Source organism: Caldicellulosiruptor naganoensis, assembly GCF_026914285.1.
GTDB classification, from domain to species: Bacteria; Bacillota; Thermoanaerobacteria; order Caldicellulosiruptorales; family Caldicellulosiruptoraceae; genus Caldicellulosiruptor; species Caldicellulosiruptor naganoensis.
Genome location: NZ_CP113864.1, coordinates 2,290,172 through 2,347,842, shown reverse-complemented (window position 1 = coordinate 2,347,842; position 57,671 = coordinate 2,290,172). Strand labels below are relative to the sequence as shown.

Annotated in this window: 48 protein-coding genes and 7 pseudogenes (2 of these 55 running past the window's edge); 48 read left to right on the top strand and 7 right to left on the bottom strand. The window is 36.9% G+C overall.

The genetic code is table 11. The features are described from left to right. From OTJ99_RS11725 to OTJ99_RS11690, 8 genes are all read left to right on the top strand, one after another. A protein-coding gene (locus OTJ99_RS11725; RefSeq protein WP_045166108.1) for a 2-phosphosulfolactate phosphatase family protein crosses the window boundary here: on the top strand, positions 1 to 487 show its 3' portion. It extends 242 nt beyond the left edge of the window; only the last 487 of its 729 coding nucleotides appear in the window; its start codon lies off the left edge, out of view; it ends in the stop codon at positions 485 to 487. Positions 488 to 489: 2 nt separating this feature from the next. Then, entirely contained in the window at positions 490 to 1,050 is a 561-nt protein-coding gene (locus tag OTJ99_RS11720; RefSeq protein WP_045166109.1) for a DUF6512 family protein, read from the top strand. Positions 1,051 to 1,108: 58 nt separating this feature from the next. After that, a complete protein-coding gene (metG, locus tag OTJ99_RS11715; RefSeq protein ID WP_045166110.1) occupies positions 1,109 to 3,079 on the top strand; it encodes a methionine--tRNA ligase in 1,971 nt (656 codons plus the stop codon). Beyond that, positions 3,079 to 3,843, top strand: coding sequence for a TatD family hydrolase (locus OTJ99_RS11710; RefSeq protein WP_045166111.1), 765 nt, complete (start codon positions 3,079 to 3,081; stop codon positions 3,841 to 3,843). The genes metG and OTJ99_RS11710 overlap by 1 nt, the downstream gene beginning before the upstream one ends. A 40-nt stretch (positions 3,844 to 3,883) precedes the next feature. Continuing rightward, the gene (locus OTJ99_RS11705) at positions 3,884 to 4,480 is read left to right on the top strand and encodes a TatD family nuclease-associated radical SAM protein (RefSeq protein WP_045166112.1); all 597 of its coding nucleotides are present in this window, start codon (positions 3,884 to 3,886) and stop codon (positions 4,478 to 4,480) included. A 53-nt stretch (positions 4,481 to 4,533) separates the two neighbouring features. Further along, the gene (locus tag OTJ99_RS11700; RefSeq protein WP_045166113.1) at positions 4,534 to 5,772 is read left to right on the top strand and encodes an AAA family ATPase; all 1,239 of its coding nucleotides are present in this window, start codon (positions 4,534 to 4,536) and stop codon (positions 5,770 to 5,772) included. A 4-nt stretch (positions 5,773 to 5,776) separates the two neighbouring features. Beyond that, a complete protein-coding gene (locus OTJ99_RS11695) occupies positions 5,777 to 6,325 on the top strand; it encodes a hypothetical protein (RefSeq protein ID WP_045166114.1) in 549 nt (182 codons plus the stop codon). A 456-nt stretch (positions 6,326 to 6,781) separates the two neighbouring features. Next, positions 6,782 to 8,248 carry a PIG-L deacetylase family protein gene (locus OTJ99_RS11690; protein ID WP_045166115.1) on the top strand — a complete coding sequence of 489 codons (1,467 nt, stop codon included), beginning with the start codon at positions 6,782 to 6,784 and terminating at the stop codon, positions 8,246 to 8,248. A gap of 5 nt (positions 8,249 to 8,253) precedes the next feature. Here the strand turns inward: OTJ99_RS11690 and OTJ99_RS11685 are convergent, their stop codons facing one another. The 3 genes from OTJ99_RS11685 to OTJ99_RS11675 form a co-directional block, all read right to left on the bottom strand. Further along, the gene (locus OTJ99_RS11685) at positions 8,254 to 8,670 is read right to left on the bottom strand and encodes a bifunctional nuclease family protein (protein ID WP_045166116.1); all 417 of its coding nucleotides are present in this window, start codon (positions 8,668 to 8,670) and stop codon (positions 8,254 to 8,256) included. Positions 8,671 to 8,778: 108 nt separating this feature from the next. Further along, positions 8,779 to 10,875, bottom strand: coding sequence for a heavy metal translocating P-type ATPase (locus tag OTJ99_RS11680; protein ID WP_045166117.1), 2,097 nt, complete (start codon positions 10,873 to 10,875; stop codon positions 8,779 to 8,781). A gap of 36 nt (positions 10,876 to 10,911) precedes the next feature. Then, complete coding sequence (locus OTJ99_RS11675; RefSeq protein WP_045166118.1) at positions 10,912 to 11,274, bottom strand: ArsR/SmtB family transcription factor; 363 nt, start codon at positions 11,272 to 11,274, stop codon at positions 10,912 to 10,914. Positions 11,275 to 11,469: 195 nt separating this feature from the next. Between OTJ99_RS11675 and OTJ99_RS11670 the strand changes: the two genes are divergently transcribed. From OTJ99_RS11670 to OTJ99_RS11645, 6 genes and pseudogenes are all read left to right on the top strand, one after another. Next, on the top strand, positions 11,470 to 12,747 hold the full coding sequence (locus OTJ99_RS11670) for a glycosyltransferase (protein ID WP_045166119.1): 1,278 nt from the start codon (positions 11,470 to 11,472) through the stop codon (positions 12,745 to 12,747). Next, on the top strand, positions 12,737 to 13,576 hold the full coding sequence (locus tag OTJ99_RS11665) for an HAD-IIA family hydrolase (protein ID WP_045166120.1): 840 nt from the start codon (positions 12,737 to 12,739) through the stop codon (positions 13,574 to 13,576). The genes OTJ99_RS11670 and OTJ99_RS11665 overlap by 11 nt, the downstream gene beginning before the upstream one ends. A 1-nt stretch (position 13,577) precedes the next feature. Further along, positions 13,578 to 14,207 (top strand): SOS response-associated peptidase, encoded by a 630-nt coding sequence (locus OTJ99_RS11660; protein ID WP_045166121.1) that lies wholly within the window; start codon positions 13,578 to 13,580, stop codon positions 14,205 to 14,207. A 65-nt stretch (positions 14,208 to 14,272) separates the two neighbouring features. Further along, a pseudogene (locus OTJ99_RS11655) lies at positions 14,273 to 14,644 on the top strand (Rpn family recombination-promoting nuclease/putative transposase); the annotation flags it as partial. Positions 14,645 to 14,788: 144 nt separating this feature from the next. Beyond that, positions 14,789 to 16,318, top strand: coding sequence for a methyl-accepting chemotaxis protein (locus OTJ99_RS11650; protein ID WP_045166122.1), 1,530 nt, complete (start codon positions 14,789 to 14,791; stop codon positions 16,316 to 16,318). A gap of 148 nt (positions 16,319 to 16,466) precedes the next feature. Beyond that, a pseudogene (locus OTJ99_RS11645) lies at positions 16,467 to 16,658 on the top strand (Rpn family recombination-promoting nuclease/putative transposase); the annotation flags it as partial. Positions 16,659 to 16,666: 8 nt separating this feature from the next. Here the strand turns inward: OTJ99_RS11645 and OTJ99_RS11640 are convergent. Further along, positions 16,667 to 17,826: pseudogene (locus tag OTJ99_RS11640) on the bottom strand (transposase). A 69-nt stretch (positions 17,827 to 17,895) separates the two neighbouring features. Here OTJ99_RS11640 and OTJ99_RS11635 point away from each other — a divergent pair. Then, positions 17,896 to 18,318, top strand: a pseudogene (locus OTJ99_RS11635) (RNA-guided endonuclease TnpB family protein); the annotation flags it as partial. Positions 18,319 to 18,368: 50 nt separating this feature from the next. On the opposite strand, the pseudogene OTJ99_RS13160 reads toward OTJ99_RS11635, so the two are convergent. Next, positions 18,369 to 18,455: pseudogene (locus tag OTJ99_RS13160) on the bottom strand (DUF6922 domain-containing protein); the annotation flags it as partial. Between the two features lie 554 nt (positions 18,456 to 19,009). Between OTJ99_RS13160 and OTJ99_RS11625 the strand changes: the two are divergent. The 3 genes and pseudogenes from OTJ99_RS11625 to OTJ99_RS11615 all read left to right on the top strand — a co-directional run. Next, positions 19,010 to 20,347 (top strand): ammonium transporter, encoded by a 1,338-nt coding sequence (locus OTJ99_RS11625; RefSeq protein ID WP_045166125.1) that lies wholly within the window; start codon positions 19,010 to 19,012, stop codon positions 20,345 to 20,347. Positions 20,348 to 20,391: 44 nt separating this feature from the next. Continuing rightward, positions 20,392 to 20,730 carry a P-II family nitrogen regulator gene (locus tag OTJ99_RS11620; protein ID WP_045166126.1) on the top strand — a complete coding sequence of 113 codons (339 nt, stop codon included), beginning with the start codon at positions 20,392 to 20,394 and terminating at the stop codon, positions 20,728 to 20,730. A gap of 185 nt (positions 20,731 to 20,915) precedes the next feature. Next, positions 20,916 to 21,242, top strand: a pseudogene (locus tag OTJ99_RS11615) (transporter substrate-binding protein); the annotation flags it as partial. Between the two features lie 76 nt (positions 21,243 to 21,318). Here OTJ99_RS11615 and OTJ99_RS11610 read toward each other — a convergent pair. After that, entirely contained in the window at positions 21,319 to 23,022 is a 1,704-nt protein-coding gene (locus OTJ99_RS11610; RefSeq protein ID WP_045164485.1) for an IS1634 family transposase, read from the bottom strand. 252 nt (positions 23,023 to 23,274) lie between these two features. On the opposite strand from OTJ99_RS11610, the gene urtA reads away from it, so the two are divergent. The 24 genes from urtA (at position 23,275) to OTJ99_RS11490 (ending at position 48,821) form a co-directional block, all read left to right on the top strand. Beyond that, on the top strand, positions 23,275 to 24,504 hold the full coding sequence (gene urtA / locus OTJ99_RS11605; RefSeq protein WP_408612539.1) for an urea ABC transporter substrate-binding protein: 1,230 nt from the start codon (positions 23,275 to 23,277) through the stop codon (positions 24,502 to 24,504). A 35-nt stretch (positions 24,505 to 24,539) separates the two neighbouring features. Continuing rightward, complete coding sequence (gene urtB / locus OTJ99_RS11600; protein ID WP_045166398.1) at positions 24,540 to 25,442, top strand: urea ABC transporter permease subunit UrtB; 903 nt, start codon at positions 24,540 to 24,542, stop codon at positions 25,440 to 25,442. 18 nt (positions 25,443 to 25,460) lie between these two features. Continuing rightward, positions 25,461 to 26,528, top strand: coding sequence for an urea ABC transporter permease subunit UrtC (gene urtC / locus OTJ99_RS11595; RefSeq protein WP_052671523.1), 1,068 nt, complete (start codon positions 25,461 to 25,463; stop codon positions 26,526 to 26,528). Positions 26,529 to 26,533: 5 nt separating this feature from the next. Next, positions 26,534 to 27,298 carry an ATP-binding cassette domain-containing protein gene (locus OTJ99_RS11590; protein ID WP_052671524.1) on the top strand — a complete coding sequence of 255 codons (765 nt, stop codon included), beginning with the start codon at positions 26,534 to 26,536 and terminating at the stop codon, positions 27,296 to 27,298. After that, positions 27,282 to 27,962 (top strand): ABC transporter ATP-binding protein, encoded by a 681-nt coding sequence (locus OTJ99_RS11585; protein WP_045166129.1) that lies wholly within the window; start codon positions 27,282 to 27,284, stop codon positions 27,960 to 27,962. Before OTJ99_RS11590 ends, OTJ99_RS11585 begins: the two co-directional genes overlap by 17 nt. A gap of 50 nt (positions 27,963 to 28,012) precedes the next feature. Further along, positions 28,013 to 28,315 (top strand): urease subunit gamma, encoded by a 303-nt coding sequence (gene ureA / locus OTJ99_RS11580; RefSeq protein WP_045166130.1) that lies wholly within the window; start codon positions 28,013 to 28,015, stop codon positions 28,313 to 28,315. Positions 28,316 to 28,345: 30 nt separating this feature from the next. Further along, positions 28,346 to 28,657, top strand: a complete 312-nt coding sequence (gene ureB / locus OTJ99_RS11575) for an urease subunit beta (RefSeq protein WP_045166131.1) — start codon at positions 28,346 to 28,348, stop codon at positions 28,655 to 28,657. A 15-nt stretch (positions 28,658 to 28,672) separates the two neighbouring features. Beyond that, positions 28,673 to 30,385: an urease subunit alpha gene (gene ureC / locus OTJ99_RS11570; protein WP_045166132.1), complete on the top strand. Its 1,713-nt coding sequence runs from the start codon at positions 28,673 to 28,675 to the stop codon at positions 30,383 to 30,385. 430 nt (positions 30,386 to 30,815) lie between these two features. Further along, the gene (gene nifH / locus OTJ99_RS11565; protein WP_013433018.1) at positions 30,816 to 31,637 is read left to right on the top strand and encodes a nitrogenase iron protein; all 822 of its coding nucleotides are present in this window, start codon (positions 30,816 to 30,818) and stop codon (positions 31,635 to 31,637) included. Positions 31,638 to 31,681: 44 nt separating this feature from the next. Continuing rightward, entirely contained in the window at positions 31,682 to 31,999 is a 318-nt protein-coding gene (locus OTJ99_RS11560; RefSeq protein ID WP_011917963.1) for a P-II family nitrogen regulator, read from the top strand. Between the two features lie 36 nt (positions 32,000 to 32,035). Then, positions 32,036 to 32,410: a P-II family nitrogen regulator gene (locus OTJ99_RS11555; protein ID WP_045166134.1), complete on the top strand. Its 375-nt coding sequence runs from the start codon at positions 32,036 to 32,038 to the stop codon at positions 32,408 to 32,410. A 30-nt stretch (positions 32,411 to 32,440) separates the two neighbouring features. Continuing rightward, positions 32,441 to 33,835, top strand: a complete 1,395-nt coding sequence (locus OTJ99_RS11550) for a nitrogenase component I subunit alpha (RefSeq protein ID WP_045166135.1) — start codon at positions 32,441 to 32,443, stop codon at positions 33,833 to 33,835. Beyond that, positions 33,808 to 35,187: a nitrogenase component 1 gene (locus OTJ99_RS11545; RefSeq protein WP_045166136.1), complete on the top strand. Its 1,380-nt coding sequence runs from the start codon at positions 33,808 to 33,810 to the stop codon at positions 35,185 to 35,187. Before OTJ99_RS11550 ends, OTJ99_RS11545 begins: the two co-directional genes overlap by 28 nt. Positions 35,188 to 35,224: 37 nt before the next feature. Then, entirely contained in the window at positions 35,225 to 36,514 is a 1,290-nt protein-coding gene (locus tag OTJ99_RS11540) for a nitrogenase component 1 (protein ID WP_045166401.1), read from the top strand. A 1-nt stretch (position 36,515) separates the two neighbouring features. Continuing rightward, positions 36,516 to 37,319: a radical SAM protein gene (locus tag OTJ99_RS11535; RefSeq protein ID WP_045166137.1), complete on the top strand. Its 804-nt coding sequence runs from the start codon at positions 36,516 to 36,518 to the stop codon at positions 37,317 to 37,319. Between the two features lie 26 nt (positions 37,320 to 37,345). Then, positions 37,346 to 37,678 carry a NifB/NifX family molybdenum-iron cluster-binding protein gene (locus OTJ99_RS11530; protein WP_045166138.1) on the top strand — a complete coding sequence of 111 codons (333 nt, stop codon included), beginning with the start codon at positions 37,346 to 37,348 and terminating at the stop codon, positions 37,676 to 37,678. A gap of 40 nt (positions 37,679 to 37,718) precedes the next feature. Then, positions 37,719 to 38,525 carry a molybdate ABC transporter substrate-binding protein gene (modA, locus tag OTJ99_RS11525; protein ID WP_045166139.1) on the top strand — a complete coding sequence of 269 codons (807 nt, stop codon included), beginning with the start codon at positions 37,719 to 37,721 and terminating at the stop codon, positions 38,523 to 38,525. 47 nt (positions 38,526 to 38,572) lie between these two features. Next, the gene (locus tag OTJ99_RS11520) at positions 38,573 to 39,337 is read left to right on the top strand and encodes a molybdate ABC transporter permease subunit (RefSeq protein ID WP_045166140.1); all 765 of its coding nucleotides are present in this window, start codon (positions 38,573 to 38,575) and stop codon (positions 39,335 to 39,337) included. Between the two features lie 36 nt (positions 39,338 to 39,373). After that, entirely contained in the window at positions 39,374 to 40,369 is a 996-nt protein-coding gene (locus OTJ99_RS11515) for a beta/alpha barrel domain-containing protein (RefSeq protein ID WP_045166141.1), read from the top strand. Between the two features lie 113 nt (positions 40,370 to 40,482). Then, a complete protein-coding gene (locus OTJ99_RS11510) occupies positions 40,483 to 40,851 on the top strand; it encodes a type II toxin-antitoxin system MqsR family toxin (RefSeq protein WP_307735281.1) in 369 nt (122 codons plus the stop codon). After that, positions 40,841 to 41,866 (top strand): type II TA system antitoxin MqsA family protein, encoded by a 1,026-nt coding sequence (locus tag OTJ99_RS11505; RefSeq protein ID WP_235374922.1) that lies wholly within the window; start codon positions 40,841 to 40,843, stop codon positions 41,864 to 41,866. The genes OTJ99_RS11510 and OTJ99_RS11505 overlap by 11 nt, the downstream gene beginning before the upstream one ends. Before the next feature lie 187 nt (positions 41,867 to 42,053). Further along, complete coding sequence (locus tag OTJ99_RS11500; RefSeq protein ID WP_045166404.1) at positions 42,054 to 43,214, top strand: ABC transporter substrate-binding protein; 1,161 nt, start codon at positions 42,054 to 42,056, stop codon at positions 43,212 to 43,214. Positions 43,215 to 43,445: 231 nt separating this feature from the next. Continuing rightward, positions 43,446 to 45,587, top strand: a complete 2,142-nt coding sequence (locus OTJ99_RS11495) for a methyl-accepting chemotaxis protein (RefSeq protein ID WP_045166142.1) — start codon at positions 43,446 to 43,448, stop codon at positions 45,585 to 45,587. Positions 45,588 to 45,767: 180 nt separating this feature from the next. Beyond that, complete coding sequence (locus OTJ99_RS11490) at positions 45,768 to 48,821, top strand: S-layer homology domain-containing protein (protein ID WP_045166143.1); 3,054 nt, start codon at positions 45,768 to 45,770, stop codon at positions 48,819 to 48,821. Between the two features lie 72 nt (positions 48,822 to 48,893). Here OTJ99_RS11490 and OTJ99_RS11485 read toward each other — a convergent pair whose 3' ends face one another. Continuing rightward, a complete protein-coding gene (locus tag OTJ99_RS11485; protein ID WP_045166144.1) occupies positions 48,894 to 49,712 on the bottom strand; it encodes an NPCBM/NEW2 domain-containing protein in 819 nt (272 codons plus the stop codon). A 377-nt stretch (positions 49,713 to 50,089) separates the two neighbouring features. Between OTJ99_RS11485 and OTJ99_RS11480 the strand changes: the two are divergent. The 6 genes and pseudogenes from OTJ99_RS11480 to OTJ99_RS11455 form a co-directional block, all read left to right on the top strand. Continuing rightward, a pseudogene (locus tag OTJ99_RS11480) lies at positions 50,090 to 50,910 on the top strand (hypothetical protein). Positions 50,911 to 50,944: 34 nt separating this feature from the next. Further along, positions 50,945 to 51,427 carry an efflux RND transporter periplasmic adaptor subunit gene (locus OTJ99_RS12905; RefSeq protein WP_235374924.1) on the top strand — a complete coding sequence of 161 codons (483 nt, stop codon included), beginning with the start codon at positions 50,945 to 50,947 and terminating at the stop codon, positions 51,425 to 51,427. Positions 51,428 to 51,468: 41 nt separating this feature from the next. Further along, positions 51,469 to 52,947, top strand: a complete 1,479-nt coding sequence (locus tag OTJ99_RS11470) for an HlyD family efflux transporter periplasmic adaptor subunit (protein ID WP_235374925.1) — start codon at positions 51,469 to 51,471, stop codon at positions 52,945 to 52,947. 25 nt (positions 52,948 to 52,972) lie between these two features. Continuing rightward, the gene (locus tag OTJ99_RS11465; protein ID WP_045166145.1) at positions 52,973 to 53,650 is read left to right on the top strand and encodes an ABC transporter ATP-binding protein; all 678 of its coding nucleotides are present in this window, start codon (positions 52,973 to 52,975) and stop codon (positions 53,648 to 53,650) included. Between the two features lie 108 nt (positions 53,651 to 53,758). After that, positions 53,759 to 54,832, top strand: a complete 1,074-nt coding sequence (locus OTJ99_RS11460; RefSeq protein WP_235374926.1) for an ABC transporter permease — start codon at positions 53,759 to 53,761, stop codon at positions 54,830 to 54,832. Positions 54,833 to 54,852: 20 nt separating this feature from the next. After that, positions 54,853 to 57,671 carry the 5' portion of an S-layer homology domain-containing protein gene (locus OTJ99_RS11455; RefSeq protein ID WP_045166146.1) on the top strand. 409 nt of this gene lie beyond the right edge of the window, so only the first 2,819 of its 3,228 coding nucleotides appear in the window; its start codon is at positions 54,853 to 54,855; its stop codon lies beyond the right edge, outside the window.

The window sequence follows — 57,671 nt, the reverse complement described above, 5'->3', positions numbered from 1 at the left end:
CAACTCACCTCTTTCGTACAAAAAGGAAGCCATTTTTGGCAAAACTGTGGTTATGACAACAACAAACGGCACAAGAGCGCTCAAGAAAGCATCCTTTGCAAAGCGAATCTTTCTTGGTTCATTTATAAATGCTAAAAAAACTGCAGAGTATATTATAAAAGAGGCTCTACAGTATAGCGTTGACACAATCTCAATTGTGTGTGCCGGAACAGAAGAGAAATTTACCCTTGAGGATATCCTTTGTGCTGGCTATTTTGTCGATTTATTTAAAGAGAATTTTCCAAATGCGTTTTTAGATGATCTTTCTCTTGCATCACATGTGCTTTATAAAAAATTTGAAAATGACCCTCATGAAATATTAAAATATTCATATCACTATAATCATTTAAAAAGGATTGGCTTTGAAGCTGACCTTCAATTTTGTCTCAAGAAAGACTTTATAGATTGTGTATGTGAGTATAAAAACTTGGTAGTAGAGAAGGTGTAAAAATGTTTGAAATCTATCTTTCTTCATACTCAAAGAAAATTTATAGAAAAAGAGCCAAAATAACATCTATTGTAGGCATATTTATAATCATTGCAATATCAAGCTTTCTTCACTTTGGGTTTGACTTTTTCGGAAGGTCTATGCCGACTGCTGTGATTTTTGCAGTCAACGAGAGTGTATGGGAGCATCTTAAAATTGGATTTTTCGGGGGGTTGATTTTTTACGTAATTGAATTTATCATTTATGGAAAGAAGTTTGACAATTTTATTGTAGGAAAATCAGTTGCGCTACTTTTAATACCATTTTTAACAGCGGTGTTTTTCTACACCTATACAGCATTTTTAGAAGACAATTTGGTTCTTGACATTCTCTCTCTTGCTTTATCGGTAATGATAGCCCAGTTTGTTTCACTTGGAATAACATTGTCAAATAGAAAGATAAAAAAAGGACCATTTGTAATACTTTTAATCATCATGCTGATTTTGTTTCCACTATTTACATATTTTCCGCCAAAAATTCCAGAACTTTTTTACGATTTTGATCACAAGCGCTATGGAATATAGGTGTAAAAATATATTCTAAATTTTAGAAAAGTTTTTAAAAAGGGGAGGAAAATTGTTTATGGAAAAACCAAAATTTTATATAACAACGCCTATATACTATCCATCTGATAAGCTTCACATAGGTCACACATACTGCACAGTTGCTGCAGACACCATCGCAAGATACAAAAGACTCAGAGGGTATGACGTATTTTTTCTGACAGGCACAGATGAGCATGGACAAAAGATAGAAAGGAAAGCCCAAGAGGTTGGCAAGACTCCTCAAGAGTATGTTGATGAAATAGTTGCGTCAATAAAAGACCTTTGGAAGCTTATGAACATCTCATACGATGACTTTATAAGAACAACAGAAGAGCGCCACAAGAAGGTTGTCCAGAAGATATTTACAAAGCTTTATGAGCAGGGCGATATCTACAAGAGCGAATATGAAGGCTGGTACTGCACACCGTGTGAGTCATTCTGGCTTGACAGACAGCTTGTTGATGGCAAGTGTCCTGACTGCGGCAGGCCTGTTGAAAGGGCGAGAGAAGAGAGCTACTTTTTCAGGCTTTCAAAATACCAAGATGCACTTGTAAAATACATTGAAGAACATCCTGACTTCATAGTTCCGCAGTCGCGTGCAAACGAGATGATAAACAATTTTATTAAGCCCGGCCTTGAGGATATATGCGTTTCAAGAACAACTTTAAAGTGGGGAATTCCTGTGCCATTTGACCCAAAACATGTAATCTATGTTTGGATAGACGCACTTTCAAACTATATAACAGCACTGGGGTATATGAGCGAGGATGACAGCAAGTTCAAAAAATACTGGCCGGCAGATGTTCACCTTGTTGGAAAAGAAATTGTAAGATTCCACACAATAATCTGGCCGGCAATGCTGATGGCACTGGGCCTTCCACTTCCTAAGATGGTGTTTGGTCATGGCTGGCTACTTTTAGAAGGTGGCAAGATGTCAAAGTCAAAAGGGAATGTAGTGGACCCAGTAATACTTGCGCAAAAGTATGGAGTTGATAGCCTAAGATATTTCCTCTTAAGAGAGATTCCGTTTGGTGCTGACGGTCACTTTTCAGAAGATGCGCTAAAGACAAGGCACAATAGCGACCTTGCAAACGACCTTGGAAATCTTTTGTCAAGAACAGTTGCAATGATTGAAAAGTACTTTGACGGAGTTATCTATTTCCCTGAAGAAAAAGAAGATCTTGATAATGAACTGATAACCTTGTCAAAAGAAGTATACGAAAAAGTATGCAAATGCCTTGATGAGCTTCAATTTTCAAATGCCTTGATAGAAATCTGGAAGCTGATTGCAAGGGCGAACAAGTATATAGACGAGACAATGCCGTGGATGCTTGGCAGGGACAAATCTAAGTATCCGCGCTTAAAAACAGTTTTGTACAACTTAGCAGAGGTTTTGAGAATTGTTGCAATATTGATAGAACCATTTATGCCGCAGACAACACCGAAGATGCTTTCTCAGCTTGGAATTTCAAAAGAAGAAAATCCTGAGATAACATCTTGGGAGTCAGCGGCAACTTTTGGGCTGATTAAAGAAGGTACAAAAGTAAAAAGGGCTGGGCCGCTTTTCCCAAGGATAGTTGATGAGAAGGAGGAAGAAAAGGTGAAAGAAGAACAAAATAGAACTGATGCTACAAAAATAGAAGGTGCTGTTCCAGCGGATGACAAAAAAGAAGATGAAAAGAAAGAGTATATCTCAATAGAGGATTTTGCAAAGATTGAACTCAAAGTTGCCAAGATTTTGGAGGCAGAAAAGATTGAAGGTGCAGACAAGCTGCTCAAGCTCATTGTTGACTTAGGAGATGAAAAACGCCAGATAGTTGCAGGCATTGCAAAACACTATTCACCCGAGGAACTTGTTGGTAAGAAAATTGTGGTTGTTGCAAACTTAAAACCTGCAAAACTGCGTGGTGTTGAGTCACAGGGCATGCTTTTGGCAGCATCAATCGATGATGATCTTTGCCTGATTACTCCTGAAAAAGACATCAAAGAGGGTGCTAAAGTAAAGTGATGATAGTTGATGTTCATGCACATTATGACGATGAAGCATTTTTGGATGACTTAGAGGATGTGATGGCAAGGCTAAAACAACAGGGAATTGTTGCCATCTCATCCTCTTCATCTATTGAGTCATCAAAAGAAAATATTGAAATTGCGAAAAAGTACGACCACATTTATGTAAATGTGGGAATTCATCCTCATGAGGCAAAAGATGCGCCAAAAGATTTTGAAGATGATCTTTTTGAGCTTGCCAAATATGAAAAGAATGTTGCAATTGGTGAGATAGGTCTTGATTACCATTACGATTTTTCGCCAAGAGATGTGCAAAAAGAGGTTTTTGTTCGCCAGATAGAGGTTGCAAAAAAGCTAAATCTTCCTATTGTTGTTCACTCAAGAGAGGCGCACAAAGATACACTTGATATTTTACAAGAACATGCAATTGGCAAAATACCAATTTTGATTCACTGCTATTCAGGAAGTGTTGAGATGAGCAGGATTTTAAGAAAACATGGGATATATATCTCTGTTGGCGGGGTTGTGACCTTCCAGAATGCAAAGAAGCTCATTGAGGTTGTAAAAGAATACCCGCTTGAACTTTTGATGCTTGAAACAGACAGCCCTTATCTTACTCCTCATCCGCACAGGGGCAAGCGCAATGATTCAACATATTTGAAGTATGTAATATCAAAGATTGCAGAGATAAAAGAAGTATCCGAAGATGAAGTAATAGAAAAGACAACAAAAAATGCCATGGATGTATTTGGTATTAAATAAGGTAAAAAAACAAAAAGATAGGAGATGAGTCAAAGTAAAGATGGGAATGATAACATACACAATTGACAACAAGCTATATATCAATGTTACAAACAAATGCACAAACTCATGCATATTCTGTATAAGAAACACTGAAAAAGGTTTAGGTAGCGAGTATGACCTGTGGCTTGAAAAAGACCCAACAGCAGATGAGATTTTAAACAGCATAAAAGACCCACAAAAGTATGATGAGATTGTCTTTTGCGGCTATGGTGAGCCACTTATCAGGCTTGATGTTGTGATTGAGGTTGCAAAAAGGCTAAAAGAAAAGACAGCTGTGCCCTTGAGAGTTAACACAAATGGACATGCCTCTTACATTCACAAGAAAAATGTTCCACAGCTTCTTCACGGCCTTATTGACAGAATTTCGATAAGTCTTAACGCTTCAAACAAACAAAAGTACAATGAGATTTGTAGACCATTTAATGAAGATATATACGACCATGTAATTGAGTTTATAAAAGAAAGCAAAAAATACATAAAAGAAGTGTGGGTTTCATGTGTAGATACCGTCATAGATGAAGAGGAGATAGACAGGTGCAAGGAAATTGCCAGAGACCTTGGCGTGAATTTTAAAGTGAGAGCGTATGAGGGATAATAAGAATAAAGGGGAATTTATCAGGATAAAAAAATAAATTGAGGTGTCTTTTAATGAAATTAAAAAGTTTAAGCGTTAAAAACTTCAAAAGTTTCAAAGAAATTGATATAGAGCTAAAAGATTTTAACGTGGTTATTGGTGCGAATGCTTCAGGAAAGTCAAATTTTGTTCAAGTATTTAAATTTCTACGCGATATTATGAATCTTGGTTTAGAAAATGCCGTGTCCATCCAAGGAGATATTGAATATCTTACTAATTTAAAAGTTGGCCGAGGTGAAGAATTATCAATTAGTATAGTGTGCGAAATGGAAGATAATGAAAAAATCACAAATACGAAGCAAAACATTGAAATGACTTTCCATGAAATGAGGTATGAGTTTTCTCTAAAAGAGAAAAAAGGTGCGCCAGGTTTTAAAATTGTTAACGATTGTTTGCTTCAAAAGTTTAAATTTAAAGATGAAGATGGGAAAATTATTGAGGGTGAAATCAGACTGTCCCATAAAAAAGATAAAGTAGTGTACGGAATTTTTCCAAAAGGTATTGAGGAGAAAGTGGAAAGTCTTATTCCGCTTTTATATTTAAAAATGGATTCTTTACCCCAGAACATTTTGCTAATTCAAACACCTTTATTTTTTATATGGCGGCGGTTGACGATAGATAATATATTCCGTAATATTTCAATTTACGATTTTGATCCCAAAAAGTCCAAGGAGGCTGCTCCAATTACAGGTAAGGCTGAATTAGAAGAAAACGGGAGCAATCTTGCAATAGTGTTAAAAAACATTTTAGAAAATGAAGAAAAAAGGCGAAAACTTTTTAATTTAGTAAATGACATTTTGCCTTTTGTCAATAATCTTTCTGTAGAAAAGTTACCTGATAAGTCCTTACTTTTCAAGCTCCAAGAATCATACTTTGAAAAGAAGGATATTCCTGCATCATTGCTTTCTGATGGAACTATTAATGTAATAGCAATGATAATTGCATTATATTTTGAAAAGAAAAAGTTTGTTATCTTTGAAGAGCCAGAAAGAAATATTCATCCTTTTCTTATTTCAAAAGTTATTGAAATGATGAAAGAAATTTCGCAAAGAAAACAAATTATTGTTACAACGCATAATCCTGAGGTTGTCAAATATGCAGGAGTTGATAATCTTTTGCTTGTTTCTCGCGGCAGAGATGGCTTTTCAAAGATATACCGACCACTTGAGAAAGAAGAGATAAAGATATTTTTAGAAAATGATTTAGGAATCGAAGAACTCTTTGTTCAAAATCTCCTGGAGGTAGGAGCGTAAGTAAATGAACTGTGGCAAAGGTATATACATTTTGGTGGAAGGTATAGATGATGAGAGGTTTTTTAGACGTATATTGGAACCCAAACTCTCTTCTAAGTATTCTTTCGTTCATATTATGAGATACTGTGGTGATGAGTTTAGGAGCCTTAAAAATTTGCAAAAGTATTCTAATCTCATAAAGGCTTTTGTGAAAAGTAATAATGATTACATTTTTGTAACAGACATAGATGATTCACCATGTGTTACATATAAAAAAGAGCAAATTGCAAAGTTGATAGAGAATATAAACAAAGAAAATGTAATTATAGTTAAGAAGGAGATAGAAAGCTGGTACTTAGCAGGTGCAGAAGATAATTTTTGCTCAAAGTTTGGAATTTCAGAGTCCCAAATTAGTAATACTGAAAAATTGTCAAAAGAAGATTTTAATAAGTTTATCCCTCGGAGTTTTGACAGAACAGATTTCATGATAGAACTTACAAAAAATTTTTCAATAGAAAAGGCTAAGAGCCGGAATGCATCTTTTAAATACTTTATGGAAAAGTACATCGAATAGAAATTCTATTTTTGAAGAGTTTTTTTGAAGAATGGTATTTGAAAATTCTCGTATATGTCTAAAATATATAAAAGGGAAAGAATATTTTATTAAAATCGGTCAATTATTCACATAACCACATCTACAAAAACAGAATAAAAACTTTGAAAAAGTTCATTTATTTTTGGTATTGATTGGTGTATACAAAAAGCATATAATTAAAACTGTAAAGGGCAGCTGATGAGAAAAAACAAAAGATAGCTGCGGACAACCCCTTGAGATTTTAAAAAACACATACAGTAGGATCCCCCCGTTCATTTCCTCCTTTTATATAGAAAGCGGGCAGAAGCTCAACAAGCAAAAGAGCTTCTGCCCGCTTGCGATTTTAGGGGGAATTTTTTAATGCAAGCTTTTTAAAAAATATTGTAAAATAGAATAAGGCATATTTTTTTGTCAAAGGGGAATTTTAAGAGCAACATGGCAAAGTACAGATTGGGTCAAAAAAAGAGAGGAGTAGTTTTTAGGAAAACTCAAAAAGAGAAGAAAAGAAGGTTTAAACGCAAATATATACTCTATATCTTTGCTATATGGATTTTAGCAAATGTGCTCTTATTTTTGGTAAGAGAATATCTTTCGAACTACTATTTTTCAACCCAGCTACCTGAGCTTTCTCCTGAAAATTATAAAAGAATACTTATATTTGCACCGCATTGTGACGACGAGACCCTGTCTTCTGCTGGTGTCATCCAAAAAGCCTTAGCAAATGGCAGTAAAGTAAAAGTTGTTGTGATGACAAACGGTGACGGTTTTACAAGAGCAGCTGGGCAAAACTTTGGCAAGATTAGATTAAAAGCCGAAGACTATATTAAATTTGGATACCTTCGTCAAAAAGAGACCATTCATGCTCTTGAGAATTTGGGGGTTGAAAGGGAGGATATTATCTTTTTAGGTTATCCGGATAGGGGTTTGAGGTATCTTTGGGAAAAGTATTTTGACTCAAAAGTGAGCTATTTTAATCCTCTTACAAGAATCTTTCACAGTCCATATTCAAATTCCTATGAGAAAAATGTCCAGTACAAAGGCGTAAATGTTGTGAAAAACATAGAAAGTATAATAAAGTCATTTGAACCAGATTTGATAATATACCCCTACTCACGCGACCAGCATCCTGACCATTGGGCAACCTCTGCGTTTGTTAAATTTTCACTTTTAAAGCTTGGGTACAAAGGTGATGAGTGGCAGTACCTTGTTCACAGAGGTGACTGGCCAACTCCGTTTGGCAAGCACCCGGACATGTTTTTAGTACCACCTTTCAAGCTTGCGTTTACAGATACCAAGTGGTATCAGGTATCACTTGATGATTTTATGATAGAGAGAAAAGCAAACTCTATTTCAGATTATCACTCTCAAATAAAGGTTATGCGAGGGTTTTTAGAGGCTTTTATAAGGCGAAACGAGCTTTTTGCAAAGCTTGGCAATAGCATTGCCAAAAGGTATGAGGGTGACGACCTGTTTTCGCCTAAATATCTGGTGATAGAAGAACCAACGCATGATATCTGGTCGCTTATTTTTGAAAAAGGTGCGGACATAGATAGTATCTATGCTGCATATGACAGCAAGAATATCTACATAGGCATTAAAATGGTAGGGTCTGCAAAAAGACTTATTAACTATTATCTTCACATTCGTGCGTTTAAAGACCAAAAATATCTTGGAAGGATGTACATCCAAATTTCGGGAAGTAAAATGAAAAGCGTAAAAACTATGACAACTCCTCAGTTTTCTTTAGACAATTCAAAATTCCAAAGAAACAAAAGTTATATGAAGATAGTTCTGCCAAAGAAAAATTTACAAAACGCAAACATGCTATTTTTAAGTCTCAGGACAGAGTTTTTAGGCCGTCAGCTTGACAGAAGCGCATGGAAAGTGATACTGCTGAAATAAAACCTTTATTGAGGAATTAGCTCTTCGTACTTGTAGGTAAATTCAATAAGCTTTGGTGCCATATAGATAGGGCTGTTGGTTCTGAGAGCAAGTGCAATTGCATCGCTTGGTCTTGAGTCTATGACAGATATGACATTGTTATAGTCTTTAAGATAAAGTTCTGCATAATATGTGCCGTCTTTGATGTCAGTGATTACAACCTTTTGAATTGAAATACCAAATTTTTGAAAGATGTTAACCATCAAATCATGTGTGATTGGGCGTGGAAGTTGCTGCTTTTCAAGTGCAAGTGCGATTGACTGTGCCTCTAAAGGTCCAATAAAGATAGGGAGTACCATCTTGTTGTTTTTGTCACACAACAGGACCGCAAATCCTCCACCTTCATGGAAAAATGCAACGTTTAAAACGTACATTTCAATCATAGTGAATAGCACCTCTTTTAAATTGGAATAATTTACAACAAAGCAAAAAACCCCTTACTCTAATATTATGACACAAAGCAAGGGGTCAAATAAAGATTTTAGAAAAAATTATTTTTGGTTTTTTAAAATTCTAAGTGAGTTCAAAATAGCAATTAGAGCAACGCCCACATCTGCTAAAACTGCCTCCCAAAGGTTTGCAAAGCCTATTGCGCCCAAAGCCATGACCAAAAACTTTACAGAGAGCGAAATTGAAATATTTTGTATTACAACTCTGCGAACAAACCTTGAAATTTGAATCAGATCCAAAATTTTCTCGGTTGAATTTTCAAGAAGTATTACATCTGCTGCTGCAGTTGCAATGCTTGAGGCATTCTGCACAAACGAAATTCCAACATCACATACAGCCAAGGCAGGGCAGTCATTTATCCCGTCACCTACAAATACAACCGTTGCATTTTCAGCTTCCTTTTTAATCTGTTCAGCAATCTTTGCCTTGTCTTGAGGAAGAAGATTTGCAAAAATTCCATCAAACTCAAGTTCACCTGCTAATTCTTCAGCAGCTTCCTTTTTGTCACCTGTGAGAAGAAACGTCTTTATCCCAAGTTTTTTTAACAAATTCAATGTATCTTTTATATCTTGTCTGAGAAAGTCCTTTAAAACCACATATCCACAGAACTTATTATCTACAGCAACATATACTGCTGTTGAAGCAATAAAATCTTCTTTTATCTCAACCTTAACACCATTTTCTTCTAAAAACTCTTTTGTTCCAGCAATGACTTTTTTGCCATCTACAACCCCTTCTATTCCCTTGCCGGCATACTCTTTTACTTCTTTTACTGACTCTGCCTCAACTTTGACTTTAAATTCTCTGGTGACAGAAAGAGCAATTGGATGATTTGAAAAACTTTCTATGTGGCAGAGAAGTCTTATAAACTCTTCATAGGATATATCTTTTGTCACAACTTTGTCAACTTTTAGGCTGCCTTGAGTGATAGTTCCAGTTTTATCAAAAAGAATAGCATAAATTTTCCTTGCCATTTTGTCAATGTATGTTGTACCTTTTACAAGGATTGAAGCTTTAGATAGTCGTGCAACGCCGGCAAAATAGGAAAGAGGCACGGACAAAACAAGGCTGCATGGGCAAGAGACAATTAGGAATATAAGAGCGCGATATATCCATCTGTCAAATGGTTGAGAGAACAAGAGTGGTGGGACAACTGCTACCAAAAAAGCAATGACAGTTACAGCAGGTGTATAAACTCTTGCAAAGTAAGTAATAAACCGCTCTGTTTGTGATTTTTTAGATGTTGCATTTTCTACAATCTCTATTATCTTTGAAATTGTAGAGTCTTTGTAAAAGCTCTTGGCAAGCACTTCTATTGTCCCATCAATATTTATTAACCCTGCAAACACTTCATCGTTTTCCTTCACAGGAATTAGCCTTGACTCACCTGTGATTGCAGATGTGTCCAAAAAAGAACTACCTGCTGCTACAACTCCATCAATAGGTACCCTTTCACCTGCTTTGACAATGACAGTATCACCAGGAACGATGTCTTTTGGATTTACCCTTTTTATTTCATTTTCAATCTTCAGGTTTGCATATTCAATTTCAAGGTTTTTCAAGGAATTTATAGTCTTTCTTGACCTTCTGATTGCTGTCTCTTCAAGTAGCTCGCCTATTTTGTAAAGAAGCATAACAAGGACTGCTTCTGGGTATTCTTTGAGCAAAAAGGCAGAGATTGTTGCAACTGTCATCAAGAAATTTTCATCAAACAGTTTTAGCCGAAGAAGGTTTTGCAAAAACTTTCTTATTACACTTTCTCCTGCCAAGATATACGCTGCTGCCAAAAATATCAATCCCCACCACGCTCTTTTATAAACAAAAAGCCCCGATGCGAAAAAGAAGATTGAAACAATTATCAAAGAAAGATCTTTTATATCAATCACAGGCTTTTCCTTAGGTACTTCTAAAACTTTGACATCTGGCTCAATTTCATTTACAATTTTGGTTACATTTTCTAAAAAGAGTTTATAGTCCTTGGGCGATACTTCAGCTGTTAGCTTTTTTGTGACAAAGTTCAAATTTGCATTTTTGACAAAGTATAGGCTATTTACCTTTTGTTCAATCTTAGATGCACAGTTTGCACAAGAAAGATTTTCTAATATGAGTTCAACCTTACCGTTTGCCAAGTCTGACATCTCCTTTATGATGTTATTATTGGTTGTTGATTAAAGTCAAGCTTTTTCTGAAAGATGTAAAAGCCCAAGTTCTAATATACTCTTTACATGCTCATCATTTAAACTGTAGTAGACCACCTTTCCCTCTTTTCTGCTCTTGACAAGCCTAAATGCTTTCAAAAGTCGCAGCTGGTGGGATATTGCCGACTGCGTCACCTGCAGCAGCGCCGCTAAATCGCACACACACATCTCTGATATCAGAAGCGCATTTAAAATCTTCACTCTTGTTGAATCTGAAAACACTTTAAAAAACTCAGAGAGATCAAATAGCTTCTCATCATCAGGCAGCTCTTTTTTTACCTTCTCAAGAATGTCTTGATGAATTATCGTGCATGAGCAAGTATCTATCTTTTTTGACATTCTTTTCACCTCAGATCATAAACATATGAACAATTATTCATGTGTTCATTATATATCTTTTATATTGTCTTGTCAACAACTGCAAAATTTTTAGCTTGAAAGATGACACTATTATAGTTTTGAAATCCTTGACTCAAAGTCTTTTCGAGTGCTACACTTGAAAAGAGGAACATAAAAATTTTGGGGGGTTGGCATGTGATCCTTATACTTCTTACAATTGGCTATCCACATCCTAAAAGAGATGTTTTTGTGGGAAATGAGATAGACTTTCTTTGCAGGGCTTTTGACAGGGTTTTTATTTTACCTGTTCAGGCAGGCAAAGTTTTGCCAAAGAAATTAAAAAACGGTGATAAATACAAACCCCACCAGAAGGTAAAGGTATGGGATGTTGAGTACACAATAAAGGACATTTTGTTTGTTTCTCCTAAATTAATTGTGCTTGCTGCAAAAGAAGCTCTCAAAGCAATTTTTCAAAAAAACACAGTTAGATATAAGATGCTTTATCTTTGGATGATTTTTAGGTGGGTGTTTTTGACGAACATCACATTGAAAAATCTCAGCAGGCTATTTGAAAAAGAAGGAATTGACCCAAATGATACAGTCCTTTATTCTTACTGGTTTCACTTTCTGGCTTTAAGTGTTGCTCTTTTTAAAAAGCCTGTTTTATTAAAGATCTCAAGAGCGCATCGCTCAGACCTATATACAGAACTTTTTCCCCAGCCCTGCAAAGAGTTTATAATAAATCACATTGACAAAGTATTTGCATGCTCCAAGATGGGCGCAGATTATATAAATAAGAAGTATAACACAAACAAAGCAGCCATTTCATACCTTGGAACTTTTAATGATTATAAGGTAAACCTTAACAAGAAAAGGTCAAAGCCCTTTAAGATAGTCAGCTGTGCGAGGGTTGTGCCTGTCAAAAGGGTTGAAAAAATAGTGGATAGCCTTGAAAAAATAGAAGGCTATGAGATTTTATGGACACACATTGGAGATGGAGAGCTTTTTGAAAGTCTAAAAGAATATGCTCAAAAGAAGCTTTCTAAAAAAGAAAATATTACCTACAATTTTATGGGGTTTTTGCCAAATAGTAAAATCTTAGACCTTTACGCAAAAGAAGATTTTAACCTGTTTGTAAATACAAGCTCATCTGAAGGTCTTCCTGTTTCGATCATGGAGGCAATGTCGTTTGGAATACCTGTTGTGGCGACAGACGTTGGAGGTGTGCGTGAGATTGTAAAAGATGGCTCAAATGGGTATTTGCTTGAAAAAGATTTCACAGAAGATGAACTTTCATCGCTAATAGAAAAATTTATTCAAATGCAAGAGGGTGAGTATCAGAGATTTTGTATTGAGGCAAGAAAGACATGGGAAGAAAGGTTCAATGCTAAGAAAACATATGAGGAATTTGTATCTGAAATAGTAAGGCTTGCACAGTCAAAAAAGGGAGCTGAACTAAAGAATGGGGAATAATAAACTTGAGGTGTTATCTAAAGTAGATCTTTTTCTGCTTGACATGGACGGCACAATCTACCTTGGTGATAGGCTCTTTGAAGGCAGCAGGGAGTTTGTACAGCTTTTAAAAGAAAATAACAAAGAGTTTTTGTTTTTGACAAACAACTCATCAAAAAGCTCTGATGACTACCTAAAAAAGTTATCAAAAATGGGAATTGAGATTACAAAAGAAAATCTTCTCACATCGGGCCAGGCAACTGCTATTTATCTTAAAAGTATTGACCAAAGAAGTGTTGTCAGTGCATATGTTGTGGGCACGCAGTCTTTGAAAGATGAACTCAAAAGTTTTGGAGTAAATGTTGTAGATAGCATTGAAAAAGAAAAGGTAGACTATCTGATTGTTGGGTTTGACACAGAGCTTACCTACAAAAAACTTTTGGATGCTTGCAAGCTTATAAGAAAAGGAGTGCCTTTTTTGGCAACAAACCCTGATTTGGTTTGCCCACTTGAGGGTGGTGAGTACATTCCAGATTGTGGTTCAATCTGTATAATGCTTGAAAATGCAACAAAGAAAAAGCCTCTTTTTATAGGAAAGCCATCTTCGATAATTGTTGATGTCATCTCGAAATTCAAAAATGTTGAAAAGAGCGAAATAGCCATGATTGGCGACAGACTCTACACAGACATAAAGATGGCAAATGACAATGGAATGATTTCTATTCTTGTCTTGTCTGGCGAGACAACTTATGAGGATGTGGAAAAATCCGCCATCAAGCCAACTTTGATATATAACTCTATCAAGGATATCTATGAAGATTTGAAAATTCTTTACAGGGGTGCAAAATAGAATGTGCGGAAGATATCTATTTTTGCCAGATGAACAAATTGAAGAAATAAAAAACATTTTACAAAGAATTAATCAAAAATTTCATGACACACCCTTTTTGAACAAACTCAAAATAGGAGAGATTTTCCCAACAGAGCTTGTCCCGGTGGTAGTTGCTGGAAATGATGAGAAAGACGCTACAATTGCCCGCTGGGGCTTTCCTATTGAGGGCAAAAAACAGGTGATAATAAATGCAAGGGCAGAGACTTTGCTTGAAAAGTGGACTTTCAAAAGAATAGTTCATCAAAGATGCCTTATTCCAGCAGTTGGATTTTATGAGTGGAAAAAGAGAGAGGATAGTAAACAAAAATTTTTAATAAAGCCTCAAGACAGAAGCCTTTTTTACATGGCAGGACTTTATGAGAGAATCAACTTGGAAGATGGCACTCAAATTGACGCATTTGTAATTATCACCACCCAGCCTAATTCCCAGGTAAAGCCAATTCACGACAGAATGCCGGCGATACTTAAAAAAGAACATGAAGATTTGTGGCTTTTTGAAAAGGGTGATGAAAGAAAATTGAAAAAGTTATTTGATGCTGTTTTAAAGCCATACGAAGGTGAGATGGAAATTGAAAAAGTCGAGAAGTGATAAATTTTGGAGTAGGTTTTTCAATAGGTACGAGGTGAAGGCATATTTACCACCTAAAATAAATTAAGTTACCGCAGGTGCAGCTAAGGGTGTTTTGTTTGTGGCTTTTGAGGATAGTAAAACCGCAGGTGAGAGAGGAGATAGAAAGCAGGATAGATGAACTGCTAAAGAAGATAGAAGCTGAGGGGATGAAAGATGTGGGTGAGTTTATATTCAATGTTCAGCAGCTGATACAGGAGTATTACAAAGAAGCAGAAGAAAAAGGCAAAGAAAAGGGCTATGAAGAGGGTATACAGGAAGGTATACAGCGAAAAGAAGAGGAAATTGTGAGAAGGCTTATACAAAAGGGGTTTGATGACAATTTCATAGCTGAAGCAACTGGAGTTGAAGTTGAGAGAGTAAGGAAGATAAGAGAAGAATATACGAAATATTTTTAATTTCCCTTTGCTATTTGTAAATATCTGTGTTATAATAAAGACGACAAATTCAAACTTTCTCCAAAACAAAGGCGTTTTGGGGCGGAAGCTTCAAAACGCCTTTTATTTTTTTTTATGAAACTTTTTTCAGGGGGGTTTTGCAAGATGCAAGTTGTATTGATTATCTTGGGTGTGCTTGTGCTATCAGTTGTATTTTCCATTCTTATCTTAAAAATCTTTGTTGACAAGACACTTTCTATTTTGCAAGGCAAAAACAACCTCAACGCAATTGAAAAGCTATTTTTGACACCTGTGAAAGATTGGGCAGCATCTTTTCAGGATTTTCTAAGTGACATATTTAAAGAAATTGACCTTGCATACAACAAAATCCTGTCAGTTGCTTATGACATTGAATCAAGCGCAGAAAAGAACCAACAACAGTCAAATCTTGTTTTAACAAATAGTAAAGATATTCAAAATTCTATATCAGAACTTTTGATAGGTTTGAGGCTTGTTCTCCAGCACATTGAAAGTGCATATGAAAATGTCTCAAGCCTTGAAGAATTCATGGTTCATTTCAAAGAAAAAAACCAGAATATTCAGGAGGACATTCAAAAACTGCTTGCCGAGGTTTCAACCGATTTGGAAAGTATGGTTTCGGAAAATACAGCATACACACATAAAATGGCTGATCAAATAACCAAGCTCAAAGCTGTTTTCAAAAAGGTAGAAGATTTTCTTGGCACAATTGTGAAAATTTCAGAGAAGATAAACATCCTTGCACTGAACGCTTCAATTGAATCTGCAAAGCTTGAAAGTGTGCTTGGCGAGAATTTCAAAACAGGCTTTCATGTAATTGCTGACCAAATTCGAAGACTTTCAAATGACACGAAATCAACTGCAGACGAGATTGGAGACTTTATCATTGAAATTTCTGGCATTGTTGATGGAATTTCAAGCCTCAGCGAGAAAAGTAAGGATATTATATCAAGGCAGGTAGAATATGGCAAGACTACTTTTGAAAAACTAAATCAAGTATCGCAGCTTGTTGGCTACATAAACAAGAAGATTTCCCAGGCATCAGAAAAGCTTTCTGTTCAGTACTCAATTGTGAACGATCTTAAGCACTATGTATCAAGGCTGGAAAATAGCTACATCGCTGTAGATAGAAGCACCAACAAAATTTTAAGTTCTGTAGAGGTGAGCCAAAAAACTGCAGCAAGGCTTATGCGACTTATGAACAGGCTTGTTGACATATGCAGAGAGTTTGAATCTGTCAGAAATGACATCTCAGCAAAAATTACAAAGAGGGTAGAAATACAGGTAAACCAGCAACGCATTACAGAGGCTATTGAAATAATTGAAAATGAAGTGATTCCGCAACTTGTTTTAAGCTGGCAGAAAGAGCTCAATCACAAAGAGGTTATAGACCAGAGTCTGCAAAAGTTTTCTAATATATTTGAGGCTCTGTGGACAAACAATCCTGATGGAACCTTTATATATTCAAATCCGCCAGAGGGCATAGAAAACGCAAAGGTCAGAGAGTGGTTCACAAAAGCGGTGGCAGGTCACACATATGTATCTTCAGCTTACATCTCAGCTATAACAAGAAACTACTGCATTACAGTTTCTATGCCTGTATATGACAGTATTGGTAAGCTTTTGGGCGTGATAGGTGCTGATATAAAGCTATGAATAGTGAAATGTTAGCAAATAGGTTTTTAAGGTTTACACTAATCATGTAAGTAGTGAGATGCTGCTTGTATGCTCTTTTCCTTTATGGTATGATTTTAAACGTAAGAAAAAACTATAGCTGGATAAAAATTAATTATAAGGATGAAGTAGATTATTTTGTTCATGGCTTTTGAGGATAGTAAAACCGCAGGTGAGAGAGGAGATAGAAAGCAAGATAGATGAACTGCTGAAGAAGATAGAAGCTGAGGGGGTGGAAGATGTGGGAGAGTTTATATTCAATGTTCAGCAGCTGATACAGGAGTATTACAAAGAAGCAGAAGAAAAAGGCAAAGAAAAGGGCGAGACTTGTCAAGAATTTTGTGTTTCCAATTTATAACGTAAGTTGTAAAGTTGGGTTATGTTATTGATGCATTTTCTAATACTGGGAACTCCATTTTTCCATTTTGTACGGCGTAAGTTCTCTTCTTGTTCCGTAAATATTAATTTCTAAGACTTTGGCAGCATTGATATATCCAACTGAATTTACTTTTTTACTTTTCAATCATGCTATTTACACAAAGGCGGCGTTTGTGGATAAGAATATGCTTTCTTAATTCCTCAGGGTATTTCATATGAACAGAATAAAACTCTGCTTTTTCTGATATTGCAGCAATAAAATCGAGGATATTTTGAAAGGTATCCATCACAAAGTTCTTTAAATTTCAGTAAAGCTTTGTCAAAATCGGAGGAAGAAATTCTAAGTGTGTCTAAACTCTTGTTAAAAGCTGAAAGCCTATGTCTTTTGCCATATGTTTTCAGCTATTTTATTGGAGGTGGACAAAAGCAAGCTCAAGGTCAGCAAGAGGATAAGCAAGTTTGACAGCATCTATCTTATTTTCTTTGCCGAAGAAAGAGCAGAACACCGAAAATGTCTTTTTTACCTTTCTTGAGTCGATACCGGGGCAGGCATTGCAAGTAGCAAGTTTTATCTTAGAATTATCCTTAACTTCACTTTTGAATAACCATCGATGAAAAGTAGCAAAAGCACTTGTTGGTAGTTTTCTTTATTTTAAGAAACTTAAGCTCATTTTTAAGGTCTTCTTTGATTTTTAGTATTTCATTTTCGGAATATGGAAGATTCAAAGCTTTCAGAGTCTGGGCAAGGGAAGGCTCAAGAATAACCATTGACGACTAAAGACATAAGCAGGAAAGTAGCTAAGCTATCAACTCTTTTGTAGCGGAAAGAAGAGGATAGAAGGTCGGAAATTCTAAGGGCGTGTGCGAGGGACAGAGATTTCAAGACACAAGACAGGTGTTGCAAGTTTTACTTCAATATAAACCATTGCCTTTGTCATTGTCATTTTTAGCAAGGAAGACTTTTCTTTCCGATAACATAAAGCAATCGAGCAAGTTTTCTAAGAGTTGCTAAAGAAGCTTTGCGGTTAGGATCATCTTTGGAGCAATACATATTTAATACTTGCTTCTTGGGCCATGTTTTTAGCAGTCTCAATAATTTCGTTTTTATTCATTTTAAGTAGCCCCCTTGATAATTACTTCAATACTAATTATACAGTGGACACAATTTTATTTTAACTCCCAATCAAGCAGTCAACTTAATAGTTAAGCATTGTTTAAGTAATCAAATAGGCTGGGTAGTAGTAGGGAAAATGAAGGAGATAAAACAAGAGATAAATCTTGGTAAAGTAAACAATCAAAATTTTGTGGAGATACCGTTTGAGAAGTTCAAGAGGAAGTTAGAATCAAAGTGCAAGTATTATGGTATAGGGTATGTGGAAGTGGATGAAAGCTATACATCACAGACATGCAGTAGATGTGAAATAATAAAGAAAAGCAACAGGAAACACAGGGGATTGTACGTATGTAAAGATTGCGGGTATGTTGTTAATGCAAATATAAACGGTGCGATAAATATTTTAAGAAAAGTAGCTGGTGAATCTGCTATAAGGCAGATAACCAGTAGTGGGTGTGTGAACCACCCTGTGAGAATAAGGGTAGTATAACACTACCAAGCTTCTTGCGAAGCCTCCACCTCTTCAGGTGGATGGTAGTTCACTATTAATTCTTTGTGTTTTTCTGTATCTAACATTTCAAAGTTGTAATTTTTGAATAAGATTTTAAAATCCTCTGGAAGTTTCACAGAAGCATACCTCTCTGTTACAGCTGGTTCCTTTTTTTTCTTTCTGTTAATCATTATAATATAACCATAAAAATTTGCCTTGTAAATTTGTTATCATGCAATAATCATCTAATTAGGTACTATAGAATTAGATTAACAAAAGGCAAAGCATACAAATACATCCTACTTTTTATATACAATATCTAAAACAATTATAAATTACCTTAAAAAATTTATATAAAATAAAATGCAATTTTGGTATTGACAAATTGCAAAATGAAGAATATAATGAGAGTAAACAAAGAGAATAAAGAAAGAAAGGCAAAGGCGCCTTTCAAAAGGTTGCCTTTGCCTTTTTTATTTAACACCGCAATTTACTTAATACTTCTTTTACCTCACATGGGATAATACTCCACACACAACCCATTTGCAATGTTTTTCCCTTTACTTTTTTCTTTAAAACAACTTTTTTATTATACCACATAAATTTATTTCTGAAAAGAGGGGCGCAGGGAGGTGTTAAAAAGTGCTTTTCAAATTCAAATCAACTTTCAATTAAATGAGGAGGGTTAAAAATGTATAGAAGTTTTAAAATCCTGCTTGGTATTGTACTTTTAATCCTTGCTTTGATATTAGGATTTAGCACAGCAAAAGCTGACCAGATTACACCTGAAAAGGTCGCAACAGCAATTGACAATGTGTGGGTGCTTATTACAGCGTTTTTGGTCTTCTTCATGCAAGCAGGGTTTGCAATGGTTGAAGCAGGTTTTACAAGAGCAAAGAACGCAAGCAACATTGTTATGAAAAACCTAATGGACTTTGCAATCGGTTCTGTAATTTTCTGGTTGTTCGGGTTTGCATTCATGTTTGGCAAAGACGCTGGTGGTTTTATAGGAACGTCAGGATTTTTCCTAAGCGACTCATTCAAACATTTAGGGCTTTCAATTCCACTTACATCATTCTTGATGTTCCAGACAGTATTTGCAGCAACAGCCGCAACAATAGTATCTGGTGCTATGGCTGAGCGAACAAAGTTCATTGCTTACTGTATCTACAGCGCAGTTATTTCATTCATAATATATCCTGTTGTTGGTCACTGGGCATGGGGCGGCGGCTGGCTTAGCAAACTTGGATTTATCGACTTTGCAGGTTCTACTGTTGTTCACTCAGTTGGTGGCTGGTGTGCACTGATAGGCGCTGCAATGCTTGGGCCAAGAATAGGGAAGTATACAAAAGATGGCAAGGTCAATGCTATCCCTGGCCATAGCATCACCTTAGCAGCACTTGGCACATTTATCTTGTGGTTTGGCTGGTTTGGATTCAACCCAGGTTCTACTCTTTCAGGTATGAACGACAAAATTGGCGATATTGCTGTCAATACCAACTTGGCAGCTGCGATGGGTGCAAACTTAGCAATGATATACACATGGCTAAAGTACAAAAAACCAGACGTTAGTATGACACTAAATGGTGCTTTGGCTGGTCTTGTTGCAATCACAGCAGGATGTGCATCAGTTAACGCTTGGGGTGCAGCAATTATTGGTGGCCTTGCAGGAGTGCTTGTAGTTGTCGCTGTTGAGTTCATTGACAAAAAGCTCAAAATTGATGACCCAGTCGGTGCAATCTCAGTGCATGGCGTATGTGGAGCTTTTGGTACACTGATGGTTGGTCTTTTTGCAACAGATGGAGGTCTTTTCTATGGCGGTGGAATAAAGCAATTTTTAGTTCAGCTTGCAGGTGTTGTTTCAACGTTTATCTGGACAACAATCACAGCTTTTATCCTATTTGCAGTTATAAAACTCACAGTTGGTTTGAGAGTCTCTGAAGAGGAAGAGATAGAAGGTCTGGATGTTACAGAACATGGTACGGCTGCGTATGGAGACTTTGTAATAAAATCTCAAACAGTTAAGTAAAAATATGTAGATAAGCCAAATCTTAATTGAAAAGGGTGAAGATTATGAAAAAGATTGAGTGTATAATCAGGCCTGAGAAGCTTGAAGAGGTAAAAGATGCTTTAAACCAGCTTGGCCTCAAAGGTATGACAGTGTCACAGGTTATGGGCTGTGGCCTTCAAAAGGGAAAGACTGAGTATTACAGAGGTGTTGAGATTAACATAAACCTCTTACCAAAAATAAAGATTGAGCTTATTGTAAAAGACTCAGAGGTCGATAGAATTGTAGACACAATCGTAAAAGTTGCACGCTCTGGCAAGATAGGCGATGGAAAGATATTTATTTACAATGTCGAGGATGCAGTAAGAATTAGAACCGGCGAAAAGGGAGAAAATGCGATATGAAATTTGGGGGGCTTGCCTCTATCTTCGGTCAATAGCTGCCCGCTTACAATTTGGCAACAGCAGGCATCCAAAACACCCCCAAATTGAGAGGATAGATCAGCCTTGCCTCTTGCGCCCCTCTAAAAGTGATGCGTATGTTGAACTGCGGAAAAAATATTAAATAATTGGGAGGAGGAATTAGACTTATGAGAAAATCAAATAAAATGTTGGTAAAAATGTTATCTTTGTTATTAGTAATTGTAATGGTTGTGTCTGTCTTATACGGATGCAAAAAGTCTTCATCTTCTTCTGAAAGCAAAAAAGAGAAAAGTGAAGAAACAATAAAAGTTGGCATTTTACATTCATTAAGTGGGACAATGTCAATAAGTGAGGTTTCTCTGAAAGACGCAGAGTTAATGGCCATAGAAGAAATTAATAATAATGGTGGAGTACTTGGTAAAAAATTGGAGCCTATAGTAGAGGACGGAGCATCGGATTGGCCAACATTTGCTGAAAAAGCTAAGAAACTCTTGACTTTGTCAGTTTGAAGCTCAAAAAGCTTGGGAGGACTGGGATTGACAAAATATGGACCTCAATTTTGTCACTACATCATTTGCTAATACCAATAAATTCTAAGCCTTCCTCATATGTCATGAAGTTTTTTGGACCCTTTATCTTCATTACATTCAGTATATCTCCAGCTTCTCCCTCAATTTTTTGCTTTATCAAATATTTCTTCCCTTTTATCTCTATTTCAAAAAAGTTCATTGAATATATTGCTTCCATTATCCTTTCACTACTTATTCCTTTACCTTTTCTCCTCAAAATATATTCCAATGTCCTTTGCAGTAAAAATGCCAAAAAACATATCACAAAATGTCCTTTTATTCTGCTTTCTGTAAAGTGATATATCGGTCGCACTTCTAAACAGCTTTTCATTACTCTGAATGACTGTTCTATCTTCCATAAATCGTGATATGCTCCTAAAACCTCTTCTACATCCATATCCTTTTTGCTCGTTTGAATTGCATAATAACCGTCAAATTTCTCATCTCGTTTTATCGCTTCCTCATCCAATACATATTCTTCTGATTTTGATTTCTTCTTCAAATATTTCCTTGCACCTTTCTTTTCTAAGGCTGTTATGCTTCCTTTGTTCTCTAAAAGCTCTTTGGCTTTTCTTACCAATCTCTCTCTGTCTTCTTTGTCTTTCTTGGCTCTCTTGCTTGAATACGTTATTATCAAATTCTCTTCTATTTTGAACTCTTTACCCTCTTCATCCTTGACAATATTTGTTCTTTCCAATACCTTATATTTGAATTCATCACCATAAATTTCTTCAGCATTCAAACATCTTTTGCCATCAAGTCTTTTATATCCTTCTTCATTAAAAACTTCATCTAAAATTTCTTTACTTGCATTCTTTAATCTGCTTGCTACTATATAGTCGTACCCAGCTTCTTTTATCATCTTTAAATTTATTCTGCTGTTAAGCCCTTTGTCTGCTACTATTATTATCTTATCTATACTAAATTTTTCCTTCAGCTTCCTCAGTATCTTTACCATCGTCTTGCTATCTATCGTATTACCAGGAAAAAGTTCATACCCTATCGGTCTGCCTTCTTTGTCCACCAAAAGCCCTAATACAACTTGCACTTCATTTACCTTGTTGTCTTTGCTAAACCCAAAATTTTTAAGTTCATCCGCTCTACAACTCTCAAAGTATATTGTCGTCACATCATAAAACACTACATCAACTACCATCTTAAATAAGTCTTTATTTCTCTGATACAGGTATGTCTCTAAATCTTCTTTTACACTGTCAAGAAAATCTAAACACCTGTACAATTGATTCAAATCTATATCCTCTTCAAATCCAAAATATTTGCTTCTCTGATGATAAGTTCTTAGTTTGCTCATTGGCTCTATCAATCTCTGTATGGTCATTAAAAAACTTACTTTGTCTACATCAAATTTTATCTTTCTCTCTTTTGCTGCTTTCCCTTTTAAAAACTTATCAATTTCAAGCTCCTGCCATAACTTTCTGTATACAATGTATCCCCAGTTTTTTACAACTGCATCCGAAATATCTTCTTCAGATTCAATAGTAACAGCTTTTGCATTCTCAGTAGTTGTTTCAGCGACAATATCAGATAGTTTTTTTACAATGTTTTTAAAAGCGGGGTCATCTTTGAGAATATCAAGTCTACCAAAGTTAAATAGTACTCTTTGCTTTACTTTACCATTTTCACGGTAATTTTCGACTAACCTAACATACTGATAACCGCCAGCATTAGTAATTTTGACAAACATATGGCAACTCCTTGAAGATAGTTTGTTATATTGTACCACAAAATATTTAAAAAGTCAAGCAAATTCAGTATATATTAAGCTAAAATTTGTCCCTACATTTTTTAAAATTTTTTATTTTTCTCTTCTTGAAACCCGCATAAATTAAGACTTTGTTATTTTTTGTTAGCTCAAAAACACCTCTTAACTGACAAAGTCAAGAAAAATATTAAATAATTGGGAGGAGGAATTAGACTTATGAGAAAATCAAATAAAATGTTGGTAAAAATGTTATCTTTGTTATTAGTAATTGTAATGGTTGTGTCTGTCTTATACGGATGCAAAAAGTCTTCATCTTCTTCTGAAAGCAAAAAAGAGAAAAGTGAAGAAACAATAAAAGTTGGCATTTTACATTCATTAAGTGGGACAATGTCAATAAGTGAGGTTTCTCTGAAAGACGCAGAGTTAATGGCCATAGAAGAAATTAATAATAATGGTGGAGTACTTGGTAAAAAATTGGAGCCTATAGTAGAGGACGGAGCATCGGATTGGCCAACATTTGCTGAAAAAGCTAAGAAACTTTTGCAAAAAGACAAGGTAGCAGTTATTTTTGGTTGTTGGACGTCTGCAAGTAGAAAGGCTGTTTTACCAGTTGTAGAAGAAAATAATGGTTTACTGTTTTACCCAGTTCAATATGAAGGTTTAGAATCATCACCCAATATTTTCTATATGGGAGCTGCACCAAACCAACAGATAGTTCCAGCTGTGAAATGGTTATTTGACAATGGCAAAAAAAGATTTTATTTGTTGGGTTCAGATTATGTTTTTCCACGTACAGCAAATAAGATTATTAAGGCTTATCTAAAGTATTTAGGCGGTGTTGTGGTTGGAGAAGAATACACGCCATTGGGTCATACAGATTATAGCTCTGTGATAAATAAAATCAAAGCTGCAAAGCCAGATGTAGTGTTTAATACGCTAAATGGCGATAGTAATGTAGCATTTTTCAAGCAGTTAAAAGATGCGGGAATTGATGCCAAAACTCTACCAGTTATGTCAGTAAGCATTGCAGAAGAAGAAATCAAAGGAATTGGTCCAGAATATTTAAAAGGCCATCTTGTAGCATGGAACTATTTCCAAAGCGTAGATACTCCTGAAAATAAAGAGTTTGTAGAGAAATACAAGAAGAAATATGGAGAAGACAGGGTAACCGATGATCCTATTGAAGCAGCATATATAGGAGTATATTTATGGGCTAAAGCTGTTGAAAAAGCAGGGTCAACAGATGTGGATAAAGTAAGAGAAGCAGCGAAAGGAATTGAGTTTAATGCTCCGGAGGGCCCTGTTAAGATCGACGGAGATAATCAACATTTATATAAGACAGTTAGAATAGGCGAAATACTAGAAAATGGACAAATAAGAGAACTGTGGAAAACAAATGAACCGGTAAAACCAGATCCATACCTAAAAGGTTATGAATGGGCAAAGGGATTAAGTGAGCAATAAATCTATAAAAAAGGCAAGAGGAGGGGGTGAAGAACATTAGTTACTGGTTTAGTAATATATTCAATGCCCTTAGTGTTGGTAGCATTTACATCTTAATTGCTATGGGTCTTGTCATAACATTTGGTTTAATGAAAATTATAAATATGGCGCATGGAGAGTTTATAATGCTTGGGGCGTACACTACTTATGTAATTCAGAATGTTTTTGAAAAGTATTGGAAGTCGTTCTTTGACTATTACATTTTAGTTGCAATACCTGTGGCTTTCATAGTAGGGTTTTTTATAGGTGTATTTATTGAAAAGACTATTGTGAAAAGGCTATACGAGCGCACGTTAGATAGTTTGCTTTTGACTTGGGGTATAAGTCTTATTCTTCAACAGTTAGTTCGAAACATATTTGGAGCTCCTAATGTTGAAGTAAAGACACCACAATGGATGTCAAAGCAAATTAATTTTACTTCTCATTTGTTTATACCATCAAGACGACTTTTTATCCTTGTGGTAGCAATCAGTCTTTTGATACTAATGTTTATCTTGCTAAACAAAACTGTTATAGGTTTAAGGATTAAAGCAGTTCTTCAGAATCGAGAGATTGCTTCAGCATTAGGAATAAATTCTGAAGAAATTGATTCGTTGTCATTTGGTATAGGCACAGGACTTGCAGGTGTAGCTGGATGTTGTTTGACCATGCTTGGGCCTATAGGTCCAAGCATGGGAACAAATTATATCATAGATGCCTTTATGATTGTTATTTTAGGTGGAATGGGGTATTTACCAGGGGTTATTATTAGTTCTTTAATTATTGGATTTTTAAAAACCTTCTTTGAATTAAATATGAGTACTACCATGGCTAAAGTTTTGATTTTCATAATCATAATTTTAATACTTCAATTTAAACCTCATGGCTTGTATTACAGACCCGAAAGGAGCGCAGTATAAAAAGTAGGGGTGCTAAAGATGAATAGAAATTGTAACAACTTAATGTCCAGAGTTTTCGAATTAGTTTTGTTTGGGAGTTTGATATTACTTCCTTTTGTTACCTCATCATTCAGAGTTGCTTTGTTTGGCAAATATCTTTCTTATAGTATAGCAGCTGTAGGAATTGTGTTATTATGGGGTTATACAGGAATTCTAAGTTTAGGGCAAGCAGTCTTCTTTGGATTAGGGGCTTATGCATTAGGGATGTATTTGAAATTAGAGGCTTCAAATTTTAGATTAACCGATTTTATGCAATGGTGTGGTTTAGAAAAATTACCACTTTTGTGGGTGCCATTTAAAAACGTGTTTATTGCTATTTTATTAGGAATTCTTATTCCGGCACTATTAGCAGGTGCATTAGGTTATTTCACTTTTAAGAGGAGTATTAAAGATGTGTATTTTACTTTAATTACTCAAGCACTGGCTGTAATTTTTGTGACGCTTTTTATAGGTCAGCAACCTCTAACGGGTGGAACAAACGGATTAACCAATTTTAAGACCTTATTAGGGATTAGCCTAAAAGATGAAAAGATAAAAATGTGGATATATTATCTAACACTTGCTGTTGTTATATTGTTGTACATTGTGGGTAAAGTGATTGTAAAGAAATATGGGAATATATTAATTGCAATAAGAGACAATGAGGAGAGATTAAAATATTTAGGAATAAATCCATTAGGATACAAAATAGCTATATATATATTTTCGGCTATTTTGGCAGCAATTGGTGGAATGTTATTTGTATTGAATGTTGGAATGATTTCGCCAAGCGAAATGGGTATTATTCCATCGATAGAGTTAGTTTTAGGAGTTGCAATTGGTGGAAAAGTAAATCTTCTGGGTGGTATTGTGGGAACCGTAGTGGCATATTTCTTAAAGAGTATTATAAGTGAGAATTATCCAGATATTTGGTTATATCTACTGGGAGTTGTGTTTATTATGATTTCGTTAATTGAGCATACAAATATAAAACTGATTAAAAATATAAGATTCTCAAAATTAAAAAAAACACATAACATTTTGAAAATAAATGAGAAACTGAGGTGAGAAATATGTCTCATCACTTGTTAAAAGTTGAAAATCTCTCGTTTGCAGTAAATGGATTAACCATACTTAATAATGTTAATCTTTTTCTAAATGCCAATGAAATAAGGTTTTTAATAGGGCCCAATGGAGCAGGCAAGACAACGTTAATGGATATTATTTGCGGTAAAATTTCTCCTTCTAAAGGCAGAATTGTTTTTAAGGAAAAAGATATTACTTATCATCCTAATTATATACGCGCAAAAGTAGGGATTGTTAGAAAATTTCAGACACCAAGTGTTTTTAATACGTTAACAGTCCGCGATAATCTTATTTTGAGTTTTATAAGTGAAGTTGGCTTAAAAACAGTCGAAAAAAATAAAAAAGAAATATACGAAAGAATTGAAGAAATAAGTAGAATTTTCAATTTAGAAAGGAAACTTTCAGAAAAAGCACAAAACCTATCTCATGGTGAACGTCAAATGTTGGAATTATGTATGATTATGGTAAAAAAACCTTCATTAGTTTTGTTAGATGAACCAGGTGCGGGATTAAGTAAAACTGAAAAGAAGAATCTATCTAAAATTATTGAGCAAATTAGACAAAATACAACAGTGTTGATTGTAGAACACGATATGGACTTTGTGAGAATGTTTGAAACTGCAAGAGTGACTGTACTACATGAGGGGCAAATCATAGCAGAAGGGAAAATGGATGAAATTCAAAATAACAAGCAAGTGATTGAAGTTTACATAGGGAAAGGAAGGGGTAGAGATTATGCTGTTAATCAATAATGTTTATTCAGGATATGCTGACAGTATTGTTCTTCATGGAATTTCTTTACGAGTAGATAAAAACTCTATAGTAGGTATAATTGGAAGAAATGGTGTTGGGAAAACCACACTCTTAAAAACAATTTTGGGTATAGTAAAAATAAAAATGGGAGAAATATGGTTTGAAGAGAAGCTCATTAATTCATTAAAACCTTATGAAAGAGCAGAATTGGGAATTGGTTATGTCCCTCAAGGAAGAGGAATTTTCCCTCAATTAACTGTTGCAGAAAATTTACTCATTATGGACAAAAATGTTAAAAACAGAATAGAGGAAGTATTCACTTTGTTCCCCAAGCTTAAAGTATTAATGAAGAGAAAGGGAGGGAGCTTAAGTGGTGGAGAACAACAACAGCTTGCTATAGCAAGAGCATTGATTAAAACTCCAAAGTTATTAATTCTTGATGAGCCAACAGAAGGAATACAGCCATCAGTAGTTGAAACTATAGTAAGTGCATTATACGAAATTAAAAAAAGAGGAATCTCGGTTTTGATAGTCGAACAAAATTTAGATTTATTGCTAGAGATAGGTGATTATTATTACTTTCTTGATAGTGGGCATGTAGTTGATGAAGGGGTAATAAATGAAGAAAGTTATCCTACTATGTGTAGACTTTTAATGGTTTAAATTCAATAACTAAAAGAGTTATACAGCAATGAGAGGGGAGATGGTAAATTATGTATCTGACAAATGAAGAAAAGGAAAAATTATTGTTGTGGTTAGCAGGTAAAATGGCGAAAGAGAGAAAGGAGAAAGGGTTAAAGTTGAATTATCCCGAAGCAGTAGCTTATATATGCTATGAAGTAATGGAAGCAGTTCGCGCGGGATGTTCTTATGAAGAAGCAATCAAAACAGTTGAAACTGCATTAAGAAAAGAGGATGTGATAGAAGGAGTAGAAGATATGATTGAGGATATTCAAATTGAGTTGACATTTGAAGATGGTACTAAATTGATTTCAGTTCAAAGACCAATTAAATGACTAAATTAAATAGTGGGGGGAATAAGCAAAATGAGACCAGGGGAAATAATAGTTAAAAAAGGAGAAGACATTGTTTTAAACGCAAGTAAAGAGATTACTCGGATAAAAGTTAAGAATGTAAGCGAGAAAAATATCCAAGTTGGGTCACATTATCACTTCTTTGAGGTTAATGAAGCATTGGTATTTGACAGAAAAAAAGCAATTGGTAAAAGGCTTAATATACCAGCAGGGACGACTGTACTTTTTAAAGCACAAAGCGAAATAGAGGTCGAATTAGTAGATTATGGCGGGTTAAAAAGAATAGATGGCTTTAGAAGAAAAAACTTTATTGAAGCTCAGTAGGAGGTGGACAGAGCAATGACATATCGTATCAAAAGAGAAGATTATGTCAAGATATATGGACCTACAGTTGGTGATAAAATACGACTTGCAGATACTGATTTAATAATTGAAATTGAAAAAGATTATACAGTCTATGGAGAAGAATGTAAATTTGGTGCTGGAAAAAATATTAGAGATGGAATGAGCCAAAATCAGTTTGCTTGCAATAATAGTGCTTTAGATCTTGTAATAACAAATGTTGTGATAATAGACTGGTGGGGAATTGTAAAAGGAGATATAGGAATTAAAGATGGGAAGATAGTCGGAATTGGAAAAGCGGGGAATCCAAATGTCATGGATGGAGTTACTCCTAATATGGTGATAGGTCCTTCCACTGATGTTATTTCGGGTGAAGGCTTGATTGCTACAGCAGGTGCAATTGATACTCATGTTCATTTCATTTGCCCTCAACAAATAGAGACGGCTCTTTATAAAGGTATAACGACGTTAATAGGTGGTGGAATAGGTCCTACAGAAGGAACTAAAGCTACAACATGTACTCCAGGAGTTTGGAATATATTCAAAATGTTAAAAGCAATAGATAACTTTCCTGTGAATATTGGGCTGACAGGGAAGGGGAACTCCTCATATGAAAAGCCGTTAATTGAACAAGTGAAAGCAGGGGTAGTAGGTTTTAAAATACATGAAGACTGGGGTGCAACACCAACAGTTATAGATACATGTTTGAAAGTAGCTGATGAGTTTGACGTCCAAGTAGCTTTGCACACTGATAGTATGAATGAAGCGGGATTTGTTGAGGATACAATAAAAGCTATTGGTAATAGAGTTTTACATGCATATCATGTTGAAGGTGCAGGTGGTGGCCATGCACCAGACGTTCTGAAAGTTGTACAGTATAAAAATATAATACCTTCATCTACCACTCCTACAATGCCGCATACAATAAATACTTTTCCAGAACATCTTGATATGCTGATATTCTGTCATCATCTTGATAAAAATTTGGAAGAAGATGTTGAATTTGCAAAAGCAAGAATAAGAGAAACAACCATGGCAGCAGAGGACTACTTACATGATATAGGGGCAATAAGCATTATAAATTCTGATTCACAAGCTATGGGAAGAATAGGAGAGGTAATTACTCGAACATGGCAAACAGCTGATAAAATGAAAAAGATATATGGACGTCTACCAGAGGACACCCAAAATGATAATTATCGTGTAAAGAGATATATAAGTAAGTATACGATTAATCCAGCAATTGCTCATGGTATTTCACAATATATTGGTTCTCTTGAACCAGGAAAAATTGCAGATATAGTTTTGTGGAAACCTGCATTCTTCGGAGTAAAGCCAGAGATGATAATAAAAGGAGGATTTATTATAGCATCAAAAATGGGCGATGCTAATGCTTCAATACCAACCCCTCAACCTGTTATTATGAAAAAGATGTTTGGAGCATTTGGAAAAGCTGTTTATGACATTGCTGTTACATTTGTTTCTGGTTATTTCTATGAAAATGAAATAAATAAGAAAATAGGAATAAACAAAAAAGTCTTACCAGTAAAAAATTGTAGAAATATATCAAAGGAAAATATGATATATAATAACCAACTGCCGAAGATAGAAATTGATTATAAGACATTTGAAGTATTTGTCAATGGCAACAAGATTGATGTTCCTCCTGCAGTCTCCTTAAGCATGACACGAAGATATAACCTATTTTAAAAAAATAAACTCGCAGTTTAACTTATATATTTTGCTTACAATTTGGCAACAGCAGGCATCCAAAACACCCCCAAATTGAGAGGATAGATCAGCCTTGCCTCTTGCGCCCCTCTCTTTTGAAAAAGTGAATAATGTGTTTTGTGCCTGCCATTGCCACGTGTTATCAAAAGTTTTGAGAAAACCCAAAAGTTTTGGTGTCTGCTGTTGCCCTTTTTATAGATTTTACCCTTATTTCAAATAAAGATAAAATACAGGGGGAGAGCAAAAAAGTACTTCCTTCACCCTCCACTCAAGCTGGTGAATTTGTACAAATAACCTCCCCCTGGCACGCAAAATTATATCCTCTTTGTACCCTCAAATTAAAGTTTACCATAACAAAATTGACAATTCAATAAAAAACTATGTTGGTGATAGGGAGGTCAAAAAAAGAATGAGACAGATTGCAATCTATGGAAAAGGTGGTATTGGAAAGTCTACAACAACTCAAAACACAGTTGCAGCTTTAGCAACGCTTGGCAAAAAGGTAATGATTGTCGGATGTGACCCGAAAGCTGACTCAACGCGCCTAATTTTGGGAGTCAAATCACAGGTGACGGTTATGGACACTGTCAGAGAGGTTGGTGAGAGCAATGTCAAGCTTGACAAGGTAATGTTCACAGGCTTTGGTGGAGTTAGGTGTGTTGAGTCTGGTGGGCCAGAGCCTGGTGTTGGGTGTGCCGGGCGTGGTGTTATAACAGCAATTAACCTTTTAGAAGAGCTTGGAGCTTTTACTGACGACCTTGACTTTGTGTTCTATGATGTTCTGGGTGACGTTGTTTGTGGTGGATTTGCAATGCCAATCAGAGAAGGAAAGGCAAACGAGATTTACATTGTAGCCTCTGGTGAGATGATGGCACTTTATGCTGCAAACAACATTTGCCGAGGAATCCTCAAGTTTGCGGAGACAAGTGGCGTTCGACTTGGCGGAATTATCTGCAACTCAAGGAGGGTAGAAAACGAAAAGGAGCTTTTAGAAGCGTTTTGCAAGAGGCTTGGCACCCAGCTTATAAAGTTCATACCCCGTGACAACATTGTCCAAAAAGCAGAGATTAACAGAAAAACTGTGATTGAATACGACCCTGAGAGCAATCAGGCAAAAGAGTACTTAGACCTTGCAAAGAGAATAATAGAAAACGATATGTTTGTAATTCCAAAACCAATGCCAATGGATGAGCTTGAAAAGCTAATAGAAGAGTATGGACTGGCAGACTAACATACATCAAGAAAGTAGAAAAGTTCAGGGAGGTATTTTGAGTTATGAAGATGATAAGGGCAATAATAAGGCCGGAGATGCAAGAAAAGGTTGTTCGTGCACTTGACTCAAATGGTTTTGTTTCTATGACAAAGATTGATGTATTTGGTCGAGGCAAACAAAAGGGAATCAGGACAGGGAGTATCCTATATGATGAGCTTCCAAAGACAATGCTGATGATGGTTGTTGAGGATGAGGATTGCCAAAAAGTTGTGGATATCATTCTACAAAATGCGTACACGGGAAACTTTGGAGATGGCAAAATTTTTATAAGCCCTGTTGAAGAGGCGTATACAATCAGAACAGGGGAGAAGAAGCTTTAAACTATTCACAAAACATAAGGTGGTGAATTTCTCAAAATGAAAGAGATAATTGCAATTATCAGAATGAACAAGGTTGGCGTGACAAAAGATGTACTGGCGGCAGCAGGATACCCTGCTGCCACATTCCAAAAAGTGTTGGGGCGTGGCAAACAGCGTGGGCTTGTTGGCGAGGTAAAAGCTATTGAGGTTGACAAGGCAACCGAGATGGTGCTTTCATCATCTGCTATGGAGTTTGTTCCAAAACGCATGATTACAATCATTGTTGATGACAAGGATGTAGAAAGAGTTGTCAACATCATCATGGCGGTAAACCGCACAGGTCAGGTGGGAGATGGAAAGATATTCGTCCTTCCGGTTGACGAAGCAATTAGAATCAGGACAAGGGAAAAAGGCTTTGAGGCTTTGGTATAAAAAATTGTCAAAAAAGGGGGCAGAATAAAAATGCCATTTGTGACTCTTGATTGTGATAAGTGCATTGAAGAAAGAGGAAGGCACACATATATCACTGATAAGAAAAATCCTGTTATACCTGTATGCAACGTCAGAACAGTGCCTGGCGACATGACAGAACGTGGTTGTGCATTTGCAGGGGCAAGAGGTGTTGTTGGAGGACCTGTAAAGGATGTAATTCAAATAGTCCATGGTCCAATTGGCTGTGCTTACTATACATGGTCGTCTCGAAGACATCTTTCAGACAGTGAGTTTCACAGAAAATACTGCTTTTCAACAGATATGCAGGAAAAGGACATAGTCTTTGGAGGGGAAAAGAAGCTTTACAACGCCATCATCGAAGCAAACCAGGAATTTCCTGAAGCAAAAGCAGTGTTCATCTATGCAACATGTCCTACTGCCCTGATTGGCGATGACTTAGAAGCAGTTGCTAAAAAAGCTTCAAAAGCAATTGGAAAACCGGTTATTGCCTTCAACTCACCAGGATTTTGTGGTGTTAGCCAATCCAAAGGACATCACATAGCAAATCACACAATCTTTGAAAAGATTGTTGGGACAAAAGAACTTGAAGACCCAACACCGTATGATGTTAATATCATAGGCGAGTATAACATTGATGGAGATTACTGGGTGCTCGAGAAGCTATTTACCAAGATAGGACTTAGAATTATCACAGCATTTACCGGCAATGCTTCATATGACAATCTTTGCAAGATGCACCATGCAAAACTCAACATTGTGCACTGTCAAAGGTCAGCCACATATATAGCAAGGCTGATGAAGGAAAAGTATGGAACACCGTTTATTCGTGTCACCCTTTTTGGGATAACAGAGACAATCAACTCACTTCGTGAAATTGGCGAGTTTTTCGAAATCCAAAAGAAGGTTGAAGAGGTCATTGAAGAAGAGCTTGAATCAATCATGCCAAGGCTTCAGTTTTACAGAGAAAAGCTACGCGGAAAACGCGCAATGATCTATGTTGGTGCACCGCGTGTTTGGCACTGGATACCGCTTATGCGTGACCTTGGAATAGAAGTTGTGGCATGTGCTACCACATTTGGGCATGAGGATGACTATGAAAAGATAAATGCAAGGGCGGACGATGGTGTGCTTGTCATAGATAATCCAAACGAGCTTGAACTTGAAGAGGTAATCCAAAAATACAAACCTGATATATTCCTCACTGGTCTTAAAGAGAAATACCTTGCGCACAAGCTGGGTGTGCCGTCCCTCAATTCACATTCGTATGAGAATGGGCCGTATGTAGCTTTTGAGGGACTTGTAAACTTTGCAAGAGATCTTTACAAATCATTATACGCACCTGTTTGGAATTTTGTAGGAGAGAGGTGGAGTGCAAAATGGCAACCAAACTGGCTAACCCTTTAATCTCAAAGGCAAACAGGCATGTGACAATAAACCCGCCAAAGATGTGTCAGCCAATTGGTGCAATGTACGCAACCCTTGGTATAGACAAAGCAGTTCCGCTTGTCCAGGGTTCACAAGGTTGCTGTACTTATGTGCGATACCAGTTCAACAGACATTTTAAAGAGCCGGTTAACATTGCAGTGACATCATTTCATGAAGATGCGGCTGTCTTTGGCGGGCGCCGAAATCTCATAGAGGGTATCAGAAACCTTGTTTTGAGATACTCACCAACAGTAATTGGTGTAATCACCACATGTTCGAGCGAGACAATAGGCGATGACATTGAAGCGTTTATCAAAGAGGCGTACAAAAAGCTTTCTGAGGAGCTGAGCAGTGAGGCGGCAAATAGTGTATATATCGTGCCCATTCACACACCAAGCTATGCAGGAACGCATGTAAAAGGGTATGACACAGCAACTATCTCATATGTAAGGTACTTTGCAAAGAAAAAAGAGGAAAATGGCAAAGCATATATAATCCCTGGCATGATAAACCCTGGCGATATTGAGGAGATAAAACACATCTTAGACCTTATGAAGATTGATTATTCGGTGCTATTTGATATCTCAAAAACTCTAAACTCACCCCTTATGCCGCCAAAACCGCTTTACCCTGAAGGTGGCACACCTTATTCAGAGCTTGAAGACAGTGCAAACGGCAAGGTAGTAGTTTCGCTTTGTCCACATGCCGGAGGCTCTGCTGCCAAGTATTTAGAAAGCGAATTTGGTGTAAAGAGCATCTTAGGACCGTTCCCTGTTGGTGTTGCTAATACTGACAAGTTCATTGAAAATCTCTCACAGGCATATGGTACTGAAATACCCTATGAACTAAAAGTTGAAAGAGGGCTTTTATTAGATGCCATGGCAGACACATGCCAGTACACAATGATGAAAAAGGCCGCTGTGTTTGGCGACCCGGACATTGTAATTGGTGTCACAAGATTTTTGTGTGAGCTTGGAATGGATGTCAAGGTAGTTGAAACTGCAACCCCAAGCCCAACATTCACAGATGAGATAAAGGCTATATTTGATGAGTACAACATAGAAGGAGAGATTCTTGTTGACAGCGACCTTTACGAGTTTGAGTACTTGGCAAAAGAGGCAGGGGTTGATGTTGTGCTTGGAAATTCAAAAGTAGTTGAAGTTGCAAAATCAATAAAATGTCCACCTGTTAGAATTGGTTTTCCTGTGTACGACAGAGTAGGGTATTTTAGGTACGGAATTACAGGGTACAAGGGCAGTATATGGCTTTTGGATTTGATTGTCAATACCATCTTGGAGTATTCATATCCGCATGATAAGCTGCATCAGTAAGACTTTTTTACTTTTGTATATGAAAGCGGTGAGGGTTATGAACGCTCAAAATCTTTTGCAACAGAGGAATCAGCATATAACCAAAGATGGAGTTCCTGAGTGTCAAAGACCCACAATCCCAGGGATTATGTCCCAGCGCGCATGTACCTTTTACGGTGCGCGCTGGGTACTTGCCCCTATTAAAAACTCTCTTCATCTTGTTCATGCACCGGCTGACTGTGCATTTTATGGTCAGAATGTAAGAAAGAAAAACTACATGATACTCTCAACAGACCTTGTAGAAAAAGACATTATATTTGGGGCGGCAAGAAAATTGGAAGAGAGCATAGTTGAGGCAGCCAAAATCTTTGATAGCTACGACCTTGTGTTTGTTTACGCAACATGCACAGCTTCGCAAATTGGCGAGGACATTGAATGGTCAATTAAAAGGTTGAAAGACAGGGTTAACAAAATTCTAATCCCAGTTGTTGTTCCTGGATTTTCAGGGTATTCACAAGCAGATGGGCATCACATCGCACAAAGAGCAATTGCAAACTATATACTCAAAAATTTTAAAAAGACAGGTGAAATTGAAAATTCTGTTAATATCATTGGCGAGTACAATGTAGCAGGGGAGAGCCAGGCTATAAAAAGACTTTTAGAAAAAATAGGAATAAATGTAATTTGCACCTACACAGGTAATTGTTGTCTTTCTCAGATGGAAAAAAGCGTAAATGCAAGGCTAAATCTTTTGCTTTGCAGAAGTTCTGGACTATTACTTGCTCAATTTATGAAAGAGAGGTTTTCAATACCGTATATGGAGGTCTCTTTCTACGGAATTGAGAATACTATAACCTCACTTAAAAAGATAGCAAAATTTTTTGGAAAAGAAAAGGCTGCTGAAATTGTTGCAGATGAAGAGTTTTCAAAGATAAAACACAAGATACAGTTTTTCAAAAGCAAATTGCAAGGCAAAAAGGCAATCGTACTTTTAGGGGCATCGCGCATAGGTTTTATGACAAATGCTTTCAAAGAAGCAGGGCTTGAAATCTTGGTTTGTGGTAGCCAGTTTGGATGTTCGAACGACTACGATATAGCACGCTGTATACTTCCTGACAGCATCTTGGTGGATGATTTTAACTGTGCAGAGGTTGAAGAGATAATATTAAGATTTTCGCCCGACCTTTTCATTGGTGGAACAAGAGAGTGGTACCTTTCACATAAGTTTGGCGTGCCGTTTTTGGTTCTGCCTCAAGAGACAAAGCCGTATGCCTGTTTTGAAGGTTTTTTGCATTTGCTTATTGACATATACAAAGAAGTCTTTGCACCTGTTTGGAGGCTGATTTGAGATGGGAAATAGAAACTATGGTCATCCATGTTTTGGAAAAGATGCAGCAAGCAAGATTGGAAGAATACATCTTCCTGTTGCAAAAGCGTGTAATATAAAGTGTAACTATTGTGATAGAAACATCTCATGCATGAACGAAAACCACCCTGGTGCCTGCCTTGAGGTTTTGACACCTGAGCAGGCGTTAGAAAGATACAAAAGGTATGCTTCATCAGACAGCAGGCTAAAGATTGTTGGAATTTCAGGGCCTGGCGACCCACTTTTCAACCCTGAGACTTTTAAAACCTTTGAGCTCATAAAAAGCTATGACAAAGGTGCTATATTTTGTATCAGCACAAACGGGCTTTTGCTTGAAGACAGAACTGAAGATCTTTTGAAAAGCAGTGTAAGGTTTGTAACCGTAACTGTCAACGCAGTAAACTTTGAGGTAGCAAAAGAGATTTATGAGTTTGCCCTGTACGATGAGGTTTTGTACTTTGGCGAGGATGCAGCAAAACTTTTGGTTGAAAAACAGCAAAAGGGTATAGAAAAGGCGTGCAAAGCAGGGCTTGTTGTGAAGGTAAACACTGTCTTGATTCCTGACATCAACCAGGACCACATAGAAGAGATTGCAAAGGTGGTAAAAGCACTTGGAGTCAGTATTATGAACATCGTGCCATTGCGACCATATGCCAAGTTTTCTCATCTGAAAAGGCCGTCTTGCGATACAGTAAATAACATCAGAAAAAGGTGTGAGAGTATCATTGACCAGATTAGCCACTGCAACCAGTGCAGGTCTGATGCAATTGGCATGCTTATGATTTGAAAAAATTTTTGGTGGTGGGATAAAAGATGAAAAGAAAAAGAGTTGCAATTGCCACCAGTGATGGAAAGCTTGTGAACAGACACTTTGGTAACAGCGAGAATTTTTTGATTGTTGATTTGTTTGACGATGGCAGCTGCGATCTAATTTGTGTTAGAGAGTTTAAAGACCAAGGAATTGAGAGTTGCAGCAGCCAGGAGAGGATGGAAAAAAGAGTTGAGATGCTAAGAGACTGTGATGTGATAATAGCAAACAAAGTTGGACTTTGTGCCTTGGAAAAGCTTTCTGACAAGATTGTTTTAGAAAGACATGGGCTTGTGAAAGATGCTATCAAAGAGGTTTTGGATCTTTTTATGACTTAAAAAATGACCGTTTCTTCAGGAAGAAAAGGAGAGATATAGAATGAAAATTAGGTCAAAGTGGATAAAATTATTTGTAATCTCAATTTTTGTGATAGCTGTACTTGTGGCAGCTTTGTTTTGTACCTATTCTCGATTTGCTTTTTCAAAGACTACCAAAGCTCAAAGCTCTAAAAATGATAAACTTGTCCTTTTTGTACCAAATACTTTAGAAGCGGTTATAGAAAAAATAGCTGACCAGTTTGAAAAAGAGAAAAATTGCAAGATTGAAATGAATGTTGCAGGCACTCATGTACTTGTGACGCAGCTCAAAAGTGGTGCTTCTTGTGATATATTCTTTTCAGCAGACAAAAGATACATTGATGAAATAAAAGGAAAGAGGTATATAAATAGTTACTTGACATTTGCTAAAGCTACTCTTGCTATTGTCAGCTCATCGAAAAAGGTGAAAAGCTTTGAGGATATATCTAAAAAGGGTGTAAAGCTTTGCATAGCAGACCCTGTTTCACCAATTGGTATGTGGACACAACAGTTTCTAAACAAAGTAAAAAGCAAAGACCCTGCCCTGTACAAAAAGATTTTGCAAAATGTCATCTCACAAGAGTTTCAGATTACTGATGTTATCCAAAAAGTTAAGGCAATGCAGGCTGACGCAGGTGTTGTTTATTTCACAGATGCCATAAATTCAAAACTGGGTATTGTTTCTATTCCTGATGAGTACAATGTTCAGGCTTATCATTATGTTGGGGTAATCAAAACATCTGAGAAAAATAGGCTTGCAAAGGAGTTTATAAAGTTTTTAAGTTCAAAAAAAGTCAAAGCTATTTTAAAGTCAGCAGGATATGAATAGCAAAGAAAACCGATCAAGTTTCTTTTGTGAAAGCGTGTGAGCTTATTATGAAAAAGGTATTTATTCTTTCAGTTCCGTTTTTAATATTTTTGCTTTTACCTTTTTTAAATTTACTTTTTGTTGTACCATACTCAAAACTTTTTAATATGATGACAAAAAAAGAGACCATCACAGCCTTTGGGCTTTCTTTTTTTACAGCCAGCATCTGCTGTATTTTGGCATTTTTAATAGGCACACCTTTTGCATACCTCCTTGCCAGCACAAAAAGAAGAATCGCTTTTCTTGAGCTGATAATAGACCTTCCAAACGTCTTGCCACCGATCTTGATGGGAGTGCTCTTGCTTCTTTTGTATGGCAAAGTCGGATTTGTAGGGAGAATACTTGACAAAGCTTCTCTTCAGATACCTTTTACCACCTTTGCAGTAATACTTGCTCAGCTTTTTGTTAGTATTGGATACTATTTGAAAGTAGCATACTCTTCGTTTTTGGCCATAGACAAACAGCTAAAAGAAGAAAGCTTCATTTTAGGGCTTGATGAGCTTGGAATTTTGTGGCGTGTGTACTTGCCAGTTGCGAGAAAGGGGCTTGTGATAGGTATACTTGGCACGTTTTCAAGGGCGCTTGGCGAGTTTGGCGCAACAGTTGTCTTTGCTGGGAATGTCTTTGGAAAAACTCAAACAATCTCACTTTATTTGTACAAACTATATGTGCAAAATCAAGATGAAACTTATTCTGTGAGTTTTGTGATGATAATAATTTCATATTTAATTCTTTACTTAACAAAAAAACTTTTGAACAACGTTGGCTATTGAAAAACTTGACTATAAATCTGTTAGGATGTGAGAAAAATGGTAGATACAGTAAAAAAGAGTTTTCAAGATTTTGAAAAAGGCGCTCCTAATTACTTTAAAGAAATATTTCCATATGAGAGTATACCAAGAGTTATATTTGATAGTATTTCTGTTCCCCTCAATATACCGTCAAAGCTATACGTAACAGACAGCACGTTCAGAGAAGGTCAGCAGGCTATTTCGTATATAGGAAAAGAAAATGTAGCAAAGATTTTCGAATATCTTCACTACATTGACAATGGCACTGGAACTATAAAATACTCCGAATTTTTTCTTTATACAAACTATCACAGACAGTGTGTTCAGGAATGCTTGAAAAAAAGATTCAAATTTCCAAATGTAGTTGGGTGGGTGAGAAGTAAAAAAGAGGAACTAAAACTTGCAAAAGAGTTTGGACTTGATGAGGTAGGGATTTTAATGTCATGCTCAGACTATCACATCTACAAAAAGTTTCAAAAAACAAGGTCAGAAATTGCCGCCCACTACATCGATGTTATACAAGAAGCCTTTTCACTTGGCATCACTCCAAGAGTTCATCTTGAAGACATCACAAGATCAGATATTGAAAATTTTGTCATTCCACTCATTTTGGCAATTGAAGAGATGGCAAAAAAGTGTGACAAAAAGGTGTATTTTAAACTGTGCGACACTTTAGGGTTTGGTGTGCCATATGAATATGCAAGCTTGCCACGAAGCGTTCCTAAAATTATTTACACAATTTCAAAGAGCACCAATATACCACCAGAGAGGCTTGAGTGGCATGGTCACAACGATTTTTATAAAGCTCAAAGTAATGCAGTCTGTGCGTGGCTATACGGAGCTTCAATGGTAAACTGCTCTATAAGAGGGATAGGTGAGAGGACTGGCATTGCAGCTTTAGAGGTTGCAATCTTGGACCTTGTCCAGATAAAAGCTGAAAATGCACCAAACTTAAATTTTGAGGCTTTAGATGAGCTTTTGGAGTTTACCTCAAGGTTTGAGGTTATGAAGTAAGCTTCATTATCTTATCCAAAGTTGAATGTTGCCATCAAATAGTGGCAATAATAAAATTTATATGATATAATGAAAATGCAAAAAGTGTTTTTAAAGTTGCACGAAAGAGGGCGATTGAGATTGAAAAGCTAAAAGAAGAGGTTATCAAAAGTTATCTACTCAAAATTAAAAAACTAATAGTAGCAGGGAAATGGGGTTTTGTCAAAAGAGAGAAAAACATAAAATTCTTGAAAGAATGGGGTTTGCTAATAGACGATGTAAAGGACATATTGTTGGACCTTCAGCCAGGAGATTATGTCAAAGGACCAGAGCAAGACCATCTTGATGGTAAAGAAGGTGACATTTGGATTTTCAAAAACAGCAGATACCTGGATGTTTGTATATACATAAAACTAAGGTACAATCCACCAGAAGAAGTGGTGTGCATTTCTTTTCATGAGGATGAATCTCAAGAAAAGGGGGTGAAAAAGAATGATGAATAGGGCATATTGTCCGGAGTGTAAAAAGCATGTTGAAATTAAAGTTGAAAAAAATCTAGTTAAAGAATATAAAGGTGTGCAAGTCAATGTTGAAGAACATGTTCCGCATTGCAGTGAGTGCGATACTGAGTTGTTTGTGCCAGACATCGAAAACGAAAATCTAAAAAGGCTCTATCAACGCTATAGAGAGTTGACAGGCTTGATTACCCCTGAAGAAATCCAGAAGATAAGAGAAAAATATGGACTTTCTCAAAGAGAGCTGGGGCAGATACTTGGCTGGGGCAAGATGACAATAAACAGGTATGAAAGAGGAGCTTTACCTTCTAAATCACATAGTGATATTCTTAAACTGATTTTAACATCTGAAGGGTTTTTCAAAGAAAAAGTGGAAGAAGCACTTAAATCTGGGAGAATAACTGAAAGAACATATCAAAAAACAATGGAGAAAATCAGAGACTCTCTTGCTGATTTGAAGAAAAAAATTATCTCTGCAGAGCTTGAACATCCAGAAGATATCTACAATGGATTCAGAAGGTTTGACTTTGAAAAGCTGGAGAATTTGATAAGCTACATTACTGAAAAAGTTGAAAATCTATATTTGAGCAGTCTTAATAAGTTTTTATGGTATATTGATTTTATGCACTTTAAACGTTGTTTACGTTCAATAACTGGCTTAAGATACATCAAATATGCTTATGGGCCAGTGATTGAAAAATTCGCATACAAAGAAATAGCAGCATACCCAAGTGATAAATACACTGTTGAGGAGTATGAGACTCCTGATGGGGCAATCCAAACAAAGATTAAAAGCAAAGGCAACTACGACCTATCAGTATTTACCTCAGAAGAATTGCAGACCATTAATATGGTCATTGATGCGTTGAAAGATAAAACGTGCAGCGCTATTTCAGAGCTGTCTCACAAAGAAGTTGGATGGCAGCAAACTCCGTTGCGTGAACTAATCTCATATGAGTACGCAAAGACAGTGAGTTTAGACAGTCAAGCACTACAGAAATAACATAGATTCCTGTTTCTAATATTCTTATTGACAAGACTTGTTTGTTTTATTAAAATATTCTCAACACATATTATTAAGATATGTACAAAAGGGCAAAGGTGGCCTTTTGGTGAGGTTTTCTTTTGCCCTTTTTTGATACTGCAAAATATATGTTAGGACGGGAGGATGGTTTTTCGTGAGAAAGTTTATGCTCCAAAAAGCTCTAATCATTGCATCTGCCTTCATTTTAATCTTAGGTTTATTTGCCTTTGCTTTTGCTTCAAGCTCAAAAACAGTAAGGCTTGGAGTTAATTTTGAGTTGTCTGGTGCTGTTGCACAGTACGGACAGAGGACTTTAGAAGGACTTAAGATGGCAGTTGAAGAGATTAATAAAAAGGGTGGAGTTTTAGGAAAGAAAATAGAGCTTGTTGTGTTTGATAACAAATCTGACAAGACAGAAGCGCTAAATATTGCAACAAGGCTTGCAACAAAAGAGAAAGTTTTGGCAATGTTAAGCCCTGTGACATCAGGTGCAACAAAATCTGCTTCAATTGCCGCAACAAGATACAGAGTGCCGCTTGTGTCAGCTACTGCTACAGATGATTCGGTTACAATTGATGAAAGAACTGGCAAGACAAAGGCGTATGTATTCAGAATCTGCTTTAATGACTCGTTCCAAGGAAGTGTTATGGCAAACTTTGCACTCAAGACGTTAAAGGTAAAAACAGCAGCAATTCTTTACAATGCAGCGTCTGATTACAGCAAAGGTCTTTACAAGAACTTTAAAGAGGCATTTACAAAAGGTGGCGGTAAAGTTGTAGCAGAAGAAGCGTTCCAGCAGGGTGAACAGAATTTTAATGGGATATTGACAAAGATAAGGGACAAAAAGCCAGATGTTATCTTTACACCTGTTTACTATGACGATGCAGGACTTATAATCAAGCAGGCAAGAGAACTTGGAATGTGGATGCCAATTCTTGGTACAGACGGGTTTGATGATCCAAAAGTTATTGAAAAGGCAGGAAAAAAATATGCAACAAATATCTTTTTCTCAACCCACTACTCATCACAGGATACAGACAAGAGGGTACAAGAGTTTGTAAAGAAGTACAAGCAAAAATACAAGATAGAACCAAATGCCCTCTCAGCTCTTGGGTATGACGTAGGATATTTTATGGCAGATGCAATAAAACGTGCAGGTACCACAGCTGACAGAGAAAAACTGAGAAGAGCCCTTGAGAATACTAAAAACTTTGTTGGCTTAACAGGCATTATTTCAATTGACTCAAAACACAATGCTAAGAAGTCTGCAGTGATAATTGAAATTAAAAACGGCGTGTACAGATTTAAACAGAAGTTAAATCCGTAAGATATATGTGTAAAACTATTTATTAAAGCCCCTCCTGTATAGAGACATTCCAGAAAATCAAGGGAGGGGCTTTTAGTTTTGAAATATAGTTCTGTAATTGCTTATTCAAACAAAAACCAATAGATTTTTTGAACATTTTGTCAAAACCTTTCGATTGTATTGTACACATAGGTAAATTGAGGTATAATCAAAAGTAATAAAGCATTTTTTAGAAAAAGGGTGGGAGCGTTTGTGAAAAGAGAGAAAGGAAAAACGGAGAAAAAGCAAAATCTTAAATTTAAAAGATTAAGATTGTTTGCTAAAGGTGGACGACTTGCAAAAAAATTTGCTCTTTTAATTTTTGCTATTTTAGTTATCCCGATTTTGGTTATTGACATAATTTCAATTTCTACAGCTGTAAATTCGGTGTTAAATGAAAGCAAAAAGTCGTACCTTGCAGCGACTAATTCAACTGCAAGCTATTTCCAGCTTGCATTTAAAACGGCACAGGACAATGGCATGCAACTTATGTCAAACGAACTTATTCAAAGACTTTATTCTGAGTCAAAGCAATCTACATTGGATGAGTTTCAAAAAATGACGCTGATATCAGATGCTAATAAGGTAGTCCAAGATTTGTTGGTAGCTAATGATATGTTTGCGGGTATTTATATAATAGTGGACAAGGAGAACTCTCTATATTATCCATCATTACCATTTGAAATCAACTACGAAAAATTGAAGAAAACACCATGGTATAAAAAGATAATGGAGGCTGGAGGACCAATTTTAATAGAGTCTCATACTGAAGAGTTTGATAGCGTTGCAAAGGCAAATAATGCTAATATGCCTGAGTATGCATTTTCAGTAGGCATGCCGTTTAAAGATATTGCAATAAATCACACTTTGGGAGTTATGCTTCTTGATATTAGCAAAAAATGGATGAGCGATGTTCTTCAAGACACACAAATTAGCCAAAATGGTGGATATATGCTGGCATTATGTTCTTCAGGCAACGTAATATTGCCAACTGAATGGGAAAATACAATGAAACTCACACCAGATAGAAACACTCAGTTTGTCAAGAAAATATTGCAATCACAAGCAGCAGGAAAAACAAATGGTGCTTTTCACACTGAATTTGCCGGCAAGCAATTTTTGATTACATACTCACAGGTTCCTGATACAAACTGGACTATTGTTGGAATGATTCCTGTTTCACAACTTGTAGAAGCGGCAAGAAGGCTTGAGCTTATTATAGTTGTGTTGACAATTTTATTCACATTAATCGCGCTTGTGATAGGTATTTACTATGCTTTGAGGATTGTCAGGGACTTAGAAAGGGTTACAAAGACCTTTGCTGTTGCTGAAAAAGGAGACTTGACTGTTACTTTGGATATCAAAAGAGATGACGAGATAGGCCTTCTTTCCCATAGCTTTAACAACATGACAAAGAACATAAAGGACTTGATTGAAAAAGGTGTAAATCTTAGCAAAGAGGTTAGTTCTGCAATCTCAACTCTTACCACAATTGCTTCCGAGACAGCTGCTGCATCAAACGAGGTTGCAAAAGCAATTCAAGAAATTGCAGAAGGTGCGGCAAATCAGGCAAAAGAAGCAACAAGCGTTGTTGAGGCAGTTTCTAAGTTTGGCGAGAAAATTGACACGATTGTTTCATCTGCAATACAAATGAGTACCCTTTCAACGAACGTTTCACAGCTTTCAAACAAGGGAACAGAGGTTGTCAATACCTTGAACAACGTTACTCACGAGACTGTTCACATTACAGATACAATGATTCAAACAATCAATCAGCTTGCAGAGTATTCAAGGTCAATTGGGAAGATTATTCAGGTTTTAAGTGGAATTTCTGAACAGACCAAACTTTTGGCTTTGAATGCCTCAATAGAGGCAGCAAAAGCAGGAGAAGCTGGACGTGGTTTTGCAGTTGTTGCAAGCGAGATTAGAAAACTTGCTGACCAGTCAAAAGAGTCAACAAGGGAAGTTGAGGATATGATAAAGAAGATTGTAGCTCAGACAAAAGCTGCACAAGAGGTTGCGGATAAAGTAGAAAATGTCATTGATCAACAAAACAGTGCTGTGGAGGATGTTGCTTCTGCATTTTCTAACATAAAAAGCGCAATGGATGAGCTTATAAAAGGAATTGAGAATATTACTGAGTCAATTTCTGCAATTGATAAAGAAAAAGATACTATTATTCACAGTATAGAAAATATCTCTGCTATTTCAGAGGAGACAGCAGCATCTTCACAAGAGGTTTCTGCATCGACACAGGAACAGCTTGCAGCAATAGAAGAACTTCGAGCCATGACAGAGCAGCTAAACAAACTTTCTCAAGATTTACAGGCAGCTATGCAGATATTCAAGGTTTAAAAAAAGCTTTTTAGGCTTTTGCAAAATTATTTCACCAATTTTACAGTTTGGTTACAAATGCTAAAGCCCTATTGACTTATTAAAATGCTGTTGTTAAAATTTTAGCTGTAAGTGATGAGGCTACAAAAAAGCAAGAGCCTCATCACCAAAAAATCATACAAGGAGGTTTGGTGAGTAGTTATGAAAAAATTCAAAAGACTTATCGCTATCGTAACAGTATTGCTTTTTGCCCTCTCAATAATTGCGCCTGCGTTTGCACAGGACGAAGCTACAACAGAAGAGACAGGTTCTGTGTATGACCAGGCAGCAAAAATTCTCCAGGAAAAGGGCATTTTAAAAGGTAATGAGCAAGGCGACCTGATGCTTGACAAGGAACTTACAAGAGCAGAGATCTTGGCAATGATTATCAGAGCAACAGGTCAAGAAGATGTTGTTAACGACTATGTTTATGCTGAACCGTCATTCACAGATGTTACACAGGACCACTGGGCATTTGCATATGTTGAGGCAGGTAAAGACCTCGGCATTGTAAATGGCTACCCAGATGGAACATTCAAGCCAGACAGAAAAGTTAAATTTGAAGAGCTCTGCAAGATGCTTGTTGCTGCAAAAGGTGAAAGCCCAGCTCCAGGAAAATGGCCTCTCAACTATGTAAGAAAAGCTCTTGAACTTGGTTTCTTCAATGGAATTGAAGATGAAGTTGGAATTGGTGACGTTGTAATCAGAGGTCAAGCAGCAGTAGCATTTGCAAATGCATTCTTCCCACCAGAGAAGACAGTAGTTGTTAAGGATGTTAAGGCAGTTGCAAATGACACAATAGAGGTTTATGTTGATGCATACCTTAACAATGAGCCTGCGACACTTGAAGAAGGAGATGTAATTCCTCTTGACTTTGAGATTAAGGATGCAAAAGATGAGACAAAGACAGTTGCTGTAACATTAATAGACACTCAGGCGTCTGACTTTGGAGCAGGAAAGCTTGTATTAAAGACAGAAGCTCAGACAGAAGGTGCTACTTACAAACTTTACTTCAAAGGTAATGATACAGGCAAGACATTTGTAGCAGTGCCAGTACAGCTTCAAGTTGCAAAAGTTGAAGTACCAAACTTGAAGCAAGTTGTTGTAACGTTCAATAGAGATGTAAAAGATGTTTATGCTGTTGATACAAATAACTATGAAATAAAGGTTGGAGATGCAACAAAGTCAATTGGTGCAGTGCGACTGAGCGAAGATAAGAAGAAGGTTACACTGATTTTGAAAGACGATTTAGCAAACCAGGACAAAGTTAAAGTTACACTCAAAACAGGTTTAGGTCTGAAAGAGGCATATACAACAGAAATTGGCCCTGTACAAGATGGAACAGCTCCGGCTATAGTAAAGGTTACAGCTGAGAACCCGCAGAAGCTTAGAGTTGAGTTTAGTGAACCAGTTAAAAACTATGCAAATCCTGCAAACTATACATTGAACGGAATGTACATCGTAAAAGAGGTTAAGGGATTCAATGAAGACAGTTCTATAGACCCGAACGTAATTATTTTGAATCTTTACATTCCTTTGAATATTGGTAATAACACATTGAGTGTTACAGGTGTTACAGACATAGCTGGGTTGCTTGTAGTAAATCCATCGATGAGCTTCAGTGTTGCAGAAGACAAGTCACCTATTGAATTGAAGAATGTCACAGCAACTCTTAGCCAGGTTAAACTTGAATTTAGCAAAGCTATACAGAGCATTGTAAGTGTGTCGCTGTCAAATGGTACTATAGCTGGCACATCAATAGATGGTAACGTTGTAACAATAAGTTCTGGCGATGAGTTGGCAACTTGTATACCAGTATCTGGTGTTAAGGTTACAATAGAAGTTAAGGATTATGCTGGACAGACAGCAAAATTTGAAAAATACGTTGTTCCAACAATTGACACAGAAAGACCAACTGTTAAATCAGTTTCAGTTCCAGATCCTTTTACAGTTAAGGTAACATTTAGCGAAGATGTTCGTGTTCCTAATGTTTCTGACAACAAGATTATTGTGAAAGACAAAGATGGTAACCAGAAAGTTATAAGTAATATTACCTGGGATACAGACAGCAGTGGTAATCAAATTAAGAATACATTGAAAGTTGTATTGGCTTCGGCTCTGCCAGCAGGTATTGTAACAGTTCAAGTAAGTGGCGTTGAAGACCTCACACCACTTAAAAATGCAAGCTTGCCACAGACAGTTACGGCTACATTATCTGATACAACTGTACCGCAGGTAGTTGCTCCAATAGTATACAATGATGCTTCAGGAGATACAACAGAACTTTATATAACATTTGATAAGACATTGAATGCAGCAAGTGCTAATACAGCTACAAATTATAAGTATCTGGATAGCACCTATGCACTAAAAGATTTCAACAGTGCAACTGCGACCTTGTTGGCAAATGGTAAGACAGTAAAACTAGTAATTAAAGATACTGATTTTGCTAATATGACATATCTGCAGATAATAGGTGTCGCAGATACAAATGGCAATAAGGCAACAGTTGCGATTGCAAAAAGTGCTACTAACTTTGTAGATTCCAATTCAGCAGTTGTTACAATTGACTCAACAAATGGAATTCAGGCTGTTTCAACAACACAGTTGAAAGTATTCTTGACTGGCAATATCAATGAATATACACTTTACACAGGTGATTTTGAAGTCAAAGCAGGGACAAATACAATAGGAGTTCTTTATGCGACATGGGATGCAGGTAGCAAAGCTGTTGTTTTGAACCTTGCAACTGCAATTGGTGCTGATGCGAGGAAAGATGGAAATGCTGTGACTGTAACTATCAAGGCTAATTCAATTACAAAAGACCTGCTTGGAAGATCAATTAATAATGGCAGTGCAGTAGGACCAATGACTGCAAGTGATAAGATTGCACCAACTATCACTGCAGTTGAAGCCGTATACGATGCGACATATAGTGTTACAACTGTTACAGTTAAATTCAGTGAACAGACTGTTGTAAATGCAACATATGTTCTTGACCAGTTCAAGGTATATATTGGTGGAGCAATAACAAATCCTGATGCAGGCATTGCTGTTAACTCCGACAATATAGTATTCAAGTTCAGTGGTGACAAGAGATACAGCGCAATTAAGGTAGACTATGTACCGGCTTATGAAGCCGAAAGAAGAGTAAAAGATATGGCTAATCCGGGTAATGAACTTGCACAAACAAGTGTGAGTGGAACATGGAAATAATAATAAAGCTAAAATAAAAGAGGGTGAGATTGATTCTCACCCTCTTTTATTTTGTTTATCATTCATCAAGATTTAAGGAACCAAAAGCGGGTCGCCAATACAAATATAAGTATCACCTAAGTCATTAGCAATTGTTCTTTCAAATTGTAGTGTTAAGGCATTTATTCCTTCAACATTTATTTCTGCTAACGTTGGCTTTCTGTTCAATTCAAGCTTATACTCGCCTAAAAGCCTGTCATCGCCCAAAATTCTGACTACACCTTTTGAACCGTTGGTAGAACAATCTGCTATGCCAAGCCAGCAGCTAAATTTCTTATATTTTCCCTCAATCTTGTACGTAAGGCTAAACTGGGCCCCGTTTGTCCAGTGCTTCCACCAGATATTTTTGAAGAACTTTTGATAATTGACAGTTATATTTTCGTCGTTAAAGCCAAAGGAGGAGAACATACCTAAATGTGTTGGTTTAAGATCAGTAAGCCACGTTCCTTCTTTTTTCTTAAAAGATGATAATATTTTAACCTTCTTTTCTTGAACATCGAATACATAGTCTTTATTAGTAATGCATAAAAAAGTAGTAATAATTGAATCAAAGTGGACATATCTTCGTCCTTTATAGCTGATAAATGGAAGTTTTTCTGAAATAGTCACATCATCTTTAACAAGATCATATTCATATTCCTTAGGCAAGCTTGCAACTTTTTGGTTTAACAATTTTACTTGATTTTGAAGTGAAGAAATTTGCTTTTTAAGGTTTGCGTTTTCAGTCTTTAAACTATTGTACTGTTTCAACAGTTTTTCATAAAGCTGCTTATAGTCTGGCTTGGCTGCTGCAAGACCAGCAGCTGTCCAAAGTAGAAGAACTGACAAAAAGAAAAGAAATCGCCTCTTCATAGAAAATCATCACCTCTCTAATTGGTATTTATAGAGAACTTACTATAATAAATATACTTGAGTTCCAAAAAAATCTCAATATAAATGAGAATTTTTTATTGTACTACAAAAAAACAAAATTTATTTGCAAATATTTATATCTTAGCATTAGCAAATAGTGTTGAGAGAGCTTGTTTTCAAAAAAGTTTTCATGTGATAATTAGCTGACAATTCATAGAAAATAATAAGCATAATAGAAATGCTTTTTTATTTTCCCGCATTTCACAATTTTAACATTTCATTAAAATTTGTTTATAAAAATTTAAAAATTTATTCACAAACTACTGCTAACATATTTAAAGAGGAAAATTTTCACAGAAAGAGGCGCAAATAAAAAAATGAGAATGCTAATAAGCCTAAAAGCTTATATGTCCCATATGTTAATATTGACTTTTATAATTGCAGTGTTGATCTTACCATGGAATATATCATATGCCCAATCGAACAGTGCTCAAAATTCCCAGCCAATTTAATTGGCGTTGCAAAAAGTATCTCTGGCAGTAAAATCACAATCTACATCGCAAAGATCTCTTCTCAAAGCAATGACAGAGGATTTGGAAGAGGTAGAATTGAGCTGACAAGCAAAACACAGACAATTACTGTTTCAAACAAAACATCAATCGTAACAAGAGCATTTCAAAATGGTCAGATAACAGAGAAGAAGCTATCCACAAAGGACTTAAAGGCAAACAACATCCTGCACATCTGGTATGCAGATAGCAAAAAGAAAACCATCTCAAAAATTCTTGTACAGGGCACATACGACCCATATCAGACGCCGGAGTTAATTGGTATTATAAAAAAAGTTGAGTCAAGCAGAATAACCATCACAGTTGCAACAATACAAAGACCACAGCCAAGGCAAAACACATAAAACAGTCAACCTCAGCAAAGAATGGCTTTTCAAGTACCGCAAGGTGGATTTGGCAGAGTCATGATGAATCTAAAGCTATCAAGCCAGACAAAGACAATAGCAATTTCAAAGTCGACAGTGATTGTTACAAGAACATTTCAAAATGGTCAGATGACAGAAAAGAAGCTGACTGTCAAGGATTTGAAAGCAAACAACATAGTGTACATCTGGTATTCTGACAGTAAAAAAACAACTGCAAAAAGGATTATGGTGATTGGAACATACAGCCAGAGCAGTTCAAAGTAAAAAAGCAGAAAAGTGTGAAAGGAAGGGTGTGCATATGGCAGAGAAAGTAAAACCGCTAAAAACTCCAAAGTTTAAGTTCAGTTTAAAAAGCAAAGCTTTAAAGAGGGTCATAATATCCATAGTAATTATCGCAATTTTAGCAGGAGCAGGGTTTGGAATATACAGGTTTGTCCAGGGAAGAAAAAATCAAAATCAAACTGTTCAGCAGAGGACTGCAAGAGTGACGCGTGGCGATATAACCGTTAGTGTCACCGGTTCAGGCCCGATTGAGTCTGCCCAGAGCGTTGATCTCACATCAACTGTGAGCTCAACCATCACAAATGTATTTTTCAAAGACGGGGATTCTGTCAAAAAAGGGGATGTAATATTTGAGCTTGAAAGCCAGGATGCAAAGGACAAGATTGATTCAATTAAGAGTCAGATTGACGATGTGAACTCCTCAATTGCAGATGTTCAGGAGAGCATCAAAAACCTTGTTGTCACCGCACCCATTTCAGGGTATGTTAAAAAAATCTGAATGCTCAAGAAGGAGACAGGGTTTCAAAAGGTTCAACCGTTTTGACAATAATTGATACATCAAAGCTGAAAGTTACATTACCATTTTCAGCAGCGCTTTTCGGCAAGGTCAAGATAGGTGCGCCAGCAGTTGTTTACATTCCTGACATTTCCCAGTCAACCCAGGGCACAGTAAGCTATCTTGGGAACACAACTTACACAAATGACTGCGGTGGCAAAGTTTTTGATGTTGAGATCACAATCTCAAACCCCGGCGCTCTGCAGGAAGGTATGAAGGCAAGTGCTGAGATAAAGGTAGGAGCTGAAGTATATCTTAGCACGCAGGATGCAACCTTGGAGTGTGTAGACAAGGAAAATGTCAAGGCAAAGGTTGATGGTGAGGTTGAAGAGATTTTAGCAAGAAACAACCAGTTTGTTGAAAAAGGAGCTGTGCTTTTAAAACTTTCAAACGATGACCTGTCAAAACAGCTCAAGAATTACCAGACACAGCTTAAAAACTTGCAGGACCAGCTAAAGGATGCAGAAGATAACTTGGAAAACTACTACATTAAAGCTCCGTTTGACGGTGTTGTGACCAATATAAACTTCAAGAAAGGCGATAACATAAAAGCGGGAGAGGTACTTGCAACTGTATTTGATAACAAAAATTTAGTATTTAGGGTTGACATAGATGAGCTTGATATTGCTAAAATAAAAGTAGGGCAAAAAGTAAATATAACAGTTGATGCGCTATCAGAGACACAGACAAACCCGCTGACAGGGAAAGTATCCAAAATTCCGCTTGAGGGAACAACCCAGAACGGCGTCACAACATATTCTGTTACGATCTCAATTGACAATCCCAAGAACCTCAAGATTGGCATGAACGCAAATGCTGAGATAATAGTAAACCAGAAACAAGATATTTTGATGGTGCCGCTTGAAACTGTCCAGAAATTCGGCAACAGGTACTTTGTGTTTGTAAAAAGCTCAAGTCAAAATAGCTCTCAGCAAGAGCAAACTGGCGGATTTTTCCCGCGGGGAGGTTTTGGAAATAACCAGCAGACTCAGAGTTCGAACCAGAATTCTGAAAATTCTACAAGAAGATGGCAGCAGCAAAGAGGTAGCAGCACAGAAAACGCACAACAAACAGGAAATAGCCAATCAAGAGGTTCATGGTCGCAAAATAGTCAAGGTACAGGTACATCGTCGCAGCTGCGAACAAGAAGGATGGCAAGTTTACTTAACAACAGTTACTACAAAGGCGCAGTTTTGCGACCTGTTGAGGTTGGTATAAACAATGACTCATACATTGAAATTGTAAGTGGCCTTAGCGAAGGAGATATAGTTGTTCTGCCACCACTTTCAACAGGCTCAACAAGCACCCAGACGCAAACTCAGCAGGGATTTAACATAATGGGCGGGTTTGGCGGACCAGGTGGTGGAATGCCAGGCGAGTTCAGACAGTTCAGACAAAACCGAGGTGGCACCGGCACAAGGAATCAGTCATCTGGGTCTCAGGGAAGTAACACAAACAGGTAATAAAAAAAGAAGGTGAAAGCTTGCTATGATTGAACTTTATGATATTTACAAAATCTACAAGATGGGCGAGAATGAGGTATATGCTTTAAACGGTGTTAGCTTGAAAATCAAGCCTCACGAGTTTGTGGCTATAGTTGGACCTTCCGGATCAGGAAAATCAACTCTTATGAACATCATAGGCTGTCTTGACACACCAACATCTGGCACGTACATACTGGATGGTCATGAAGTAAGCAAGCTCAACGACAACCAGCTTGCAGAGATTCGAAACAGCAAGATAGGCTTTGTGTTTCAAAACTTTAACTTGATACCACAGCTCACAGCTCTTGAAAATGTTGAACTACCTTTAATCTACAAAGGGACTCCAGCATCAACACGTCACAAGCTTGCAAAAGAAGCCTTAGCAAGGGTTGGCTTGGAACATAGAATGCATCACAGACCAAGAGAGCTATCTGGCGGTCAGCAGCAGAGAGTTGCAATTGCAAGGGCGCTTGTTACAAACCCAGCAATAATTCTTGCTGATGAGCCAACAGGAAACTTGGACTCAAAGTCAGGTGCTGAAATAATGCAAATATTTAAGGAACTTCATGCACAGGGTAGTACAATTGTTTTAATTACACACGACAACAACTTAGCAGCTCAGGCAAGAAGAATTGTGCGGATTCAGGATGGTCAAATAATTGAGGACAAGGAGGTGAGCTGACAGGTGGCGCAGTTTGCTTTGGCTTTCAAGATGGCAATAAAGAGCATTCTTTCAAATAAGCTAAGGTCTTTTCTTACTATGCTTGGTGTCATCATTGGTATCTAGGCGGTGATTGCGGCTGTTGGGCTTGCCCAGGGAAGCACCAAAAGCATAACAGACAGGCTTCAAAGGCTTGGGACAAATCTAATACAGATAAATATTACAGGAAGAAACAGCAACAGAAACGTCACATATGAAGAACTTCAGCAGTTTGCCGATCAGCATGCAGATGATATAGAAGCAATTGCACCAACTGTATCGAGCTCTGTTACATTAAAGTATGGAACAACTACATATGACACTACCCTGATTGGTACAACAGCAGACTACTCCACTGTTCGCGATGTCAATGTTACAGCTGGTAGGTTTATCCTTCCAATTGATGTAGACTATCGCAAGAAAGTTGCTATTGTTGGTACCACAATTGTAAATGAACTGTTCAGTGGGCAGAATCCTATTGGAAAGAAGATGAAGATTAACGGCCAGATATTTACGGTTGTTGGAGTACTTGAACAGAGGGCAAATTCGCAGCAGCAGTCAGACGACGACGTAGTAATAGTTCCTGTAACAGTTGCACAAAGGCTTACACGAAACGCAATCATTCGAAATTTTGCAATAAAAATTACAGATGGTAACAGAAGCGAGGCTGTAATGAACTATCTCAACGACTTTCTCATGAAGATTTACAACGACTCTACAGCTTTTAGAGTTTTCAACACAGCCCAGCTACTTGACACCTTAAACAGTGTAACCCAGACACTCACGCTCATGCTTGCCGGGATTGCTGCAATTTCGCTCATTGTCGGTGGAATTGGCATCATGAATATCATGCTTGTGTCTGTTACAGAAAGAACAAGAGAAATAGGAATTAGAAAAGCAATCGGCGCAAAGAGAAGAAATATACTCGTTCAGTTTTTGATAGAAGCATCTGTTGTGACAGGGCTTGGTGGAATAATCGGGATTATTTTGGGTTATGTAACAATCAATTTGATGTCAAAGCTAAATGTTGCAACAGCAATATTTTCGATACCGTGGGCAATACTGGCGTTTACAATCTCACTTGCAATAGGCATTGTGTTTGGACTGTTCCCAGCATCAAAAGCGTCGCGTCTAAACCCAATAGAGGCGCTAAGATACGAATAAAACTGGAGGGGATTTGAAAGATGAGAAAAAAGTTTTTGACAGTCATTTTACTACTTTGTTTTGTACTTGGGAATTTAGGTCTGCCTTCTGCTTATGCCGCATACAAAGACATTCCATCAAATGCAAGTTACAAGCAGGCTGTAGAAAAGTTAAATAAGCTTGGAATTCTTGTTTACAAGGACTATTTCAAGCCAAATGCTGCTGTTCTGCGCGGTGAGTTTGCAGCTGCGATTGTAAAGATTTCAAACGCAGAGGACGAGGCAAATCTGCTTAAAGGATATTCGCAATATCCAGACATAAAGCCAAACACCAATCTTTGTGGGTATGTGAACTGGGCAGTAAAGAAAAAATACATGACACCAATGGCAGACGGCAAGTTTAATCCAAACGGCCCGCTTACCTTTGCCCAGGCAACAACTGCTATTGTGAGGATGCTTGGGTACTCTGACTCAGACCTTTCTGGCATCTGGCCACAAAACTACATTGACAAAGCATCTGAGCTTGGGCTTATAAAAGGAATAAACCTTTCTGCGTCGAAAAAGGTTCCGCGCTGGGCTCTTGCCTTGATGCTATCAAAGCTTCTTGACACTGAGGTCAAAACTGGTGGAAATCAAGCTCAATCTACCCAGTCAGCTTTAAGCGGAGTGTCAGCATCAAACCAAAGCAGCAACGGCACAAAATTTTCTGAGTATGTTGGGCTTTACAAATCGTATGTTGTGCTTGATACTGGCAAGACATCATCAAAGCTTCTTCCAAATGAGGTTTTGACAGACAGCGGAGTGCTTGTGAATGCAACAAAAACGCAACTTGAAGTTGGGAAAAAGTACATGCTTCAGGTCGATAGCAACAAAATCACAAAAGTGTTTGGCACAGAAAACTACTCTTTCCAGATTGTCAGCACAAAGGTTGATGGAAAGACTGTATATTACAAAGAAAGTGGAAAGACAAAATCAATAACTTTGCCATCTTCGGCAACATACTATTACAATGGCTCAAAACAAAGCTACGATGCAATTGAAAATGTTCTAAAACCAAACCAGAAAATAAGCTTTATCTATTCTGAAGATAGAAGCAAAGTAGACTTTGTTGTAATTTCCGACATATATGCACAAGAGGTTTATGGAAACTACGATGAGGTTTTGATTTTGGCAACCCCAAAAACATCATCGGCACTGGATGCAAACCAGGTTCAGACAGACAAGGGAATATATTTTGTTGCATCTTCGATAAAACCTGAAAACCTTGAAATTGGAGCAAAATATGGAGTGTATATAAAAGATGATACAATTACAAAAGCTTTGCAAAAAGTGTGGGTATCCGACAAGTTTACAATCAAAAATATAGATGATTACACACTTGATGTTGATCAAAACGGCAAGACACAGAAGATTCAGCTAACAAGCAAACCTGTGTATTACTATCAAGGCACAAAACAGAGCTATGAAAATCTGCCAAACATTTTAAAAGAAGACCAGATACTTTATGTATCAAAAGACACTGACACAGGCAAGGTTATGGCATACGTTATTCAAGACCCATACAGCACACAGTACGGCAACTATATTGAGGCAATAGTTTTGCAGGATGCACTTTTAAACTCAAGCCTTGAGAACAACCAGGTTATGACTGACAAAGGTATTTTTTACCTTCCATCTGCCGAGACAAAACTTGAAATAGGTGCAAAGTACGGACTTTATGTTAAAGATGATAAGATAACCCTTGTTGTGAAGAAGTTGAATAACACTGCGCGGTATGAAGTGACAGATGTTGTTAGCGATACTAACGTCAAGCTAAAAGGTACTCAGGGGCAGGAGAACATCATTCTACCTCAAAAGCCGGTTTATTATTACAATGGTACAAAAACAAACTATACTGAGCTTAAGAATGTACTAAAAGTGGGTCAGAAAATCTACTTTGGCTATGCAAAGGACGGCAAGACATATGAATATGTTGTAATTCAGGACCCATACTCTCTTGAGTACGGCACATATACAGAGGTCATAGTGATGGCAGATAGCATTTCGTCAAGCAAGCTTGCAACAAACGAGGTTCTGACTGACAAGGGCATATATGTTGTAAGCAGCAGTGCAGGAAAATTGACAGTTGGATCAAAGTATGGTGTGTACATCAAAAATGATACAATTACCAAGGTTGTGAAAAAGCTCAATAATAGCGAGTCAGCGGAGATCACTGCAGTTGTGAGCGATACAAACGTAAAAATCAAAAAAGGAAGCAGTGAAAACACCATGTTTCTTCCTCAAAAACCCACGTATTATTACAATGGAAATAAGCTTAGCTATGACCAGCTAAAGAGTATTCTCAAAACAGGTCAGAAAATCTATTTTGGCTACAACCAGGCAGGAAATTCGTATGAGTATGCAATCATCCAGGACCCATATTATGATGAGTATGGAACATACATGGAAGTCATTGTAATGGGCACAAGTAAGGTAACAAAAGGTCTTGCAGAAAATGAAGTTCTGACAGACAAGGGCATTTTGACCCTGCCGTCAAACCAGAACACAAGCTTAGAGCTTGGCGCAAAATACGGGCTTTATGTCGATTCAGATAACAATATAACGTTTATATACAAGAAGCTGAGCTCAACAGAAGGCATGACGGTATTATACGCACTTGGAAGCAAAGTAATGGTTGACAGGGGCGGAACACAGGTTGAGGTGACCTTGCCACAGAACATAACCTACTACTACAGCAGCACAAAGATTGACTACTCAGTGGCTGTGCAGAAAATGCAAAGAGCGACATCGCTTGTGTTTGGGATATCAACACAAAAGAAAGGGTACGACTACTGTGTGGTATTTGACCCGGTATACAGCAA

What these genes read in the sequence shown, in the direction of transcription:
- OTJ99_RS11680 (WP_045166117.1), bottom strand. Translation starts at nt 10,875, where the DNA reads ATGTCAGACTTGGCAAACGGTAAGGTTGAACTCATATTAGAAAATCTT.
- OTJ99_RS11590 (WP_052671524.1), top strand. Translation starts at nt 26,534, where the DNA reads ATGTCTCATCACTTGTTAAAAGTTGAAAATCTCTCGTTTGCAGTAAAT.
- OTJ99_RS11535 (WP_045166137.1), top strand. Translation starts at nt 36,516, where the DNA reads ATGGGAAATAGAAACTATGGTCATCCATGTTTTGGAAAAGATGCAGCA.
- OTJ99_RS11700 (WP_045166113.1), top strand. Translation starts at nt 4,534, where the DNA reads ATGAAATTAAAAAGTTTAAGCGTTAAAAACTTCAAAAGTTTCAAAGAA.
- OTJ99_RS11560 (WP_011917963.1), top strand. Translation starts at nt 31,682, where the DNA reads ATGAAGATGATAAGGGCAATAATAAGGCCGGAGATGCAAGAAAAGGTT.
- OTJ99_RS11520 (WP_045166140.1), top strand. Translation starts at nt 38,573, where the DNA reads ATGAAAAAGGTATTTATTCTTTCAGTTCCGTTTTTAATATTTTTGCTT.
- OTJ99_RS11690 (WP_045166115.1), top strand. Translation starts at nt 6,782, where the DNA reads ATGGCAAAGTACAGATTGGGTCAAAAAAAGAGAGGAGTAGTTTTTAGG.
- ureC (WP_045166132.1), top strand. Translation starts at nt 28,673, where the DNA reads ATGACATATCGTATCAAAAGAGAAGATTATGTCAAGATATATGGACCT.
- OTJ99_RS11515 (WP_045166141.1), top strand. Translation starts at nt 39,374, where the DNA reads ATGGTAGATACAGTAAAAAAGAGTTTTCAAGATTTTGAAAAAGGCGCT.
- OTJ99_RS11485 (WP_045166144.1), bottom strand. Translation starts at nt 49,712, where the DNA reads ATGAAGAGGCGATTTCTTTTCTTTTTGTCAGTTCTTCTACTTTGGACA.
- OTJ99_RS11710 (WP_045166111.1), top strand. Translation starts at nt 3,079, where the DNA reads ATGATAGTTGATGTTCATGCACATTATGACGATGAAGCATTTTTGGAT.
- OTJ99_RS11665 (WP_045166120.1), top strand. Translation starts at nt 12,737, where the DNA reads ATGGGGAATAATAAACTTGAGGTGTTATCTAAAGTAGATCTTTTTCTG.
- OTJ99_RS11625 (WP_045166125.1), top strand. Translation starts at nt 19,010, where the DNA reads ATGTATAGAAGTTTTAAAATCCTGCTTGGTATTGTACTTTTAATCCTT.
- OTJ99_RS11490 (WP_045166143.1), top strand. Translation starts at nt 45,768, where the DNA reads ATGAAAAAATTCAAAAGACTTATCGCTATCGTAACAGTATTGCTTTTT.
- OTJ99_RS11500 (WP_045166404.1), top strand. Translation starts at nt 42,054, where the DNA reads ATGCTCCAAAAAGCTCTAATCATTGCATCTGCCTTCATTTTAATCTTA.
- OTJ99_RS11650 (WP_045166122.1), top strand. Translation starts at nt 14,789, where the DNA reads ATGCAAGTTGTATTGATTATCTTGGGTGTGCTTGTGCTATCAGTTGTA.
- OTJ99_RS11585 (WP_045166129.1), top strand. Translation starts at nt 27,282, where the DNA reads ATGCTGTTAATCAATAATGTTTATTCAGGATATGCTGACAGTATTGTT.
- nifH (WP_013433018.1), top strand. Translation starts at nt 30,816, where the DNA reads ATGAGACAGATTGCAATCTATGGAAAAGGTGGTATTGGAAAGTCTACA.
- OTJ99_RS11695 (WP_045166114.1), top strand. Translation starts at nt 5,777, where the DNA reads ATGAACTGTGGCAAAGGTATATACATTTTGGTGGAAGGTATAGATGAT.
- OTJ99_RS11705 (WP_045166112.1), top strand. Translation starts at nt 3,884, where the DNA reads ATGGGAATGATAACATACACAATTGACAACAAGCTATATATCAATGTT.
- OTJ99_RS11610 (WP_045164485.1), bottom strand. Translation starts at nt 23,022, where the DNA reads ATGTTTGTCAAAATTACTAATGCTGGCGGTTATCAGTATGTTAGGTTA.
- OTJ99_RS11465 (WP_045166145.1), top strand. Translation starts at nt 52,973, where the DNA reads ATGATTGAACTTTATGATATTTACAAAATCTACAAGATGGGCGAGAAT.
- OTJ99_RS11530 (WP_045166138.1), top strand. Translation starts at nt 37,346, where the DNA reads ATGAAAAGAAAAAGAGTTGCAATTGCCACCAGTGATGGAAAGCTTGTG.
- ureA (WP_045166130.1), top strand. Translation starts at nt 28,013, where the DNA reads ATGTATCTGACAAATGAAGAAAAGGAAAAATTATTGTTGTGGTTAGCA.
- ureB (WP_045166131.1), top strand. Translation starts at nt 28,346, where the DNA reads ATGAGACCAGGGGAAATAATAGTTAAAAAAGGAGAAGACATTGTTTTA.
- OTJ99_RS11720 (WP_045166109.1), top strand. Translation starts at nt 490, where the DNA reads ATGTTTGAAATCTATCTTTCTTCATACTCAAAGAAAATTTATAGAAAA.
- urtC (WP_052671523.1), top strand. Translation starts at nt 25,461, where the DNA reads ATGAATAGAAATTGTAACAACTTAATGTCCAGAGTTTTCGAATTAGTT.
- OTJ99_RS11660 (WP_045166121.1), top strand. Translation starts at nt 13,578, where the DNA reads ATGTGCGGAAGATATCTATTTTTGCCAGATGAACAAATTGAAGAAATA.
- OTJ99_RS11685 (WP_045166116.1), bottom strand. Translation starts at nt 8,670, where the DNA reads ATGATTGAAATGTACGTTTTAAACGTTGCATTTTTCCATGAAGGTGGA.
- OTJ99_RS11555 (WP_045166134.1), top strand. Translation starts at nt 32,036, where the DNA reads ATGAAAGAGATAATTGCAATTATCAGAATGAACAAGGTTGGCGTGACA.
- urtA (WP_408612539.1), top strand. Translation starts at nt 23,275, where the DNA reads ATGTTGGTAAAAATGTTATCTTTGTTATTAGTAATTGTAATGGTTGTG.
- OTJ99_RS11620 (WP_045166126.1), top strand. Translation starts at nt 20,392, where the DNA reads ATGAAAAAGATTGAGTGTATAATCAGGCCTGAGAAGCTTGAAGAGGTA.
- OTJ99_RS11550 (WP_045166135.1), top strand. Translation starts at nt 32,441, where the DNA reads ATGCCATTTGTGACTCTTGATTGTGATAAGTGCATTGAAGAAAGAGGA.
- OTJ99_RS11540 (WP_045166401.1), top strand. Translation starts at nt 35,225, where the DNA reads ATGAACGCTCAAAATCTTTTGCAACAGAGGAATCAGCATATAACCAAA.
- metG (WP_045166110.1), top strand. Translation starts at nt 1,109, where the DNA reads ATGGAAAAACCAAAATTTTATATAACAACGCCTATATACTATCCATCT.
- OTJ99_RS11505 (WP_235374922.1), top strand. Translation starts at nt 40,841, where the DNA reads ATGATGAATAGGGCATATTGTCCGGAGTGTAAAAAGCATGTTGAAATT.
- OTJ99_RS11545 (WP_045166136.1), top strand. Translation starts at nt 33,808, where the DNA reads ATGGCAACCAAACTGGCTAACCCTTTAATCTCAAAGGCAAACAGGCAT.
- OTJ99_RS12905 (WP_235374924.1), top strand. Translation starts at nt 50,945, where the DNA reads ATGGCAGAGAAAGTAAAACCGCTAAAAACTCCAAAGTTTAAGTTCAGT.
- modA (WP_045166139.1), top strand. Translation starts at nt 37,719, where the DNA reads ATGAAAATTAGGTCAAAGTGGATAAAATTATTTGTAATCTCAATTTTT.
- OTJ99_RS11675 (WP_045166118.1), bottom strand. Translation starts at nt 11,274, where the DNA reads ATGTCAAAAAAGATAGATACTTGCTCATGCACGATAATTCATCAAGAC.